General features: G+C 50.2%; 39 protein-coding genes, 1 tRNA gene, 1 pseudogene and 1 riboswitch. Of the genes and pseudogenes, 5 read left to right on the top strand and 36 right to left on the bottom strand.

Going from position 1 to position 45,473, the window contains the following annotated elements; genetic code table 11:
* Positions 1-175 precede the first annotated feature (175 nt).
* The 3 genes and pseudogenes from HMPREF2872_RS00845 to HMPREF2872_RS00835 all read left to right on the top strand — a co-directional run bounded on the left by HMPREF2872_RS00845 (position 176) and on the right by HMPREF2872_RS00835 (position 5,306).
* Positions 176-3,088 carry an autotransporter family protein gene (locus HMPREF2872_RS00845; RefSeq protein ID WP_070630492.1) on the top strand — a complete coding sequence of 971 codons (2,913 nt, stop codon included), beginning with the start codon at positions 176-178 and terminating at the stop codon, positions 3,086-3,088.
* A 172-nt stretch (positions 3,089-3,260) separates the two neighbouring features.
* Positions 3,261-4,108 (top strand): annotated as a pseudogene (locus HMPREF2872_RS11135) (IS630 family transposase).
* Positions 4,109-4,301: 193 nt separating this feature from the next.
* Positions 4,302-5,306 (top strand): quinone-dependent dihydroorotate dehydrogenase, encoded by a 1,005-nt coding sequence (locus HMPREF2872_RS00835; RefSeq protein WP_070630490.1) that lies wholly within the window; start codon positions 4,302-4,304, stop codon positions 5,304-5,306.
* Between the two features lie 56 nt (positions 5,307-5,362).
* On the opposite strand, the gene rnhB is transcribed toward HMPREF2872_RS00835, so the two are convergent.
* The gene (gene rnhB, locus HMPREF2872_RS00830) at positions 5,363-5,956 is read right to left on the bottom strand and encodes a ribonuclease HII (RefSeq protein ID WP_070630495.1); all 594 of its coding nucleotides are present in this window, start codon (positions 5,954-5,956) and stop codon (positions 5,363-5,365) included.
* A gap of 155 nt (positions 5,957-6,111) precedes the next feature.
* On the opposite strand from rnhB, the gene HMPREF2872_RS00825 reads away from it, so the two are divergent.
* On the top strand, positions 6,112-7,248 hold the full coding sequence (locus tag HMPREF2872_RS00825) for an FUSC family protein (protein WP_070630488.1): 1,137 nt from the start codon (positions 6,112-6,114) through the stop codon (positions 7,246-7,248).
* A 170-nt stretch (positions 7,249-7,418) separates the two neighbouring features.
* Here the strand turns inward: HMPREF2872_RS00825 and HMPREF2872_RS00820 are convergent.
* A tRNA-Met gene (locus HMPREF2872_RS00820) sits at positions 7,419-7,495 on the bottom strand.
* 109 nt (positions 7,496-7,604) lie between these two features.
* Positions 7,605-7,704: riboswitch (TPP riboswitch) on the top strand.
* Between the two features lie 93 nt (positions 7,705-7,797).
* On the opposite strand from HMPREF2872_RS00820, the gene thiC reads away from it, so the two are divergent.
* The gene (gene thiC / locus HMPREF2872_RS00815) at positions 7,798-9,687 is read left to right on the top strand and encodes a phosphomethylpyrimidine synthase ThiC (protein WP_070630486.1); all 1,890 of its coding nucleotides are present in this window, start codon (positions 7,798-7,800) and stop codon (positions 9,685-9,687) included.
* Between the two features lie 87 nt (positions 9,688-9,774).
* Here thiC and murJ read toward each other — a convergent pair whose 3' ends face one another.
* From murJ to HMPREF2872_RS00650, 34 genes are all read right to left on the bottom strand, one after another.
* The gene (murJ, locus tag HMPREF2872_RS00810) at positions 9,775-11,313 is read right to left on the bottom strand and encodes a murein biosynthesis integral membrane protein MurJ (RefSeq protein WP_049350884.1); all 1,539 of its coding nucleotides are present in this window, start codon (positions 11,311-11,313) and stop codon (positions 9,775-9,777) included.
* Positions 11,314-11,322: 9 nt separating this feature from the next.
* Entirely contained in the window at positions 11,323-12,498 is a 1,176-nt protein-coding gene (lpxB, locus tag HMPREF2872_RS00805; RefSeq protein WP_070630484.1) for a lipid-A-disaccharide synthase, read from the bottom strand.
* A 159-nt stretch (positions 12,499-12,657) separates the two neighbouring features.
* Positions 12,658-13,434 carry an acyl-ACP--UDP-N-acetylglucosamine O-acyltransferase gene (gene lpxA, locus HMPREF2872_RS00800; RefSeq protein WP_070630483.1) on the bottom strand — a complete coding sequence of 259 codons (777 nt, stop codon included), beginning with the start codon at positions 13,432-13,434 and terminating at the stop codon, positions 12,658-12,660.
* A gap of 74 nt (positions 13,435-13,508) precedes the next feature.
* Positions 13,509-13,958, bottom strand: a complete 450-nt coding sequence (fabZ, locus tag HMPREF2872_RS00795) for a 3-hydroxyacyl-ACP dehydratase FabZ (protein ID WP_003681704.1) — start codon at positions 13,956-13,958, stop codon at positions 13,509-13,511.
* A 73-nt stretch (positions 13,959-14,031) separates the two neighbouring features.
* Positions 14,032-15,072, bottom strand: coding sequence for a UDP-3-O-(3-hydroxymyristoyl)glucosamine N-acyltransferase (lpxD, locus tag HMPREF2872_RS00790; protein WP_070630480.1), 1,041 nt, complete (start codon positions 15,070-15,072; stop codon positions 14,032-14,034).
* A gap of 101 nt (positions 15,073-15,173) precedes the next feature.
* On the bottom strand, positions 15,174-15,683 hold the full coding sequence (locus HMPREF2872_RS00785) for an OmpH/Skp family outer membrane protein (protein WP_070630478.1): 510 nt from the start codon (positions 15,681-15,683) through the stop codon (positions 15,174-15,176).
* Between the two features lie 111 nt (positions 15,684-15,794).
* Positions 15,795-18,191, bottom strand: a complete 2,397-nt coding sequence (gene bamA, locus HMPREF2872_RS00780) for an outer membrane protein assembly factor BamA (RefSeq protein WP_070630476.1) — start codon at positions 18,189-18,191, stop codon at positions 15,795-15,797.
* Between the two features lie 3 nt (positions 18,192-18,194).
* Positions 18,195-19,535, bottom strand: a complete 1,341-nt coding sequence (gene rseP, locus HMPREF2872_RS00775) for an RIP metalloprotease RseP (RefSeq protein ID WP_070630474.1) — start codon at positions 19,533-19,535, stop codon at positions 18,195-18,197.
* Positions 19,536-19,666: 131 nt separating this feature from the next.
* The gene (gene ispC, locus HMPREF2872_RS00770) at positions 19,667-20,848 is read right to left on the bottom strand and encodes a 1-deoxy-D-xylulose-5-phosphate reductoisomerase (protein WP_070630493.1); all 1,182 of its coding nucleotides are present in this window, start codon (positions 20,846-20,848) and stop codon (positions 19,667-19,669) included.
* A 117-nt stretch (positions 20,849-20,965) separates the two neighbouring features.
* Positions 20,966-21,715 carry an SIMPL domain-containing protein gene (locus tag HMPREF2872_RS00765; protein WP_070630473.1) on the bottom strand — a complete coding sequence of 250 codons (750 nt, stop codon included), beginning with the start codon at positions 21,713-21,715 and terminating at the stop codon, positions 20,966-20,968.
* 33 nt (positions 21,716-21,748) lie between these two features.
* Entirely contained in the window at positions 21,749-22,543 is a 795-nt protein-coding gene (locus HMPREF2872_RS00760) for a phosphatidate cytidylyltransferase (RefSeq protein WP_049328736.1), read from the bottom strand.
* Between the two features lie 5 nt (positions 22,544-22,548).
* Entirely contained in the window at positions 22,549-23,295 is a 747-nt protein-coding gene (locus HMPREF2872_RS00755; protein ID WP_070630471.1) for an isoprenyl transferase, read from the bottom strand.
* Positions 23,296-23,352: 57 nt separating this feature from the next.
* Positions 23,353-23,910, bottom strand: coding sequence for a ribosome recycling factor (gene frr / locus HMPREF2872_RS00750; RefSeq protein WP_003686718.1), 558 nt, complete (start codon positions 23,908-23,910; stop codon positions 23,353-23,355).
* A gap of 175 nt (positions 23,911-24,085) precedes the next feature.
* The gene (locus HMPREF2872_RS00745; protein ID WP_049328738.1) at positions 24,086-24,385 is read right to left on the bottom strand and encodes a DUF2818 family protein; all 300 of its coding nucleotides are present in this window, start codon (positions 24,383-24,385) and stop codon (positions 24,086-24,088) included.
* 219 nt (positions 24,386-24,604) lie between these two features.
* On the bottom strand, positions 24,605-26,047 hold the full coding sequence (nuoN, locus tag HMPREF2872_RS00740) for an NADH-quinone oxidoreductase subunit NuoN (RefSeq protein ID WP_070630469.1): 1,443 nt from the start codon (positions 26,045-26,047) through the stop codon (positions 24,605-24,607).
* Between the two features lie 9 nt (positions 26,048-26,056).
* Complete coding sequence (locus HMPREF2872_RS00735; RefSeq protein ID WP_003686723.1) at positions 26,057-27,553, bottom strand: NADH-quinone oxidoreductase subunit M; 1,497 nt, start codon at positions 27,551-27,553, stop codon at positions 26,057-26,059.
* Between the two features lie 95 nt (positions 27,554-27,648).
* Positions 27,649-29,673, bottom strand: coding sequence for an NADH-quinone oxidoreductase subunit L (gene nuoL, locus HMPREF2872_RS00730; RefSeq protein WP_070630467.1), 2,025 nt, complete (start codon positions 29,671-29,673; stop codon positions 27,649-27,651).
* 2 nt (positions 29,674-29,675) lie between these two features.
* On the bottom strand, positions 29,676-29,981 hold the full coding sequence (gene nuoK / locus HMPREF2872_RS00725; protein ID WP_004519135.1) for an NADH-quinone oxidoreductase subunit NuoK: 306 nt from the start codon (positions 29,979-29,981) through the stop codon (positions 29,676-29,678).
* Positions 29,978-30,649 (bottom strand): NADH-quinone oxidoreductase subunit J, encoded by a 672-nt coding sequence (locus HMPREF2872_RS00720; protein WP_070630465.1) that lies wholly within the window; start codon positions 30,647-30,649, stop codon positions 29,978-29,980. Before HMPREF2872_RS00720 ends, nuoK begins: the two co-directional genes overlap by 4 nt.
* An 11-nt stretch (positions 30,650-30,660) precedes the next feature.
* On the bottom strand, positions 30,661-31,140 hold the full coding sequence (gene nuoI, locus HMPREF2872_RS00715; RefSeq protein WP_002218650.1) for an NADH-quinone oxidoreductase subunit NuoI: 480 nt from the start codon (positions 31,138-31,140) through the stop codon (positions 30,661-30,663).
* A gap of 58 nt (positions 31,141-31,198) precedes the next feature.
* On the bottom strand, positions 31,199-31,768 hold the full coding sequence (locus HMPREF2872_RS00710) for a hypothetical protein (RefSeq protein WP_070630463.1): 570 nt from the start codon (positions 31,766-31,768) through the stop codon (positions 31,199-31,201).
* 72 nt (positions 31,769-31,840) lie between these two features.
* Positions 31,841-32,827: a hypothetical protein gene (locus HMPREF2872_RS00705; protein ID WP_070630461.1), complete on the bottom strand. Its 987-nt coding sequence runs from the start codon at positions 32,825-32,827 to the stop codon at positions 31,841-31,843.
* Entirely contained in the window at positions 32,824-33,732 is a 909-nt protein-coding gene (locus HMPREF2872_RS00700; protein WP_070630459.1) for a hypothetical protein, read from the bottom strand. Before HMPREF2872_RS00700 ends, HMPREF2872_RS00705 begins: the two co-directional genes overlap by 4 nt.
* A gap of 28 nt (positions 33,733-33,760) precedes the next feature.
* Positions 33,761-34,189: a hypothetical protein gene (locus tag HMPREF2872_RS11525; RefSeq protein WP_141752825.1), complete on the bottom strand. Its 429-nt coding sequence runs from the start codon at positions 34,187-34,189 to the stop codon at positions 33,761-33,763.
* Between the two features lie 78 nt (positions 34,190-34,267).
* Positions 34,268-35,344, bottom strand: a complete 1,077-nt coding sequence (gene nuoH, locus HMPREF2872_RS00695) for an NADH-quinone oxidoreductase subunit NuoH (RefSeq protein WP_002216340.1) — start codon at positions 35,342-35,344, stop codon at positions 34,268-34,270.
* Between the two features lie 2 nt (positions 35,345-35,346).
* Positions 35,347-37,608 (bottom strand): NADH-quinone oxidoreductase subunit NuoG, encoded by a 2,262-nt coding sequence (gene nuoG / locus HMPREF2872_RS00690; protein WP_070630456.1) that lies wholly within the window; start codon positions 37,606-37,608, stop codon positions 35,347-35,349.
* 58 nt (positions 37,609-37,666) lie between these two features.
* Positions 37,667-38,962 carry an NADH-quinone oxidoreductase subunit NuoF gene (nuoF, locus tag HMPREF2872_RS00685; protein ID WP_070630454.1) on the bottom strand — a complete coding sequence of 432 codons (1,296 nt, stop codon included), beginning with the start codon at positions 38,960-38,962 and terminating at the stop codon, positions 37,667-37,669.
* A gap of 183 nt (positions 38,963-39,145) precedes the next feature.
* A complete protein-coding gene (locus HMPREF2872_RS00680; RefSeq protein ID WP_070630453.1) occupies positions 39,146-39,730 on the bottom strand; it encodes a cold shock domain-containing protein in 585 nt (194 codons plus the stop codon).
* A gap of 95 nt (positions 39,731-39,825) precedes the next feature.
* Positions 39,826-40,299 (bottom strand): NADH-quinone oxidoreductase subunit NuoE, encoded by a 474-nt coding sequence (nuoE, locus tag HMPREF2872_RS00675; RefSeq protein ID WP_070630451.1) that lies wholly within the window; start codon positions 40,297-40,299, stop codon positions 39,826-39,828.
* Positions 40,299-41,555 (bottom strand): NADH dehydrogenase (quinone) subunit D, encoded by a 1,257-nt coding sequence (nuoD, locus tag HMPREF2872_RS00670; RefSeq protein ID WP_049332998.1) that lies wholly within the window; start codon positions 41,553-41,555, stop codon positions 40,299-40,301. The genes nuoE and nuoD overlap by 1 nt, the downstream gene beginning before the upstream one ends.
* Positions 41,545-42,138 (bottom strand): NADH-quinone oxidoreductase subunit C, encoded by a 594-nt coding sequence (locus tag HMPREF2872_RS00665; protein WP_002216335.1) that lies wholly within the window; start codon positions 42,136-42,138, stop codon positions 41,545-41,547. The genes nuoD and HMPREF2872_RS00665 overlap by 11 nt, the downstream gene beginning before the upstream one ends.
* 12 nt (positions 42,139-42,150) lie before the next feature.
* Positions 42,151-42,633 (bottom strand): NuoB/complex I 20 kDa subunit family protein, encoded by a 483-nt coding sequence (locus HMPREF2872_RS00660; RefSeq protein ID WP_002215610.1) that lies wholly within the window; start codon positions 42,631-42,633, stop codon positions 42,151-42,153.
* On the bottom strand, positions 42,624-42,980 hold the full coding sequence (locus HMPREF2872_RS00655; RefSeq protein WP_003686600.1) for an NADH-quinone oxidoreductase subunit A: 357 nt from the start codon (positions 42,978-42,980) through the stop codon (positions 42,624-42,626). Before HMPREF2872_RS00655 ends, HMPREF2872_RS00660 begins: the two co-directional genes overlap by 10 nt.
* A 335-nt stretch (positions 42,981-43,315) precedes the next feature.
* Positions 43,316-44,773: an oligopeptide:H+ symporter gene (locus tag HMPREF2872_RS00650; RefSeq protein ID WP_070630449.1), complete on the bottom strand. Its 1,458-nt coding sequence runs from the start codon at positions 44,771-44,773 to the stop codon at positions 43,316-43,318.
* Positions 44,774-45,473: the final 700 nt, after the last annotated feature.

The following is a 45,473-nucleotide window of genomic DNA, read 5'->3' as shown; positions in this document are numbered from 1 at the left end:
AACCTGTGTTTAGGTTTCGGCTGTTGGGGGAAAGACTTTTTTGCAAAGGTCTCGGCCTATGTGATAGCAGAAGAGTTATATGGAAAAACAATATATTATGCTATACTAAGGCAGCTTCCATTTTTGAATGGGGTCTTATCGTGATTTTAAAATCATAAATAAAAGGAAAATTTATATGTTGACTTATAAAAAAGAAATATATAGGAAAACCTTGCTGCATACTCTGATAGTTTCTTGTTTTTCTATTCCTGCATTGGCCGTTGCTGCAGCGGGCGACACTTCACCTACTATGGGAACAGAGGGTTCAGGAGAATTTTGGAAAGAACCAAATCAAAACATTGATGGCGATTACAAAGCTACGCTAGCACCTAATAGCGGAGGACAATTTGCTCGTCCAAAAGGGCTTATTGTTCGTGCGAATAATCAGGTAGAAATCAAAGGTAAAACTAACATTAATGTTACGTTAGCCAGCGAAGGAAATTCAGGATTAGCATCAGATTCAAATGCGGCTTACGGTATTGCGGTAGGATATGATTATGCCGGTGGTAACGCTTCTGATACCGCCAGCTTAACTTTGCATGATGATGCTAATATCACTGTTAAAAACACAGAAAACACAGTGAAAAGTACAAAAAACTTTGGTGGCGCAACTGCACCATTTGGTCACCAATTATCCGGGGTGAAAGTTTACCGTAAGGATGGTGCCAAACCGGTTTTCAATTCTGAGAAAAAACTGACCATTAATGTGGAAGATAAAACCACCGATAAAATCGGGGATTATTTAGTCGGGCTTTACGTCAGTGGAGACGGTGCGGAAGCGAACTTAAAAGATTCTGACATCACAGTGAAAGCAAACGGAAAATTTTCTGCCGCATTAAAAATTGGTAAACCGGAACTACCAAACACTGAAAAACCGGCTGACTATAAAGGTGCTGTTGTCAATTCCACCGGCAGAATGGTGCTGAATACAGAGGAAACAAAAGATTCCGCAACCGTGCGCTTATTTGGCACCAAATCCCGCTTAATTGCCGATTCAGATACCAGCAGCGGTGAAATCAAATCCGGCAATTCAGCTGTTGTTTTCGATACTCAGGATTACGCAACTAAAGTAAGTGCCTTTTTTATTAGCGACAATGTATCCAGAAATGAGCCTAATAAAGATCAAGAAGTTCGTTTAAACAATACAAAAATCACCACAACATCTGATGATGCTTCATTGATTGTTGCTGATGCGAGAAAAGAAAGTAGTTTTGCAGTAACCTTCGCAGGAAATAAAGTCGCAAGTTGGTTTAATAATGGTGAATTCGTTGCTGAAAATGCAAAATTCGCGTTGAAAGGCAAAGACAGTGAAGCCAAAGCCGCAGAAAATGGCTGGCTTGCCGAAACTAAAGTGGCAGTAACCAAAGGGGCTGATTTGACATTTACCTTGTCTGATCAAGCAAAAGCCATTGGTTTGATGCAACAACAATCTAAAGGCAATGTGCATTCTAAATTAGATGTGCATGTGAACAACCAAGCTGTTTGGGAATTGAAACAAAAAGGTGATGAACAACGCTCTACCATCAATGCCTTAACCTTGGATAAGGGGGTATTAGATGCGTCTAAAAATATTCCGAACGGTTCAACTAAAACAGACTATAAAGTTAAACTGGTTAAACAAGATGGTACTGAAGGCACATTAACCAGTAACAACGGTGAAATCACCCTTGCCAATGGCTCTTACGAAGACAAACTCACTGTGGAAGGCAACTACACAGCGAATAACGGTGTTCTTAAAGTGAATACTCATTGGGATAGTAATGATGCCAATAACGGTAAATCTGACTTATTGGAAATCACCGGCAATGCCGAAGGGACAACAAAAGTTGTCAGTTTGAAAGCAGACGGCACAGAAAATATGATTGATGGCACTATCGGCTCTATTGCGGCTGATTTGGCCAAAAACAGTACGGCAGTAGTTCGAGTACAAGGGGAAAGTAATTTAAAGAACTTTACCGGTATTGCCAAAACTACAGGTGCGGGTGAACTGCAATTGGCTTCCAAAAAAGTAGGAAATACAACCGAATATTTTTGGACGGTAGTTTCCACGAATAAGGATGCCATTTATACAGCTTCTGTTCCTGCTTATACGCTTATTCCAAACTTGAACTTAGAAGTTGGCTACGAAACAGTTGGTACATTGCACCAACGCCGTGGTGAAAATCAGGCTCTTTCTTGGAAAAAATCTCAAGCGAACAGCCAAATTTGGGGACGTATTATTGGCAAACACATTGCTTTGGATGGTAAAAAGCGTTTGAATCTTAGCGCTAACCTTGCAGGCTTCCAGTTTGGCCACGACTTTGATATTTCTTCTAGCGAAAATGGCGGCAAACGTTTAACTGGTGGTTATGTTGGTTACACACATGCTAATTCGAAATTTTATGATGAATATCGTGCCGAGAATGGTGTCGTCATTGATGACAAATATACAGGTAAAGCTAAAACCGAAAACCTCCATGTCGGTGTGACTCACACACGGTATTCTGAAGATGGTAGCTATATAGACTTTGTAGGCCAACTTTCTTGGATGCAAAATAAATATAACTCCTTAGATTCGAAAGCAAAAAACCATGGTTTGGGTGTGGCTTTATCGGGTGAGGTAGGTCGTCCGTTTGTATTAAGTAAAGAGAAAACGAATAATGGCGACAGTTGGATTATTGAGCCGCAAGCACAATTAATCTATCAATACCTCGGCTTAAATAGCTTCACTGATGATATGCGCTCTGTGCATCAAGATAAGCAACATAATTTACGCAGCCGCATTGGTGTACGCTTTGCTTATAATAATTTAACCGATCATGAAAAAGTTCGAACCTTGTATTTCACCACTAATGTGTGGCATAACTTCAGAAATACTTCGGCCAGTAACATTGGCGAGGATAATGTTACTGAAAAATTAGCAAAAACTTGGGGCGAAGTTGGTTTGGGAGCACAATTTGCAACCAGTTCCAATACCCATATTTATGCAGATGCACGGTATGAACAATCTTTAAGTGGAACGAAACATCAAGGATACAAAGGCTCAATCGGCATAAAATATTCTTGGTAATCTTCAAGTAATATATCTTACCGTAGTCCTTTTATATGAGCCGGATAAATATTAACAATATTTATCCGGCTCATTTATATGCCTTCCTCAATTATCTAAGCGCTGTACTGGATTATCAAATATAGTCAATTAAAAACAAAATGGTACAATACTCAACTTTGAAGATCTAACCATGGCATACTCTGCGGACTTAAGAAACAAGGCTTTAAACTATTACGAACAATGCAAAAACATCAGCTAAACCGCAGCAACGTTTAACTTGTCAAGAAACACACTTTACCTGTGGATTCGCCTTAAAAAACAAACAGGCAGCCTAAAACATCAAGTTACCGGTCTAAATGCCGTCAAATTGGATAGGCAAAAACCGGCTCAATATGTTGGGCAACACCCGGATGCCTGTCTGCATGAGATCGCCAAACATTTTGATTGTACGCCAGCCGCCGTTTGCTATGCACTCAAACAGATGGGGATGACGCGCAAAAAAAGACCACGACTTACAAAGAACAAGACCCGGCCAAAGTAACGCATTATTTGACACAGCTGGCCGGATTTTCCGACTACCAACGTGTTTATTTGGATAAAACAGGATTTGACCGCTACCTGTTCCGTCCCTATGCCCGCAGTCCGAAAGGGCAAATAGTGAAAGCGCAGATAAGTGGAAAAAGATACCGACGCTTATCTCCGGTGTCCGCACAAGTCGGCAACCGGCTGATTGCTCCGATGGTTTATCAAAATACGATGACCGGCGTCTTTTTTGAAGCGTGGTTTCAACAATGCCTGCTGCCCGCATTGACTCGAAAATCGGTGATTATTTTAGATAATGCACGATTTCACCGTATGGGTGTCTTACGGGAAATGGCGGAAAAATTGGGACATAAGGTATTGCCTCTTGCACCTTATTCACCTGAGCTCAACCCGATTGAGAAGGTGTGGGCGAATATTAAGCGGTATCTGCGAACCGTTTTGTCTGATTACGCCCGATTTGACGATGCGCTACTGTCCTATTTTGATTTTAATTGACTATACATCCATCAGGCCGTCTGAAAAGACTCTCTCTTACCATTTTAATGAACTATCCGATTACACGCAAAAACCCTATTTATTTTCATTTGACACCAAACAATAAAATCATATCGATACAGACGTTTGGGGCAGTTTGACGGTTTCAGGTAAAATAACGCCAAATTCATCAACCGTTCAGAAAGCCGCCGCCATGTATTCACTCGTCCGCACCATCCTATTTCGTTTCGATGCAGAAAAGGCCCATCATTTCACGCTCAACAGTTTGCGCTCTATCGAGAAACTCGGCCTGCTGCCCAAGGTGGACAGCCACACCCGACCAACCGAGCTGATGGGCTTGCAACTGCCCAATCCGGTCGGTTTGGCGGCAGGTTTGGACAAGAACGGCGAGTGTATCGATGCGTTTGCCACTTTGGGTTTCGGCTTTGTCGAAATCGGCACGGTAACGCCCAAGCCGCAGCCGGGCAATCCGCAGCCGCGCCTTTTCCGCGTTCCCGAACACCAAGGCATCATCAACCGCATGGGTTTCAACAACCACGGCATCGACGCGATGATCCGCAACATTGAAAACAGCCGCTTTAAAGGCATTTTGGGCATCAATATCGGCAAAAATGCCGTTACGCCGATTGAAAACGCGGCCGACGATTATCTGATTTGCTTGGAAAAAGCCTACGCCCACGCAAGCTACATCACGGTCAATATTTCCTCCCCCAATACGAAAAACCTGCGCGCCTTGCAAGGCGGCGACGAGTTGAGCGCATTGTTGGAATCCTTGAAAAACAAACAGGCGCAACTGGCGGCCGCGCATGGCAAATATGTGCCGCTGGCGGTCAAAATCGCGCCGGATTTGGACGAAGCGCAAATCGACGACATCGCCCATGTGGTCAAATCTGTGGAAATGGACGGCATCATCGCCACCAACACGACCATCGACAAATCAAGCTTGGGCAGCCATCCGCTCGCAGGCGAACAAGGCGGCTTGAGCGGCTTGCCCGTACGTGAGAAAAGCAATCAGGTGTTGAAACTTTTGGCAGAACGTATTGACGGCAAACTGCCGATTATCGGCGTCGGCGGCATCATGAACGGCGCGGACGCGGCAGAAAAAATCCGCTTGGGCGCCAGTGCGGTTCAAGTGTACAGCGGTTTGATTTATCGCGGCCCTGAGTTGATTAAAGAGTGTTTGGCTGCGTTGAAATAATACTTTTCCAAAAATAAGGCCGTCTGAAATCTTTCAGACGGCCTTTTGATATGTTTTCATTCTTCAAACAGATTGCCTTGTGCCAATAAGGTTTTGACCGGTGCGAAATCGCGGCGGTGTTCCGGCAAGATGCCGTATTGTTTCAACGCGGCCAAGTGTTGCGCCGTGCCGTAGCCTTTGTGGCGGTCAAACCCGTATTGCGGATAGCGTTTCGCCAATTCATACATTTCCGCATCACGCGCGGTTTTGGCCAAAACCGAAGCGGCAGAGATTTCAATAATTTTGCTGTCACCTTTGACCACGGCCTCAGCATGGACATTCAAATCTTTCGGCACGCGGTTGCCGTCTATCCACACTTTGTCGGGTACGACCGACAGCCCCTCGACTGCGCGCTTCATCGCGGCCATGGTTGCGTGCAGGATGTTCAGTTGCAGGATTTCGTCGGGGTCGGCAAAGGCAATACTCCACGCAACCGCCTGTTCCTTAATCATTTGAGCCAACATATCGCGCTTTTTTTCGCTCAGTTTTTTTGAGTCGGTCAAACCCGGTAAATCAAAATGTTCCGGCAAAATCACTGCCGCCGCAAATACGCTGCCAACCAAAGGGCCGCGTCCCGCCTCGTCCACGCCTGCGCTTAAAACCGTCGCCATTTCTTCACCGCCTGTCTGATTCAAAGCCGCCATTATATCCGCTTGCGATAGAGAAATTCTGCAATAGTTCAAACCATTGGGGAACAGTTCAAATTTCATCTGCTTTACCAATCAGTTATAATTTACATCCCCACATACCCAATACGTCTTACAACATGCCTGCCCAATCCGAACGCCTCCATTTTTCCGAACGCTGGCTCAACGCCTACGAACGCTACCGCTATCGCCGCCATATCCACGCCTTCCGCCTCGGCTTGGCAATCGTGTTTTCCACCCTGTTGGCCAAAGTCTTCCACCTGCAACACGGCGAGTGGATCGGCATGACCGTCTTTGTCGTCCTCGGCATGCTGCAATTCCAAGGCGCGATTTACTCCAAAGCAGTCGAACGCATGCTCGGCACGGCCATCGGTTTGGGCGTCGGTTTGGCCGTTTTATGGTTGAACCAGCATTATTTCCAAGACGGCATTTTCTTCTATCTGATTATCGGAGCCGCCAGCGCAGTGGCCGGTTGGTCTGCGGTCGGCAAAAACGGCTATGTCGCCATGCTTGCCGGTTTGACCATGTGCATGCTCATCGGCGACAGCAGCCACCACTGGCTCGACAGCGGCCTGATGCGCGCCATGAACGTTTTGATTGGTGCCGCCATCGCCATTGCCGCCGCCAAACTCCTGCCCTTGCGCTCTACCCTGATGTGGCGCTTCATGCTTGCCGACAACCTCACCGACTGCGCCAAAATGATTGCCGAAATCAGCAACGGCAAGCGCATGACGCGCGAGCGTTTGGAGCAAAACATGATTAAAATGCGCAAAATCAACGCCCGCATGGTCAAAAGCCGCAGCCATCTGGCCGCAACATCCGGCGAAAGCCACATCAGCAACAATATGATGGAAGCCATGCAGCATGCCCACCGCAAAATCGTCACCACCACCGAGCTGCTCCTGACCACCGCCGCCAAACTGCGTGCGCCCACGCTCAACGAAAGCGAAATCCGCCTGCTCGACCGCCATTTCAACCAACTCCAACGCGATCTGCGCCTGACCGTCCGCCTCATCAAAGGCCACTACGCCCGCCGTATCCGCATCGATACTTCGCTCAATACCGAACTAAGCAAACCGGCCGCCCGCCTGCATTACGACTGGCAAGGCTTCCTCTGGCTCAGTACCAATATGCGTAACGAAATCGCCGCATTGGTGATTCTGTTGCAACGTTCGCGCAATAAATGGTTGGACAAAAAAGAATTGCAACGCCTGAAAGAATACCTGCGCAACGATACCGATCCGGAGCAACAATAGGCCGTCTGAAAACACAAACTCAAAATAAAAGCGAATTAGCCGCCGATAACATCGGCCAATAAAAAAGGCCGTCTGAAACCCAATGGTTCAGACGGCCTTTCAATCAATCCAATCAACAATAAATACCACATAAAGCAAAATCCCCTGCGATTGCAGGGGATTTTTATATTTGGTTGCGGGAGCAGGATTCGAACCTACGACCTTCGGGTTATGAGCCCGACGAGCTACCATGCTGCTCCATCCCGCGTCAGAAGATGTAACTATACGGGAAGACGGAATCGCTGTCAAGCGTTTTTGACAGAAAATGCGAAAACGCCGCTTTACAAAAAACCATCCGCATGGTTTAATTTTCGTTAATAAAGAAACAGGGGTGCTGCTTTAAAACCAAGCGGCTGAGAAATACCCTTTACACCCGAACAGGATAATACCTGCGTGGGGAGTTTCGGCAAATGTGATTTTAAACGGTTGATTGAAAATATCCACAAGGCCGTCTGAAAAAAGCAATGCTCCTGTTTCCTTTCATAACCGAGAAACAGGAGCAATTTTTTTATGACTACCACTAAAAAAACCGGCGATGAGGCGCGCCGTCTTTCCGACTTGAGCGAAGACATCGGCATCCGCTTCCAATATCCCAATTCCGACCGTGTCTATATCCCGGGCAGCCGCGCCGACATCCGCGTGCCTTTGCGCGAAATCCGTCAGGACGACACCTACACGGCGCAAGGTACGGAAGCCAACCCGCCGATTCCCGTCTATGACACCAGCGGCGTGTACGGCGATCCGGCGGCGCACATCGACCTGAAACAAGGTTTGCCGCACGTCCGCACCGCATGGCTGGACGAACGCGGCGATACCGAAATCCTGCCCAAGCTCTCCAGCGAATACGGTATCGAACGCGCGCATGACCCGCAAACCGCCCATCTGCGTTTCAACCAAATTACCCGCCCGCGCCGCGCCAAAGCAGGACGCAACGTAACCCAGCTCCATTACGCCCGCCAAGGCATTATCACGCCCGAAATGGAATTCGTCGCCATACGCGAACGCATGAAGCTGGACGAGCTTTTCAGACGACCTGAATACGCCAAACTTTTGAAACAGCACGCAGGGCAAAGTTTCGGCGCGAACATCCCGACCCATCCCGACCAAATCACGCCCGAATTCGTGCGCCGAGAAATTGCCGCCGGACGTGCGATTATCCCCGCCAACATCAACCATCCCGAACTCGAACCGATGATTATCGGCCGCAACTTCCGCGTCAAAATCAACGGCAACTTGGGCAACTCCGCCGTAACCTCCAGCCTGACCGAAGAAGTCGAAAAAATGGTGTGGTCGCTGCGTTGGGGCGCAGACACGATTATGGATTTGTCCACCGGCGCGCATATCCACGAGACGCGCGAATGGATTATCCGCAACGCGCCCGTCCCCATCGGTACGGTGCCCATCTATCAGGCTTTGGAAAAAACCGGCGGCATTGCCGAAGATTTGACTTGGGATTTGTTCCGCGACACCTTAATCGAACAGGCGGAACAAGGCGTGGACTATTTCACCATACACGCAGGCGTGTTGCTGCGTTATGTGCCGATGACCGCCAACCGCCTCACCGGCATCGTATCGCGCGGCGGCTCCATCATGGCGAAATGGTGCCTCGCCCACCATCAGGAAAACTTCCTCTACACGCATTTCGACGAAATCTGCGAAATCATGAAAGCCTACGACGTGTCGTTCAGCCTCGGCGACGGCCTGCGCCCCGGCTGCATTGCCGATGCCAACGACGAAGCGCAGTTCGCTGAATTGCACACCTTGGGCGAATTGACCGGCAAAGCGTGGGAACACGACGTACAAGTCATGATTGAAGGCCCCGGCCATGTACCGCTGCAACGCGTGAAAGAAAACATGACCGAAGAGCTGCAACATTGCTTTGAAGCACCTTTCTACACCCTCGGCCCGCTCGTTACCGACATCGCCCCCGGCTACGACCACATCACCTCGGGCATAGGCGCGACCAACATCGGCTGGTACGGCACAGCCATGCTCTGCTACGTTACCCCGAAAGAGCATCTCGGCCTGCCCGACAAAGAAGACGTGCGCACCGGCATCATCACCTACAAACTCGCCGCCCACGCCGCCGACCTCGCCAAAGGCTGGCCGGGCGCACAGTTGCGCGACAACGCCTTAAGCAAGGCGCGTTTCGAGTTCCGCTGGCGCGACCAATTCCGCCTCAGCCTCGACCCCGAACGCGCCGAGAGCTTCCACGACGAAACCCTGCCCGCCGAAGGCGCGAAAATCGCCCACTTCTGCTCGATGTGCGGCCCCAAATTCTGCTCGATGAAAATCACGCAGGAAGTGCGCGACTACGCCGACAAGCAAAAAACACAACAGCAAGGCATGGAAGAAAAAGCGATTGAGTTCGTCAAAAAAGGAGCGAAGCTTTACAGTTAAAACGTAAAGCAAGAAAAGGCCGTCTGAAAATGTTTCAGACGGCCTTTTTAGTGAATAGCCTTTAAGCCAAACTATACGCCCTACTGCTTATTTTTCTACTCTGCGGAAATGGTGCGGACGGAAGCCGAGCGCGGCAAGGGAAACGAAGTAGAGGCCGCCGCCCAAGGCAATCAGAACGCAGAGTTGGCCTGCTTTTTTAAAGCCGCCGACGTGCACCCATTCAAACGGCAGATAATATTGCGCCAGCCACAAACCGCCGCCCATGACGACCAAAGAGATGACCATTTTAACCAAAAACGCTGCCCAACCTTTGCCGGGACGGTAGATGCCGTGTTTGCGCAAAAGGAAAAACAGCAAACCTGCATTCAGACACGCGCCCAAACCGATAGCGAGGGACAGGCCGACGTGTTTGAGCGGCGAAATGAAGGCGAGGTTCATCAACTGCGTGCAAATCAGCGTGAAAATAGCGACCTTAACAGGAGTTTTGATGTTTTGGCGCGCGTAGAAGCCGGGTGCCAACACTTTAATCATAATCAGCCCGATTAAGCCGAAGGAATAGGCAATCAGCGCGTATTGGGTCATTTGCGCGTCGTGCAACGTAAATTCACGGTACATGAACAAGGTCGTAACCAGAGGGAAAGACAACACGGCAAGGCCGACGGCGGCAGGCAGGGTCAGCAGCATACACAAGCGCAAACCCCAGTCGAGCAGGCCGGAAAACTGCTCGGTATCCTGACTGGCTGCGTGTTTGGACAAGGTAGGCAGCAAGATTGTACCGAGTGCCACACCCAAAACGCCGGTCGGCAATTCCATTAGTCGGTCGGCGTAATACATCCACGACACGCTGCCGGACTGTAAAAACGAGGCAAAAATGGTGTTGATAACCAATGAAATCTGCGCCACGCTTACGCCCAAAATAGCCGGTGCCATCTGTTTCAGTACACGGTTGACCGCCGCATCTTTAAAGCTGAGTTTGGGCATTTTCAAGAAGCCCAATTTTGCCAACCAAGGCAGTTGGAACACCAGCTGCAACACGCCGCCGACAAATACCGCCCACGCCAAAGCCATAACGGGCGGATCGAAATACGGTACAAAAAACAGGGAAAAGACGATAAAGGAAATGTTCAAAAATGTCGGCGTAAAGGCGGGAATACCGAATTTATGATAGGAGTTGAGTATCGAGCCGACAAAAGATGACAATGAAATCAAAAAGATATAAGGAAACGTTACCCGCAGCAGGTCGATGGAAAGCTGAAACTTATCGGCTTCTTTGGCAAAACCGGGCGCGGAAACATAAATCACCCATGGCGCGGCAAGTATGCCCAGCGCGGTAACGATGACCAACACAAACGACAGCATACCGGCCACATGACGCACAAACACCTGCGTGGCTTCGGGTGAGCGAGTTTCTTTGTATTCCGCCAAAATCGGTACGAAGGCTTGGGCAAATGCACCCTCTGCAAACACGCGCCGCAGCAGGTTGGGCAGTTTAAACGCGACAAAAAACGCATCTGTCGCCATGCCTGCACCAAACGCACGAGCGATAATCGTATCGCGCACAAAGCCTAAAATGCGCGACACCATCGTCAGGCTGCCAACCTTGGCCAAGGCTCCCAATAAATTCATGTATTTTCCTTAATTGTCTTTCAGGCCGTCTGAAAATCCGGCTTCTTCCAATACTGCCGCCGCCGCCAATGCCGCCGTATCTTTTTTCAACAGCAGATGCAAGGCGTGGAAATCCTGTTCCAACGCGGCCACGGCCTCAGGGTGGTCATACCAGTCTGCCACGGCCTGCGCCAGTTTTTCAGGGACGGCATCGTGTTGCAGCAGCTCGGGAACGGTGGCTTTACCCAACAGAATATTGGGCAAACCGACATGCGGCACTTTAATTTTGCGTTTCACATACGCATAAGTCAGCGGCGAAATTTTGTAGCTGATGACCATAGGCCGCTTGCACAAGGCCACTTCCAAAGTCGCCGTACCACTGGTAACCAATACCACGTCGGCAGCGGTGCAAACCGTATCCGACTGCTTGTCGGTCAGCGTGATGGGAAGATAGGCAAACTCGGTCTGCGCCAAAATTTCGCTAATGCGTTTGCGCGTTGCGGCCGTTGCAACAGGCAGCAAAAACTGTGCCTTCGGATAACGTTTCAGCAGCAATAAGGCCGTCTGAAAAAACACCGCCGCCATGTAATCAATTTCACTCACACGGCTGCCGGGCAATATGGCAAACACGGGCACGTCCGCAGGAACGCCCAGCTTCTGCCGCGCAGCCGCCCTATCCGCTTCCACAGGCATGGTTTGCGCCATCGGATGGCCGACAAACTCGGCCTTACCTCCGGCATCAATATAAAGCTGTGGCTCCATCGGAAACAGGCACAACACGCGGTTGACCTGATGCACGATTTTATTGACCCGTTCGCGTCGCCACGCCCAAACCGACGGGCTGACGTAATGAATGGTATGAATGCCTGCCTGCTTGAGTTTTTCTGCCACGCCGAGATTAAAGTCCGGCGCATCGATGCCGATAAACACATCCGGCTTGAGGCGGATTAAATCGTTCACCAGCCCTTTGCGGATTTTCAAAATCTGCGGCAAGCGTTTGATGACCTCAACAAAACCGCGCACCGCCAACTTTTCCTGATCGTACAAACTCTCGAAACCCTCCGCCTTCATGCGCTCGCCACCGATGCCGGTAAACCGCGCATTCGGGCAACGCGCCTTAATGGCACGGATTAAGTGTGCGCCAAGCAAGTCGCCGGAAGCTTCGCCGACACTGATGGCGATAAGGGAGGAAGAATTGGGGTTCATGTTGTTGAGGTTCGGAAGCTAAAAGATTTTGTGGCGGACATTTGCCCGCCCGTTTTCAGACGGCATCGGCAGCAAACGGACAGGAAACCTGCCTACTGCGCGGATTTTTGCAATCCAAAGGCCGTCTGAAAAAGTTTCAGACGGCCCTCAATCCATCAATCAACGGATAATGCCGCGTGTGGATTGTGCAAAAAAGTCTTTAAATACCGCCAATTCGCTTTGGGTTTCGGCACGTTTCAGAATGTCTGCCTTGGCCTCTTCAAACGGAATGCCGCGATGGTAAATGGTTTTATACACATCTTTGACAGAGGCAATTTGTTCGGCCGTGAAACCGTTACGGCGCATACCTTCGCTGTTGAGGCCGGCCGGTTCGGCACGGTAGCCTGCAGCCATGAAGTACGGCGGTACGTCTTTGTGTACGCCGGCGGCAAACGCGGTCATGGCGTAGTCGCCGATTTGACAGAATTGGAACACCAGCGTGTAGCCGCCCAAGACAACGTAGTCGCCGATGGTAACGTGGCCTGCGAGTGAGGCGTTGTTGGCGAAGATGGTATGGTTGCCGACCACGCAGTCATGGGCGAGGTGGCAGTAGGCCATAATCCAGTTGTCGTCGCCGATACGGGTTTCACCGATGCCGGTGACCGTACCGAGGTTGAAGGTGGTGAATTCGCGGATGGTGTTGCCGTTGCCGATAATCAGCTTGGTCGGCTCGTCGCGGTATTTTTTGTCCTGCGGAATTTCGCCAAGGCTGGCAAATTGGAAAATGCGGTTGTTTTCACCGATGGTCGTATGGCCGTTGATGACGACGTGTGGGCCGATTTCGGTATTCGCACCGATTTGCACATTGGGGCCGATGATGCTGTATGGGCCGACTTTGACACTGGAGTCGAGTTCGGCTTTAGGGTCGATGACGGCGGTCGGATGGATAAGGGGCATGCTGTCTCCTTGCTGTCTGATACAGGTATTGCCTGTAAGATGCCGTCTGAACTTTCAGACGGCCTGTCCCATTTTTACACCACTCGTTTGGCGCACATAATCACGGCTTCAACGGCAACTTGACCGTCAACTTTGGCAACGGCGTTGAATTTGCCGATACCGCGTTTGTTGGTCAACAGCTCGACTTCAAAAACCAGTTGGTCGCCGGGGATGACTTGGCGTTTGAAACGAGCGTCGTCGATACCGGCGAAGAAGAAGAATTCGTTTTCTTTGCGGCCGCCTTCGCTGAGGATGGCGAGAGTGCCGCACGCTTGCGCCATGGCTTCGATAATCAGCACACCGGGCATCACGGGCAGGTCGGGAAAGTGGCCTTGGAACTGCGGCTCGTTCATGGTGACGTTTTTAATCGCAGTCAGGGTTTTCATCGGTTCGAACGCGGTAATGCGGTCGAGTTGCAAAAACGGATAGCGGTGTGGGATAAGTTTTTGAATGTCTTTGGCTTCGATCGGGAGTTGTACGTCCATGATGTTCGTCTTTCCTTGTTTGTATTGGGTTTAAACGTATTCGGATGCGGGGCGCGGACTGTTTGCGCCGACTTTAGGCTTCGTCGCTGTCGGCAAGCTGTTTTTCCAGCGTTTTGAGGCGTTTGTTCATTTCGCTCAAACGGTGGATATAAACGGCATTGCGCGCCCAGTCTTTGTAGCCCGACATCGGGAAAATACCGGCCAGATGCTGGCCGCTTTCGGTAATGCTGTGGGTGACGGATGTACCGCCGCCGATGGTGGTTTTATCGGCAATTTCGATGTGTCCGACCGTGCCGACTCCGCCGCCGATAATACAATAATTGCCGATGGTGACGCTGCCGGAAATGCCGGTCTTGGCGGCGATAACGGTGTGCGAACCGATTTTGCAGTTGTGGCCGATTTGGACTTGGTTGTCGATTTTGGTGCCGTTGCCGACGGTCGTGTCGCTCATTGCGCCGCGGTCGATATTGGTGTTCGAACCGATTTCCACATCATCGCCCAGCGTGACTGCGCCGGTTTGCGGAATTTTAAACCATGAATCGCCGGCAAAGGCCAAGCCGAAACCGTCCGCACCGATGACGGCGCCGCTGTGGATTTCGACACGGTTGCCCAAAGTGCAGCCGTAATAGATGACGGAGTTGGGATGCAACACGACTTCATCACCCAACATGCAATCGTGTTGGACAACAGCATTGGCCAAAATACGGCAGCCTTCGCCCAATACGGCATTCGCGCCGATATAGGCATTCGCGCCGATTTCGCAGCTTGCCGGCACTTTGGCGCTTGCCTCGACAACGGCGGTCGGATGTACGCCGCCCTGTGCTTTGACAATCGGCGAGAACAATCGTGCCACTTTGGCAAAATAAAGATAAGGGTCGGCAGCCACAATCAGGTTGCGGCCTGCAAATTCGTCCGCGGCTTTCGGTGACACAATCACTGCGCCTGCCTGGCTGTCGTGTACTTCGGCTTTGTATTTCGGATTGGCCAAAAAGCTGATGTGTTCCGCCTGCGCCTGATCCAACGGACGGACGGCGGTAATGGCGATGTCTTCGCCTTTCCATTCGCCGCCGAGCTGGGAAACGATTTGGGACAAGGTGTATGCTTGTGAAGTCATGATAATCTGCCGTCAAGATGTCAGGCCGTCTGAAAGATGCCGGTTTGGGTTTCAGACGGCCTTAGGTTTGTCTGTATGGTTACATTCGCTGCCGAGCAGGGTCAGTGAGCATTTAGGGCTTTAATAACGCTGTCGGTAATGTCGTAGCGGCCGTTGACGTAAATCACGTCCTGCAAGATGAAGTCATAACCTTCGCGTTTGGCTAAATCGACGATGACGCGGTTGGCATTTTGCTGGAGCGCGGCGAATTCTTCATTGCGGCGCAAGTTGTAGTCTTCAGCCAACTCGGTCTGCTGTTTGCGGAATTTTTGTACCAGATTGCGCCATTTTTGGGTTTCCGCTTCCCTTTGGCTGTCGCTGAGCTTGTCGCCGCTCAGTTTTCGCTCCAAAGCCTCGCCTTCCTGCTGCAGCTTTTGCAAGGCGGTTTGACGGCTTTTGAACTCTTTTTCCAAAGTCATCTGAATGCTTTGCGCCTGCTTGGATTCCTGATAAACGCGCTCGGTATTGATAAAACCGATTTTCTGCATGCCATCCGCCGCCGCTTGCGGCAACAGCACGAAACCCGGCAGGGCTACGGCGAGGACACGGAGGGTGTCGGCTATTTTACTCATGATAAAAATCCTTGCTTGAAAACAAACGGGCGGTTTGCAATAAGCTTACCGCCAATCTGCCATGAGGCCGTCTGAAACGGACAAACCGGGTTTCAGACGGCCTAAACATCATCAGAATGTCGTACCGAGTTGGAATTGGAAGCGTTGGATTTCGTCGCCTTCTTTTTTCTTAATCGGGTAAGCATAACTGAACTTCATCGGACCCAGCGGAGAGAGCCAGGTCACGGCAGCACCGGCAGAGTAACGCAATTCGTTTTTGAATGTCGATTTGTGCGTTGTGCCTACGCCGTACACGTTTTGGGACACGCCATTGGAATTGCTGCTGCTGCCGTCGTTGTAGGTTTTGCCGTCCCACACGCTGCCCGCATCGGCAAACAGGCTCAGACGGACGGTACGCGAGTCTTTAATGCCCGGCATTGGGAAGAGCAACTCTGCGGAAACGTTGGCTTTTTTGTTACCGCCGTAGCTGATTTTCTCGCCGTATTCGTCATAAACCTTCGGGCCCAGCGTACCGCTTTCAAAGCCGCGGACAGAGCCTAAGCCGCCGCCGTAGAAGTTTTCAAAGAACGGCATGGTTTTGGTTTTGCCGTAGCCGTTGCCATAACCGACTTCACCACCCAGCATCAGCGTGAAATCTTTGCTCAACGGGAAGAACCAAGTTTGGTTGTGGGTCAGGGTGTAGTATTGCAGGTCGCTGCCCGGCAAAGCGATTTCGCCGTTTACGCCGGTCAGGTAACCGCGGGTCGGCCACAAGGCATTGTCGGTTTTGTTGCGGCCCCAGCCGATGGTACCTTTGTACAACCAGCCTTTGAAGTTACCCACGCCACTACCGTCGCCTTTACCGTATTGATTGATAAAGTCGGCATAGCGTTTAGGCGCACCTTTGTAGGTGTTCACGGTCAGACGCTCTGCGGCCAAACCGAAGTTCACACGGTCATATTCGGTAACCGGAATACCGATACGCAAACCGCCGCCGAAAGTCGTGGTTTTATATTGTTTCGCGCTGGAAGAAGCTTTACGCGGGTCGTAAGTCTTGCCGTAAATGTCGTAGCCCAAGCTTACGCCGTCAGGTGTGAAGTATGGGTCGGTAAACGACAACGAGCCGTTTACTGTGGTTTTACTGCGGGAGGCACGCAGGGCAACGGATTTACCCGTACCGAACAGGTTGTCTTGAGCCACGCCGGCAGACATCACCAAACCGGTATCCTGAACCCAACCTGCGCTCAAGTCGAGCGAGCCGGTAGAACGTTCGGTCAGACTCATGTTCAGGTCAACTTGGTCAGGGGTATTGGCCACAGGAACTGCATCAAATTGAACGTTGTCGAAGTAGCCCAACAACTCAACGCGCTCTTTAGAACGTTGCAGTTTGGCAGAGTCGTAAGGCGCTGATTCCATTTGACGCAACTCGCGACGGATGACTTCGTCACGGGTTTTGTTGTTGCCGGTAATGTTGATTTCGTTTACATAGATTTTGCGACCCGGTTGAACGGTCAACACAAAATCAACGGTATGTGTTTCGGCATTTGGAATCGGTTGGACATTGATTTCGCTGAATGCGTAACCTGCCTGACCCATGCGGTTTTGGATGGCTTCGAGCGAATTGGACATTTGCGCGCGTTCATACCATTTGCCCGGCTTCATGGTCAGCAGTTTTTCCAAATCTTCTTTCGGCACTTCCAGCGTATCGCCTTCGATGCGTACATTGCCCCAGCGGAAGCGGTCGCCTTCGCTGACGGTTACTTTAATGGTCTGCTTGGTTTTGTCTTCGTTGGTTTGGATATCGGTATCCAAAATACGGAAGTTGAAGTAGCCGTTGTTTTGATAGAAATTGGTAATTTTTTCCATGTCCTGAGCAAATTTTTGCTCATTGAACTGGTTGCTCTTCGTAATCCAAGTCCACATGCCGCCTTCGCTCAGGGACATTTGTTTCATCAGACGGCGGTCGGAATAAACTTCGTTGCCCTCAAATGAAATATCGGTAATCTTGGTAGATTTGCCCTCTTCAATGGCAATATCGATAGACACGCGGTTGCGGGCAAGTTTGGTTACGGTCGGAGTGATTTGGACAGACTGTTTGCCACGGCTCAAATACTCTTCTTTCAAACCGGCAACGGCTTGGTTCAGCGTTGCTTGGTTGAAGTATTGGGATTGCGCCAAACCAAATGCTTCAAGGTTTTTCTTGATGGCATCGTTTTGCAGCATTTTCGCGCCGGTAATATTGAGCGAGCTGATGGTAGGACGCTCAATCACGGTCAGCAGGACTTGATTGTCCATGGTCTCGACGCGTACGTCGTCAAAGAAACCGGTTGCGTAGAGTTTTTTGATGATTTCTTCACTGCGCGCATCATTGAAATTATCACCGACTTTAACGGGCAGGTAGTTGAAGACGGTACTCGGCTCGGTGCGTTGCAGGCCTTCGACGCGGATGTCCTGAATGGTAAAGTCAGCCAATGCCAGTGGAGACAGGCTCAATACCATTAAAGCGGAAGCAATCTGGTTCAGTTTCATAAATTATCCAAACAAACGGTTGATGTCATTAAAGAAAGCCACAGCCATCATCAAAAGCATGGCTGCCAGTCCGAAGCGCAGGCCGACTGCCTGTATGCGCTCGCTCAAAGGCTTTCCGCGTATCCATTCGGCGGTATAGAAAACCAAATGTCCGCCGTCTAAAACGGGCACGGGCAAAAGGTTCAACACGCCTAAGCTGATGCTGACCAAGGCCAGAAATTCGAGGTAGCTCTGTAATCCGAGTTTGGCGGATTGTCCGGCGACATCGGCAATGGTCAAGGGGCCGGAAATATGGTTCAAAGAGGAATTGCCTGTAACCAGTTTTCCGAAAAATTTGAGGGTTGTCCACGAATAGTTGACGGTTTTGTTCCAACCCAATTCAAAGGCTTGGGCAACGGAAGGCGTATAGCGGTAGCGGATGGTTTTATCCCACTCTTTATCCGCCTGGGCGGCAAGCCCGGCTCTACCCACCAGCACGCCTGCCGACTGCTCGACGCTGTCCGGCCGGATAGCGGTCGCCAGTATTTTACCGTCGCGCTCGTAAGTCAGTTCGATTCGTTTGCCGGGGCTGGCACGGAAGAGTTCCGTCCATGCCTGCCAGCTTTCGATGGGCTTCCCATCGGCGGTCAGTAGTTTGTCGTTTTCCTTCAAACCTGCTTTTTCGGCCGGACTATTGGCCAAGACTTTGCCGATGCGGTTAGTAATTCTAAAAGGCAAAAGGCCTATGTTGCCTTGGCTTTTCGCAACTTTACCTGCTTCAGGCGTGCCGGCGGCATCAATTATGCGGATGGCTTGGGTATTTGAGGCCGTCTGAACAGCGACTTTTACAGGGCCGGCTTCAAGGTTCAACACCATCTCGGTTTGCGCATCGCTCCAGTCTTTAACGGCGATTCCGTTGACCGATACAATTTTATCGCCTGCCTGAAAACCTGCGTTGGCGGCAATACTGGCAGGCTCGACCATGCCGACATAAGGGCGCAACTCGGTCACGCCGAAGGAAAAGCTCAAACCGTAAAGCAAAACGGCCAAAATCAAATTGGTCAAAGGACCGGCGGCGACAATGGCGATGCGCTTGGCCGGATGCTGCTTGTCAAAGGCGTACGGCAAATCTGCTTCCGCCACCTCGCCTTCGCGCGTATCGACCATTTTAACGTAACCGCCCAGCGGAATCGGGGCAAGACACCACTCGGTATCGCCGCGTTTTCGGGTGAAAAAGGGCTTACCGAAGCCGACGGAAAAGCGCACGACTTTAACGCCGCACCAGCGGGCAACAATATAGTGTCCGAACTCATGCAGGCTGACCAAAATCAGAATAGCGACGATAAAGGCTAAAAAGGTTTGCAAAAAAATCCCCTGAATGGAATGTGATAATCAACGGATAAGGCCGTCTGAAAACCGATTATAAAGGCAGTTGTTCCATTTTGTCTGCCTAAATGCCAAGCGGTTGGCGTTTCAGACGGCCTGTCATTGAAGCCTTATTGTTTGCCGATAAAGGCTTCTGCCTGTCTGCGTGTTTGCGCATCTTGCGCCAGCAGGCCTTCGATATCATGACGGCCGTCTGAAAAATCTTGAGCAAGGCAGTGGGCAACAACTTTGGCAATATCGGTAAACTTGATGCATTTATCTAAAAAAGCGGCCACGGCAACTTCGTTTGCGGCGTTCAACACGCAAGGCGCGGCGCCGCCCGCATTCATGGCCTGATAGGCAAGTTTCAGACATGGGAAACGGTCAAAGTCGGGATTTTGGAAGGTCAATGCGGACAATGCGCCGAAATCCAGCTCGCCCACGCCGGAATCGATGCGTTCGGGCAGACCCAAGCAATAAGCAATCGGCGTACGCATATCAGGATTACCCAACTGCGCCAATACCGAACCATCTCGATAACGCACCATGCTGTGTATCACGGATTGCGGATGAATGACGACTTCCAGTTTTTCCGGCGGACAGTTAAACAGCCAATGCGCCTCAATCAACTCCAAGCCCTTATTCATCATTGACGCGGAATCGACGGAAATTTTGCGCCCCATGCTCCAATTCGGATGCTTGACCGCCTGCTCGGGCGTAATGCTGTCAAATGTACTTAAATCGGTGTTAAGGAAGGGGCCGCCCGACGCGGTCAGGATAATCGAATTGATACCGTGCTCATTCAGACGGCCTGTGTAATCCCTTGGCAATACTTGGAAGATGGCGTTGTGTTCGCTGTCAATCGGCAAGACGGTGGCGCTGTTTTGACGGGCGGTTTCCATGAACAATGCGCCGGAAACCACCAGCGTTTCTTTGTTTGCCAGATAAATAGTTTTGCCTTTTTGAGCGGCGGCCAAAGCCGACGGCAAACCGGCCGCGCCAACAATGGCACACATCACGCCACTGACTTCATCGGCAGAGGCGACATCAATCAAGGCTTGAGAACCATATAAGACCTGCGTAATGATGCCTTCTTGTTTGAGTTTCTTTTCCAGCTCGGCGGCATGGCCGGCATCGCCGACAACGGCATATTCCGGGCGGAACTGTTTGCATTGCGCCGCCAGCTTGTCCACCTGCCTATGCCCTGCCAGCGCGAACACGCGGAATTTCTCGGGATGGCGGGAGACAACGTCTAAAGTGCTTTCGCCTATGCTGCCGGTACTGCCTAATATGGTCAGAACTTGTTGTGTCATGGTGTGTTCTTTATGTGCTGTGCAAACGGTATTCATTGTGTTTGAAATAGATTTCTTTGCCGTTTCCAATTTTCAGACGGCCTTTTGCCTCCCAGCTGAAAAGGCCGTCTGAAAGAATTACTCAATGCCGTATTCGATGGTAACAACCAGTCGGACTTGTTTGCCAACGGTACTTTTATCGTAAGAACCGCCGTACTCGTCGTCCTCGCTGCTGCCGGTGTCGGCATAGATATTGAACGAACCTTGCGAAGCAGAACGCATGGCGCCCACTTTGCCGCCGCCCGTTTTGGCAAATTCGGCCGCGCGTTTCTGCGCATCCTCCGTCGCCTGCGTGATCAAATCGCGTTTGATGGTTTCCAAATTGCCCAGCAAATATTGCGGATTGTCGAAGCGGATGAATTCGTTTTGCGCACGGAAGTTCAAAATGGCGCGCTGGGCGGCTTGAATTTTGTCCAGTTTTTTGGTGTTGACCACAATATTGAGGTCGCCATCGTAGCCGTTGGGCGTACGGGTTACGTTGCCCAGTTCGTCGCGGGTTTCATTGAAAACGCGCGACACTTCGGGCAGGCCCACTTTCATTTCAGCCGCCGCAAAGCCTTGCTCGCCCAAAAATTTAGACAGCTTCTTGCGTCTTGCCGTCAGCAAATCCAAAACTTCCTGGTAGCTCTCGCCGTGTGCGCTCACGCCCGTATTCCACGTCGCGCTGTCGGATTGGAAGTTTTTCTCCGCCAAACCTTTTACGGTAATTGTCCCCGGTTGGCGCAGATTCTTAAACTGCACGCCCAAAATAAACGCCGCAGCCATCAATCCCAGTGCCAACAATACGCCCAAGATCGATAAAGATGAAATCTGTTTTTGTTCGGACATAATCAACTCCCCCAACAATGTAAGACAGGCGGTTTAAAACAAATATACAAAGGCGGCATAAATGCTGATAACGGCAATCAGGCTGTCCACACGGTCGAACACGCCGCCGTGTCCCGGCAGCAGATTGCTGCTGTCTTTGATACCGGCCGCACGTTTGAGCCAGCTTTCCAGCAAATCGCCGCACACGCTGACAACGGTCAGAATCAAGCCGATAAAAATAGTTTTTAACCAACCGGCTTCAAAAGCCAGCCAACCGGCTTTCCATACGATGGTCATGTACACGGCAACGCATAATGCACCGCCGATCGCACCTTCCCAGCTTTTACCCGGGCTGATGGTCGGCGCAATTTTGCGCTTGCCAAACGATTTGCCGCAGAAATACGCGCCAATATCGGCCACCCACACCAAACCCATAATTGCCAATAAAGACAGCGCGTCTTCAGGCTGAGGGCGCAGGTAAACCAATGCGAACCAAAACGGCATCACCAACAACCAACCGACCGTGTAAGCCTGCCAGCCGCCATTTAACTTCCATTTCGCTTTCAGCCACCAAGGCATGACAATCAGCCAAAACGCCAATACGACATACCAAACCAAATCAGGCAGTTGCCAACCGCCGGCATAGGCAATCACACCAAACACCAGCGTTGAAGCCAAATAATGATTGATTTTCAGCTTATCCAAGCCGCTCATGCGGGCATATTCCCACAAAGTCAGCATGGCAATCAGGCCGCAAAACGCCGCCCACAGCCACATAGGTGCATAAAACAGCATACCCAGCATCAGCGGCAAAAGCCACAGCGCCGTTAAAATCCGTTGTTTCAACATAGTTCTCAACCCCGTTGCTGCTCAACCGGCAGCTGTTCGGAAGTCCGCCCGAAGCGGCGTTCCCGTTTTTGGAACGAAGCAATCGCCTCGTTTAGCGATTTCTCATTAAAATCAGGCCACAGCGTATCCGTAAAATACAATTCCGCGTACGCCATCTGCCACAGCAGGAAATTGCTGATGCGCGTCTCGCCGCCGGTTCGGATAAACAAATCCGGCTCGGGTGCATCGCCCAACATCAAATAGCGCGATAACGCCTCTTCCGTAATCTCAGTGACACCCTCGGCAATCAACTGATTTGCCGCCTGCAAAATATCCCAGCGGCCGCCATAATCGGCAGCAATGCTCAAAGTCAAACCGGTATTGTTTGCCGTCAACACCTCTGCCGCCTCAATCCCCTTCAGGATTTCAGCATTAAACCGCTCACGGCTGCCGATGATCCTCAAGCGCATATTGTTATCGTGCAAACGGCGCACCTGCTTTTGCAAAGCCTGCAAAAACAGCCCCATCAGAAAAGAAACCTCTTCCTCGGGGCGTCGCCAGTTTTCAGTCGAAAAAGCAAACACGGTCAAATACCGCACACCCAGTTCAGCACAATGCTTCACCATGCTCTCCAGCGCATCCAAGCCGCGCTTATGCCCCATCACACGGGGAAGAAAACGCTTCTTTGCCCAACGTCCGTTGCCGTCCATAATCACAGCAATATGTCGGGGGATGGCAGAGTGTTCCAAAATCGTCTGCGTACTGCTTTTCATGTCTGCCTTTCAGGGAGCAAACCGTCCAAAGGCCGTCTGAACGGTTTACACACAGGATTAAATCGCCATCAAATCTTCTTCTTTGGCAGCCAAGAGCTTGTCTGCCTCAGCAATATATTTGTCGGTCAACTTCTGAACCGCTTCCTCGCCACGGCGGGCTTCATCTTCAGAAATCTCTTTGTCTTTCAACAATTTTTTGATGTGGTCGTTTGCATCACGGCGCACATTGCGGATAGACACACGGCCCTCTTCCGCCTCACCGCGTACCACTTTGATCAAATCTTTACGGCGTTCTTCAGTCAGCATAGGCATAGGGACACGGATCAAATCGCCGACAGAAGCAGGGTTCAGGCCCAAGTTGGAATCACGGATCGCTTTCTCGACTTTTGCAGCCATATTGCTTTCGAACGGTTTCACACCGATCGTACGCGCATCCAAAAGCGTCACGTTCGCTACTTGGCTCACAGGCACCATACTGCCCCAGTATTCCACTTCCACTTGGTCAAGCAGGCCGGTATGCGCACGGCCGGTACGCACTTTAGCCAAATTGTCTTTCAATACTTCCAGAGAACGCTGCATTTTGCCTTCAGCTGTCTTTTGAATATCATTAATCATCTTATACTTTCAATTTCATAGGAATAAAACAGGATTAACCGAGAATAGTACCGTTAAACCGCCGCCACGACAAGGCTTTGCGCCCCAACAGCCTTGTTTTCTAACCGATATTTAACATCAAACAAAATAAAGGCCGTCTGAAAATCTTTCAGGCGGCCTTTTCCTTATTCAAATCCTACTCTCTATTTCTCTCACTCCAAAAGTAACGCCATACGAAGCATGGGAAAGCAAAAATCAGGTAGAGGCAGACAACGGTCGCATAAAACTCCCAATCTTGGGCATGTACGGCTCCGGCGCGTGATTCGAGGATATAGGCGAGGATCGCGGTAAGAAGGAAGCCTGCCAGCAATTCGATCAAGTGATGGCCGATGTGTTTGCGTTTCAGGGCGATGATGCCGAAGAATTTGGTGGTAATAAATGGCGCGTTGGCAAAGATAAGTGCCAACAGCAAAAGAATGTACATGGATGCGGTCATGATGGTCTTTCTGTTTTCAGACGGCCTGTATGTGATTTTAACATGTTAAATGGGCATTCTTGCCCATCATTATCTGTGGAATATTCAATATCTTGATGATACCCGCTTCATGATTGTTCAAAGGCTTGAGGCCGTCTGAACTTGGGTATATTTCATCCGAATGCGAATCCTAACAAAAACGGCGACTTTGGAACAGCCGCCGTTGTTTTTGTTTGAAGCTTACAGGGTATTTTCCAATGCTTTGGCACACCAGTCGATAACGGTTTGCGGCATGATACCCCAGAGGAGCAGCAGGAAGGCATTGACCGTTAGGACAAATTTGGCGGCATAGTTGCTGCCGACCGGCTGATCATGATCAGGCGCATCGAAGTAGATGACTTTGACCACGCGAAGGTAGTAGAACGCGCCAATCAGGGACATGATGACGGCAAATACAGACAACCAAACATAGCCTTGTTTCAAGAGTGCCATAATCACGCCGAACTTGGCGTAGAAGCCCATCAGCGGTGGAATACCTGCCATAGAGAACATGGACAGCAACATCAGGAAGGCAAACCATGCATGGCGGTGGTTGAGGCCAGCGAGGTCTTTGATGTCTTCACACTCAATATCTTTGGTAGACAATACCATCAAAACACCGAAGCTGACTGCCGCCATCAAAGCATAGGTAATAGCGTAATACAAACCTGCGGTAAAGCCGACCGCGCCGGCCATAAACGCCAACAGGATAAAGCCCATGTGCGATACGGTGGAATAGGCAAGCATACGTTTGATATTGGTTTGCATGATGGCGGCAAGGTTACCGACCACCAAAGATGCAACGGCAAGGATGGCCAACATCGGCGCCCAGTCTGAATGTATGGTACCCATACCGGTAACAAGGATACGGAATGCAAAGACAACAGCGGCAATTTTCGGAGCCGTACCCACAAAGGCGGTAACAGAGGTCGGCGCGCCATCGTACACATCAGGTACCCACATATGGAATGGAACCGCACCCAATTTAAATGCAATGGCAACTACAATAAACACCATACCCAATTTCAACAACCATTCATTGGCCTGCTCATTGAAAGCAGAAGCCAAGACGGAAGCAAAATCAAGAGAACCGGTGGCGCCGTAAACCATGGAAATACCATAGAGCAGCAAACCAGAGGCCAACGCGCCCAATACGAAGTATTTCAGCGCGGCCTCGGCAGAACGACCGGAATCACGGCGCAAGGCAATCATGGCGTACAGCGACAAAGACAACAGCTCCAAACCGATATACGCGGTCAAGAAATGTGCCGAGCTGACCATGACGCTCATACCCAACAGGGCAAACAGCGACAAGGTATAAAACTCGCCTTTAAAAATTTGGCGGTCTTGGTTGTACGGTTTACTGTAAATAAACAGACCAAACGTCAGTGCATACAACACTAGCTTCGCCAAACGGGACATGCCGTCTGCAATATACATACCGTGAAAGGCATCGACACTGCCCTGCTCCCATACTGCCAATTGGGTGACAGCCACAATAATGACCGTTCCCAAACTCATCAGATGGGTCAAATAGCGGTTTTTATCGCAAATCCACAAGTCTGCCAGCAATACGACACCCAATAGCGCAAGCAGCACGATTTCGGGCATGGCGGGCATTAAATTCAAATCAGACCAGTTCATTTACACACCTCAAATCTTGCTTTGTGCCACATGGGCAATCAAATCGTTTGCCGCTTGATGCACCACTTCGATAAACGCTTGCGGATACAGACCCATGCCCAAAACAGCAACCGCCAAAATTGCCAAAATCGCAAATTCGCGGCAATTGATGTCTTTCATTTCGGCAACGTGCGGATTGTGGATCGCACCAAAAATAACGCGTTTGTACATCCACAGAGTATAAGACGCACCGTAAATCAGGGTCATGGCAGCCAACGCGCCTACCCAGAAATTCACTTTAACCGCACCCATAATCACCATAAACTCGCCCACGAAGCCTGAAGTCGCAGGCAGACCGGCATTGGCCATACCGAACAACATCATAAACGCCGCAAACTTAGGCATCACATTGACCACGCCGCCATAATCGGCAATATTGCGGGTATGCAGGCGGTCGTACATCACGCCGATACACATAAACATCGCGGCAGACACAAAACCGTGGGAAATCATTTGAATGATTGCACCTTTCAATGCCCAGTCATTCAATTGGCCGTTCACAAACAGGAACATACCTAAAGTGACAAAACCCATATGACTGATGGAAGAGTACGCTACCAATTTTTTCATATCGGTTTGCACCAAAGCCACCATACCGATGTAAATCACGGCAATCAGGCTCAATACGATGATTACAGGGGCAAAATAGCGTGCCGCATCCGGCATAATCGGCAGGATAAAGCGCAAGAAACCATACGCACCCAGTTTCAGCGTAATCGCCGCCAACACCATCGAACCACCGGTCGGCGCTTCAACGTGGGCATCCGGCAACCAAGTGTGCACAGGGAACATCGGTACTTTTACAGCAAATGACAGGAAGAACGCTACAAACAAAAGCTGTTGTACACCCAACGGAATCTGTTTGATGTTTTGGAAATCGACAATAGAGAAGCTGCCTGTTTGATAGTACAGGTAAACCATGGCAACCAACATCAAGAGCGAACCCATCAGCGTATAGAGGAATAGCTTGACCGACGCATAGACGCGGCGCGGGCCGCCCCATACACCGATAATCAGGTACAGCGGAATCAACATACCCTCGAAGAACACATAAAACAGAATCGCATCCTGAGCGGCAAACGCGCCGTTAATCAAACCCGACATCATCAGGAATGCCGCCATATACTGCGCCGGACGTTTCTGAATGACTTCCCAACCGGCCAATACCACCAACAGCGTAATAAACGCATTCAAGATGATAAAGAGCACTGAAATACCGTCCACGCCCAATGCGTAGTTGATTTTCAGAAGCGGAATCCACTCGTGGAACTCGGTAAATTGATAGCCGCCGCTCAAACGGTCGAACTGCGTAAACAGAGGCAGCGTTACCAAGAAACCGGCAAGCGCACCCATGAAGGCAAGCACACGCGCCAGCGGCGCACGGCTGTCTTTACCGGTCGCCAAAACCAGCACACCTGCGGCGATGGGTATCCATATTGCCAAGCTGAGTAGGTAGTTGGAAAACATAGTGGTTAACCTGTGGTTAAAATAAAAATGTGTTTATGTGGATATTTCTTCGTTTCAGACGGCCTGAAGGTTTAAGGCCGTCTGAAACATTATTCTTATCGGAACAATCCCCAGAAGGTCATGCCGAGCAGTACCAATACGCCGAATACCATAGCGGCGGCGTAAGTGTAGATAAAGCCGGTTTGGGCTTTACGCACTTGCACGGCAATCGCGCCAACCAGTTTGGCGGAGCCGTTGACAATACCATTGTCAATAATGGCGGTATCGCCGACTTTCCAGAAGAAGGTACCCAATGCGCGTGTGCCTTTGGCAAAAACGTTGAAATACAGGTCGTCGAGATAGTATTTGTTTTCAAACAAAACGTAAATCGGACGGAACGCCTGTGCAATTTTCGCTGGCAGGTGCGGCAGTTTGACGTACAGAAGCCATGCGCTCAATACACCTGCGATAGCGAGGTAGAGTACAGGCGAATGCAGGCTGTGTGACACCATTGCCAATGCGCCGTGGAATTCTTCCTTCATGATGTGCATGGTCGGATGCGCGTCGGTGTTAACGAAAATCACGTCTTTGAAGAAATCGCCGTAAAGCATAGGCTCGATGGCAACGTAGCCGATGATGACGGACGGAATCGCCAGCAAAATCAAAGGCAGGGTAACAACCAACGGGCTTTCGTGCGGATTATCGTTTTTGCCCAAACCGTGATGCTCTTCACCATGATGATCGTCATGATGCTCAGGCAGGCTGCGCCATTTCTCTTCGCCATGGAACACCATAAAGTATTGGCGGAACGCGTAGAACGCGGTAACGAACACGCTGGCGAGGACGGCAAAATAGGCAAAACCGCTGCCCGGCAAGGTGCTGTATTTCGCTACTTCGATAATCGAATCTTTAGAATAGAAGCCGGAGAAGAACGGCGTACCAATCAGCGACAAGTTACCGATCAGCATGGTCAGCCAAGTAATCGGCATGTATTTTTTCAGGTTGCCCATGTGGCGCATATCTTGGTCGTGGTGCATACCGATAATCGCGCTACCTGCGGCCAAGAACAACAAGGCTTTAAAGAAAGCGTGGGTCATCACATGGAACATCGCCACGGAATAAGCAGACGCGCCCAAAGCCACGGTCATATAACCCAGTTGCGACAGGGTGGAATACGCAACCACGCGCTTAATGTCGTTTTGAATCACGCCCAAGAAGCCCATAAACAGGGCGGTAATCGCGCCGATAACCATAATGACCGACAGCGCGGTGCTGCTCATTTCGTAAATCGGCGACATGCGCGAAACCATGAACAGACCCGCCGTAACCATCGTCGCGGCGTGAATCAATGCGGAAATTGGGGTCGGGCCTTCCATCGAATCGGGCAGCCAGACATGCAGCGGGAACTGAGCCGATTTACCCATCGCACCCACAAACAAGAGCAGGCAGGTTACGGTAATCAACGACCATTCCACACCGGGGAAAAGCTGGATGGTCGCATTTTGTACGTTGGGCAGATAGGCGAATACATCCTGATAGCGCAGGCTGCCACCAAAATAGGCAAGCACCAAGCCGATACCGAGCAAAAAGCCGAAGTCGCCGACGCGGTTGATCAAAAAGGCTTTCAGATTGGCGAAAATCGCGCTCGGACGTTTGAAATAGAAACCGATCAAGAGATACGACACCAAGCCCACCGCTTCCCAACCGAAGAAGAGCTGGATGAAGTTGTTGCTCATAATCAGCATCAACATGCTGAAAGTAAACAAAGAAATGTAGCTGAAGAAGCGTTGGTAGCCAACTTTTTCATCGTGCATATAACCGATGGTATAGATATGCACCATCAACGATACGCCGGTGACCACGACCATCATCATCGCCGTCATCGTATCGACCAAGAAACCGACGGAGAAATCCAAGCCGCCCATTGTCAGCCAGGTATAGACGTTTTCGTCAAACTTGGCGCGGCTGCCGTCAATAAAGCCCCACAGCACATAAGCCGACAGCACGGCGGACACCGCCACGCCGAGTATCGTAACCGTATGCGCGCCGGCACGTCCGATTTTATTGCCGAACAAACCCGCAATCAGCGAACCTGCCAACGGAACAAGGGCAATTATCAAATATAAAGTCATATCGTTCATGATTACCCTTTCAACTCATCCAAATCGGCAACGTTGATTGTTTGTCGGTTGCGGTACACCAATACCATAATCGCCAAACCGATGGCAGATTCGGCAGCGGCAACGGTCAATACGAAGAATACGAAAATCTGTCCGGCGGTATCACCCAGATACTGCGAGAAAGCGATAAAGTTGAAGTTCACCGCCAAGAGCATCAGCTCGATCGACATCAGCAAGACCAGCACGTTTTTGCGGTTCATAAAGATACCCATTGCGCTGATACCGAACAGGAGCGCACCCAATACCAAATAATGCGTCAAGGTAATCATGCTTTGCCCTCCCCTTCCTGCTTGAGGCCGTCTGAAACTTCGCTCTCTTCGGCAGATTCGACTTGCGGTTTGACCGCTTCCATTTTCACCAGACGCATACGGCCCTGGTCGGCACGTACTTTAACTTGGTCGGCAGGATCCATACGTTTCGGATTGGTGGTTTTGCGGTGAACCAGCGCAATCGCGGCCACCATACCCAACAGCAGCAATACCGCCGCCAATTCAAACGGCAACAGGTAGTCGGTATAAATACGGCTGCCCAAATCGCGGATATTGTTGTAATCGGCCGGAATGTCTTTCATCAGACCAAATGCGGCCAGGTCGGTTTTCGGGTTGACCAGAATGAGAATCAGGGCAACCGCCAACAATGTGCCGACCACACCGGCAACCGGCGCATGACGCCAGAAACCGGCGCGCATTTCTTCAATGTCGATGTTCAACATCATCACAACGAACAGGAACAACACCATTACGGCGCCGACGTAAACCACCACCAGCGTCACGCCCAAAAACTCAGCCTGCATCAGCATCCAAAGCATCGCGCTTACGCAGAAGGTCAGCACCAGATGCAAAGCGGCGTGAACAGGGTTTTTAGCAGTAACGGTACGAACCGCACCGTACAAAACGATGGCGGCAAGAATATAGAACAGAATCGCGGAAAAAGTCATTCGTCTGCTCCTTAACGATACGGCGCGTCAGCGGCTTTGCGTTTGGCGATTTCAGCCTCGTATTTGTCGCCAATGGCCAAAAGAATCGGCTTAGTCATGTGCAAGTCGCCTTTTTTCTCGCCGTGGTATTCAAAAATATGGGTTTCCACAATCGCATCGGTCGGACAGGCCTCTTCGCAGAAACCGCAGAAGATGCACTTGGTCAGGTCGATGTCGTAACGCTTGGTGCGGCGGGTGCCGTCTTCGCGTTCTTCCGATTCGATGTTAATCGCCATTGCCGGACAAACTGCCTCGCACAATTTACACGCAATACAGCGCTCTTCGCCGTTCGGATAACGGCGTTGCGCGTGCAGGCCGCGGAAACGCACGGATTGCGGCGTTTTCTCTTCGGGGAAATAAATTGTGTCTTTGCGGGCAAAAAAGTTTTTGAGCGTTACGCCCAAGCCTTTTACCAACTCGCCCAAAAGAAAGGTTTTCACTAGGTTTGCCATGTTGCATTCCTTTACATGGTTTTTATTTTCAGACGACCTGCTATTTGCAAGTCATCCTTTATTTGAATTCGATTAAAACATATCCCTGCTTACGGTATTCGGCAGGTGTATTTTTCGCCGTTTTGGCGCATAACCGTTCTCCGCATTTGACAATATCCGCCTGACTGAATAATTCCAGATTTTCCACGCTAGCTTTTTTCTCACGGACAACCTGTCCGTAATACCAACCCTGCCATAGGGAAACACCGATAACGCAGACCAATGCAGCAGCGGCAAGGTACCCGATTTTCAACAATACCGAACGGCTGGCGGCATCCAAACGATTTTGGGCGACGGCGGAAAAACCTGCAAAATCTTCCATATGCTTTTTCACATCATCAATTTCCGCCCTCAAATCATCCAATCCTTCCTGGCTGCCTTTCTTAATATTGCGCTTCAAGTCACTCGACACCGCAGCCATCTGATTAGAAACCTCATCGGCAATCAACCGATTAACTTCCGACAATCCCTCCTCCAACCTTCTGATACCCTGCACCTGCAATGACAAGGCTTCGGCACTCTGCTTCTGAAGCTCCTGATGCAACGCTGAAATATTGATAATTAATTGCTGCAATTGCCGTTCGTCCATCACTTTTCCGAATGTTCCGAATAACTTTGTTATCTTTTCTGTATCGACAGGCCGTCTGAAACCTTAAACCCGTCAGCCTATGCTCATACCGCGCGAGTGGCTCTGCGCCATCCTTTCCATTTCGCGCTGTCTTGCCTCTTCTTCAAACTCCCGCTCTGTCCGCTGCGCCATCATGGCGGATTCCCTCTGTATCTGCCGTACATCGTCCCTACCCATAAAATCCGACAGGGCGGTTTGGTCGCCCGATTTTAGGCGGGCTAGCAGATTGTTGGTAGCAGACAGGAAATCGTCTTGTTTGACAGTCGCCGCGTATTGCATTTCCTGCGCCTGCTCCGCTTCTGAAAACAGCAAAGGCTTGAGCCTGCTGACATTGCGAATCCACTTTGCGGCTTCCATACGATCGGCTTCACTGATTCGCCGATCATTGACCGTCATCACGGGGGTACCGTCATTGTCTTCTACCTTCGTATTCTCTATTCGCTTCCCCTTTTTATCGAAATAGATATGCCCTTGCGCATAATCTTTCACCGCCTGATACAACGTTGTGCTTTCGGTCAGCGCGCCTATACCGCTGCCGCGCGTCGCCAACAGTTTCTGCCAGATTTCTTCCTGCCTCCGCTCTCCTTCATACTTCCCTATCAGCTTCATCGGGGTTTCCAGCGTCCAGTTGTTGATGGATAAACCGTTTTTCTCGAATACTTGTTTATGAAAATCTCGCATTTCATCAAAGCGAACATCACGGGGAGGTTTGCCAATATTACTTTGTAAAAAATTCAGATAACCTTCCGCCATCCCTTCACGAATCCGATTCAATCTTTGTTCGGGAAACGTTTGTCCCGAAGAATCCTTCATAAACATCACCGCTGCCCGACCCGTCGTCTCCCCTTTCGGCAGGCTGCTCCAAGTCATGCCCTCCGCTTCCGCCACACCTTTCGCCCAGCCTGCGTAATTGTAGCCTTTGGACAACAAGTCAGCATAGGTTCGGACAACACCCTGTATATGGTTTTGTTTGATGTCTTGGCGGTAGCGATTAATATCTTGCTGCGTCAACGGCTTCATTTTTTGCCTCCTGTTGTTTTATGATAGGCATTTGCCTCCATATCCTTATCGGCGGCATCCACAAACCCCCAAATGGTTTTAATTGTCTGTTCTTCGATTTTACGCCAGTCATATAACCGATGGCGGCTATAACCCAAATGAAATGTAATATCTATTCCCCTTGCACGGAGTGCAAAAGTATGGCTGCACGGCGGATTTGGCAATCTCGTATCGGAATAAGGGGCAAAAATACGGGCAGAACATTCAATATAGCTGTGTATATTGCCATCTTTGCCGTGTGAAACAAAAATATCATCCGCATCTTCACGGTAGGGCCTACCTGTTGTTGAATCAGTACCCTCCAAAACCCGATATTGCTCATCCAAACCATACGGATTTTCAGAATACCTGACATATTGGCGCAATACTGAATTGTTTCCTTCCAAATTCCACCTCAACCGTCGGTTTATATTTTCAGGACTTTTGTCTAAAGGTTCTAAATTACTATGTACCCCAACCAATACCCAAGGTGTACCCGATACCTTTAATTCGTCATAAAAACCGTCGTCATGGCGTATATCGCGGATAACGCCCGTTTCGTAATTCAGGTAAAAGTCAAATCCCGTCAACACCGAATCATACGTCCTCGGCGGGGCTTTGTATGTCTCCCAGTCTTTTGAAAACGCCGTCGGCGTATCAGTATAGGAAACATCCTGCACCTGATAGGAAGACATCCTGACCTTCCTGCCGCCCAATGTGCCGATCGTGTAGGAATCCTCCGGTACTTCCACCCTGCCCTTGTCCGAAAAGGCCGCGTCCTGTATCTCCCTTTGGGTTTTCCCTATCAAGATACCGTCTGAAAAGGAACATACCGACAATGTCGCCAGTCCGAACAGCAGACATAATCCCAGCAGCCATTTCTTCATCTTATTCTCTGTTTCTCTTAATTACTTATCAAAACAACAAAAACATACCCGACAACGATGTAACTGCACTCAGAACAAATGACCATAGCGCAGATTGTGTAAAGATTTTAGGTTTTGTCCATACCCAAAAGATAGATACCACAAAAGATACCGCACACCAAGCAAAATACATCCACCATAGCGCCCCGGCCTTCGGATCACCCAAAGAACCTATTTTGCAGGCGAAATAAATATGGACTGCTGTTATAGCAAAGGCAGAACCGGCTACCGCAAAACCTCGTATGCGCATATAAAGCACGCAAGATAATAACAATCCGCACCAAAAGAGCAAAATGTTGAGGGAGAGCAATAAAATCTCATCTATATCGGACGGAGTAATAACGTAACCTACAGATATACAAGGAACTATCAACCCAACCAATATGCTTAAGGCTGTAATCTTTTTTTCTGTTGTCATCCAATTTTTATTCCCTATTGCCCTCCAGTTATACGGACATCGTTTTTTTTCAGACGGCCTCAAGATGCCGTCTGAAACTTATTTCCACAAATTCAGCGGTGAAATCATCCACACGCCCAAAATCACGATGTAGGCGAAGCCGATCGGAATCAGCACTTTCCAGCCCAAACGCATGATTTGGTCGTAACGGTAGCGTGGGAAGGTTGCACGGATCCACAGGTACCAGTACAGAACCGCCGCCATTTTTACGAACATCCAGAATGCGGAAGGCGTACCGATAAAGCCCCAACTTTGCGGGAACGGAGACAACCAGCCGCCGAGGAACATCAGTGATGTCAGCGCGGCAATCAGAATCATGAAAATGTATTCGGCAAGGAAGAACAGCGCGAACGCGAAGCCGGAATATTCGACGTGATGGCCGGCAACGATTTCAGACTCGCCCTCCGCCACGTCAAACGGCGCGCGGTTGGTTTCGGCAACGGCGGAAATCAGATAGACGATGAAGATTGGGAAGAGCGGCAGCCAGTTCCACGAGAACACGGAACCGCCCGCGATGCCTTTTGCCTGCGCGGCGACAATATCGGAGAAGTTCATGCTGCCCGACACCATCACGACGCACACCAGCGCGGCGCTCATGGCGATTTCGTAGGAGATGCTTTGCGCGGAAGCACGCATTGCGCCCAAGAACGAATATTTGGAGTTGGAAGCCCAGCCCGCGATAATCACGCCGTAAACCGACAGCGAGGTAATCATCAGGATATACAAAAGGCCGATATTGATATTGGTCAGCACCCATTCTTCGTTGAACGGAATCACTGCCCACGCCGCGAAAGACGGGGCGAGCGACATAATCGGACCAATATAAAACAGGGCTTTGTTCGACAGCTTCGGACGGGTTACCTCTTTAAACAAGAGTTTGAACACGTCGGCAAACGGCTGAATCAGACCCCACGGGCCGGTTACGTTCGGGCCGACGCGAAGCTGCATAAAGCCGATGACTTTACGTTCGAAATACGTCAGGTAGGCGACGGTCAGAATCAGCGGAATCAGGATAATCACGATTTTGACGATGACGGATACCACCAAGCCCACGGTGATGCCCAAATCGCCCAGACCGAGCGTTGCGGCAAAGAGGTTTTGGAACCATTCCTGCATAATCAAGCTCCCGCCAGTTCAATAGTGTCCATCAACGCACCCAGCGCGGCATTTTCGGTATGCAGCGGCAGATGCACCACGTTTTCAGGCAAACCGGCATCGGCTTTGACTGCAACCGATACGCTTGCGCCGTTTTGTTTGGCGACAGCGGTTTGTCCGTCTTGCAGGCCTAAGCGCGCCAAAGTGTTCGGATTCACACGCGCGGCAGGCACGGCGGCATGGCTGGTCGCCTGCAACGGCGCGGAACGGCGCACGATGGCATCGTTGTGATAAATACCGACCCCGCCCACGCGCACGAGGCGGCTTGAGGTCGTCTGAAAATCTTTTTGAGTCGAAGCGGCGCGGTTGTTCAGTTTGGACGGCAGGCTTTCCGCATCCAGCGCGTCTTTCAAAATCGCGGCGGTATCGTGGTATTCAAAGCCTTGCAGGTCAAACAGGTTGCCCAATACGCGTAACACTTTCCACAGCGGACGCGAATCGCCAAAGCCTTGAACGACGCCGTGGAAGGATTGCAGACGGCCTTCCATATTGATGAAGCTGCCCGAGGTTTCGGTAAACGGCGCAATCGGCAACAATACGTCGCACACGTCCAGCAGCGTTTCGCTGACAAACGGCGTAAACGCCATCACGCTTTTTGCCTGTTTCAACGCGGCTACGGCTTTTGCGCCGTCCGCCGTATCGATTTCCGGCTCGACGTTGAACAGCAAAACTGCCTGTTTCGGCGCATTTGCCATTTCGGCAACGCTCTCGCCAGAGTTCACGCCCAAGACATCCGCACCGACGCTGTTGGCAGCCTGCGGCAGAATGCCCAACACCGCGCCGGTCGCGTCCGCCAGCTTTTGCGCGGCTGCATAAATCGCGGCGTAATCGGGATGGTTTTGCACTTCCGCGCCCAAAATCACCGCTGCTTTTTCAGCGTTTTTCAGGCACGCGGTAATCGCGTGTTCCGCATCGGCAGACAGGTTTTTCAGACGACCTGCCCACTCGTCGGGATGTGCGGCTTCTTGAGACAGAAGCGGCATAAACAATTCTTCTTTACTGCTGGCCAATACGCTCAAGGCCATACGGTCTTTGGCGGCACGGCGCAGGCGGGCGGTCAGGAGCGGCTGTTCTTTGCGCAAGTTCGCGCCGACTACCAATACGGCATCGTTGTCAGCCAAAGATTCAATGCTTTGTCCCAACCATTGCGCACCTTTAAGGCCGTCTGAAAGACGTTTGTCTTGTTGGCGCAAACGGGTTGCAAAGTTTTTAACACCCAAGCCGTCGGCAAGTTTTTTGGCCAGATACAGCTCTTCAATCGTATTCATCGGATTGGCCCAAACGCCGACTTGGTTTTGGTTGCCGTCTTTGGCGATACATTCAATCGCGCTGCGGACATATTCCAGCGCGGTTTTCCAATCCACGTCCATCCACTCGCCGCCCTGTTTGATTTTCGGGTTTTTCAGACGGCTTTCGTGATACAGGCCTTCGTAGGCAAAACGGTCGCGGTCGGACAGCCAGCATTCGTTGATGGCTTCGTTTTCCAACGGCAACACGCGGCGGACGGTATGGTCTTTGGTTTGTACAATCAGGTTGCTGCCCAAAGCATCATGGGCGGAAACGGATTTTCGGCGGTTCAATTCCCAAGTACGCGCGTTGAAGCGGAACGGTTTGCTGGTCAATGCGCCGACAGGACACAAATCGATGACGTTGCCCGACAATTCGGTTTCCACTGCTTTACCGATAAAAGGCATGATCTCGGAATGTTCGCCGCGGTTGGCCATAGCGATTTCTTGCACGCCGGCGATTTCTTCAGTGAAACGAACGCAACGGGTACAGTGGATACAACGGCTCATTTCCTCGGCGGAAACCAAAGGACCCATGTCTTTGCCGACGACGGAACGTTTTTCTTCGGTATAACGGCTGGTGGTTTTGCCGTAGCCCATCGCCAAATCCTGCAACTGGCATTCGCCGCCTTGGTCGCAGGTCGGACAATCAAGCGGATGGTTGATGAGCAGGAACTCCATCACGCCTTCTTGCGCCTCTCGGGCTTTTGCCGAATGCGTACGCACAATCATGCCGTCTGTAACCGGCGTGGCACAGGCGGGCAGGGGTTTGGGGGCTTTTTCCACGTCCACCAAACACATACGGCAGTTGGCGGCGATGGAAAGTTTTTTGTGGTAACAGAAATGCGGGATATAAGTACCGAGCTTGTGCGCGGCTTCAATCACCGTCGCGCCCTGCTCCACAGATACCTGTTTGCCGTCGATTTCGATTTGTAACATGGTTCGTTCCTAGTTACGGGTATTTAATAAATAATTCTTTTAGAGGCCGTCTGAAAACTTAGCACCACTTATTCGGTTTCATCGGTCCGCCGTGTTCGATGTAATGCACAAACTCATCACGGAAATGCTTGGTAAAGCTGCGGACAGGGAAGACGGCGGCGTCGGCGAGGGCGCAGATGGTGCGGCCTGCCATTTGGTTGCCGACGGAATCCAGCAAATCCAAGTCTTCCATGCGGCCTTTGCCTTCTACAATGCGGTGGACGATACGGTAGAGCCAGCCGGTGCCTTCGCGGCAGGGAGTGCATTGGCCGCAGGATTCGTCGTAGTAGAAATAGCTCAGGCGCTCAAGGGCTTTCACCATGCACACGTCTTCGTCCATCACGATAATCGCGCCGGAACCGAGCATCGAACCGGCTTTGGAAATCGAGTCGTAGTCCATATTGGTCTGCATCATGATGTCGGCAGGCAATACGGGCGCGGACGATCCGCCGGGGATAACGGCTTTGAGTTTTTTGCCGCCGCGCATACCGCCCGCCATTTTCAGGATTTCGGCAAACGGCGTGCCTAACGGCACTTCATAATTACCCGGACGTTCGACGTGGCCGGAGATGCAGAACAGTTTGGTACCGCCGGCATTCGGAATGCCTTTGTCGGCAAACGTCTGACCGCCGTCGCGGACGATAAACGGCACGGAGGCGAAGGTTTCGGTATTGTTGATGGTGGTCGGCTTGCCGTACAGGCCGAACGAGGCAGGGAACGGCGGTTTGAAGCGTGGCTGGCCTTTTTTGCCTTCCAGCGATTCGAGCAATGCGGTTTCTTCGCCGCAAATGTATGCGCCGTAGCCGTGGTGGGCGAAGAGTTCGAATTCGAAGTCCGAACCTAAAATATTTTTACCCAAAAAACCTGCGGCGCGCGCTTGGGCTAGTGCAGCTTCAAAACGTTGATAACCTTCGAAAATTTCGCCGTGAATGTAGTTGTAGCCGGCTTTCGCACCCATCGCGTAACCGGCAATAATCATGCCTTCAATCAGGGCATGAGGATTGAACATGATGATGTCGCGGTCTTTAAATGTACCGGGCTCGCCTTCGTCGGTGTTGCAAACTACATATTTTTCGCCCGGGAAGGAACGGGGCATAAAGCTCCATTTCAAACCGGTCGGAAAGCCCGCTCCGCCACGACCGCGCAAACCGGAGGTTTTGACTTCGTCAATCACATCGGTTTGCGAGATGTTTTCGGACAGGATTTTACGCAGGGCGGTATAACCGCCACGTTTGACGTATTCGTCCAATGTCCAGCAATCGGGATTGGCGGTATCCACTTGGTCAAAAATCACGCCTGATTGGTAAATAGCCATTTTTGGTGTGCCTGTTTGTTTTCGTATAGGTTGCAGCCGTTGTTTTCAGACGGCCTAATATACCTTTGTATATCGACTCTATGCCGTCTAAAATAAAATATGTTGATTCACTAAAGTTGATATTTCAGACGACCTTGTATTTCGTTTTCATGGTTATAGACCTAGTCTACTTTGCTGAAGTTATCACCATCCACCGCATTTATCTTCACATGGAATCCCATCGCCATCACCATCCATTTTGGTATCAGAACAATTCTGTAAAAACCATTTGGCCTCTTCGCATGACACCATCTGAGAACAATATTGCCTGCCATCACAACGATATTTATTACTATTGTTTTTTTTAGCTTGTATCGTAGCTGGATCATTAAGCTCTACTGGTGCATTAGTTTGTTTAGGGACTAATTTTGCTGCGTTGAATTGATATATCTGATAACCAATTAACCCGAAAAGTGCCAACCCTACCAATTTCGTCAATATGGAAGACGACGTATCTAAGGCAAAAAATGATTTTTTCTTTGCACTCGAACGATGGTTATGATTCCGCTTAAAATCTCTTGCCTCACGATTCAAGTAACGAATCTGTTTAGCAACATTTTTTCCTTTTCCGTTAGCAGATACCTCAAAGCCAACCGCCTCATTAAGTTCAGGACGAGGGCTTCTTTGGGAAAAGTTAGAAATATGGCAGAAAATTTCTTGTTTACTACCATCTATCCGTATAAAACCATAACCTTTTTCATCATCCCACTTAACAATTATCCCTTTCATTAACCGCTTCCCTTTTTATTGTTACTTTTAAATCACAATTTAAAATTTTGGAATAACTAGTAAGTTTGATTACAAACCGAATATGTTCAGACGATCTATTCTAATTCTGCTAATTTTTTCTCAATCGCTTCTTCAGTCATAAAGCTGCACATGCTGTGGTTGTTGACCAACATGACCGGAGCGTCGCCGCATGCGCCCATGCATTCGCCTTCGACAAGGGTAAATTTGCCGTCGGGCGTGGTTTCGCCGTAGCCGATACCGAGTTTTTGTTTGAGGTATTCACCGGTTGCCATACCGCCGCGCAGGGCGCAGGGCAGGTTGGTACAAACGGTCAGTTTGTACTTGCCGACAGGCTCAAGGTCGTACATATTGTAGAAGGTAGCGACTTCGTAGGCTTGTGCAGGCGAGATGCCGATATAGTCTGCAACAAAGGCGATGGTCTCAGGAGCGAGCCAGCCCTTTTCGGCCTGGGCAATACGCAATGCGCCCATAATGGCGGAGCGGCGTTGGTCGGCAGGATATTTTGCCAACTCGATGTCGATTTGTTTTAAAGATTCTGCGGATAACATTATCGGTCAACCTCCCCGAATACGATGTCCTGCGTACCGATGATGGCAACGACGTCGGCCAGCATGTGGCCTTTTGCCATTTCATCCATACCTTGCAGGTGGGCAAAGCCGGGTGCGCGGATTTTCAGGCGGTAGGGTTTGTTTGCGCCGTCTGAAATGATGTAAACGCCGAACTCGCCTTTCGGATGTTCGACAGCGGTGTAAGTCTCGCCCTCAGGAACGTGCATACCTTCGGTAAAGAGTTTGAAATGGTGAATCAGGTCTTCCATACCTGTTTTCATTTCGGTACGTTTGGGCGGAGCAAATTTGTGGTTTGTGGTAATGACCGGACCCGGATTGACACGCAACCACTCGGAACATTGTTTGATGATGCGCACGGATTGACGCATTTCTTCCATACGGCAGAGGTAACGGTCGTAGCAGTCGCCGTTGACGCCGACTGGGATGTCGAAATCCATTTTGTCGTACACTTCGTAAGGCTGTGTCTTACGCACGTCCCATTCCACGCCGGAACCGCGCAACATCACGCCGGTAAAACCTTTTTGCATGGCGCGCTCAGGAGTGACAACGCCGATGCCGACGGTACGCTGTTTCCAAATACGGTTGTCGGTCAGGAGGGTTTCGAGTGTATCGATGTTTTTCGGGAAACGTTCGCAGAAGGCGTCGATAAAGTCGAGCATGGTGCCTTCACGGGATTCGTTGAGCTGCTTCAATACTTTGGCGTTGCGGAATTTGCTGCTCTCGTATTTAGGCATGAAGTCGGGCAGGTCGCGGTAAACGCCGCCGGGACGGAAGTAGGCTGCGTGCATACGCGCGCCGGAAACGGCTTCGTACAAGTCCATCAGCTCTTCGCGGTCGCGGAAGGCGTAAAGGATGGCGGTCATCGCGCCGATGTCGAAGGCGTGCGAACCGATGCCCATCAAGTGATTGAGGATGCGCGTTACTTCGGCAAACATCACGCGAATATACTGGGCGCGGATAGGCACATCGATACCGGCAAGTTTTTCTACTGCCAAACAATACGCCTGCTCATTGACCATCATGGAAACGTAGTCCAAGCGGTCCATATAGGGCAAGGCTTGCAGATAGGTTTTGGTTTCAGCCAGTTTTTCAGTACCGCGGTGCAGGAGGCCGATGTGCGGATCGGCACGGACGATGGTTTCGCCCTCCAACTCCAAAATCATACGCAATACGCCGTGCGCCGCAGGGTGTTGCGGGCCGAAGTTGATGGTGTAGTTTCTTAATTTATTGGCCACCGTAGTTCTCCTCACGGACGATACGCGGCGTGATCTCGCGCGGCTCAATGGTAACAGGTTGGTAAATCACGCGTTTTTGCTCTTCGTCGTAACGCATTTCCACATAGCCGGAAATCGGGAAGTCTTTGCGGAACGGATGTCCGACAAAGCCGTAATCGGTCAGAATGCGGCGCAAGTCCGGGTGGTTGTTGAACATGATGCCGTACATATCAAAGGCTTCGCGCTCGTACCAATCCGCGCTGTTGTAAATATCGACTACGGATTCGACCACGGGGAAGTCGTCGTCTGAAACCCAGACGCGTACGCGGATGCGTTGATTGTTTTTAACGGAAAGCAGCTGACTGACGACGGCAAAGCGTTTGCCCTGCCATACTTCGTTTTTGTAAGTGCTGTAATCGACACCGCACAAGTCAACCAGAAGCTCGAAATGCAACTCTTCATGGTCGCGCAATGCGGTCATGACTGAAATATAGTGTTCGGGCAGACACTCGACGGTAATCTCGCCCAAAGCTGAAATGACTTTGCTTGCCTGATCGCCAAGCACGCCGACGACGGTCTCGTATAAGTTTTGAATGCTTGCCATATCGTCCTCTCCTTACTCGTCACGCGCGATGGTGGAAGTGCGCTTGATTTTTTGTTGGAGCTGAATCAGGCCGTAAATCAGGGCTTCCGCAGTCGGCGGACAACCCGGCACATAAACGTCTACCGGCACGACGCGGTCGGCACCGCGCACAACGGAATAAGAATAATGATAATAGCCACCGCCGTTGGCACACGAACCCATAGACAATACCCAGCGCGGCTCGGCAAGCTGGTCGTACACGCGGCGCAGTGCAGGCGCCATTTTGTTGGTGAGCGTACCCGCCACAATCATCAGATCGGCCTGACGTGGGGACGGACGGAAAATTATGCCGAAACGGTCAAGGTCATAACGCGCCATACCTGCATGCATCATTTCCACGGCGCAGCAGGCCAAGCCGAAAGTAACCGGCCACAATGAACCGGTACGCATATAGTTCAACACCGTATCCGCGCTGGTGGTGATGAAACCTTTTTTCAAAACGCCTTCTATTCCCATTCCAGCGCACCTTTTTTCCATTCGTAAATAAAGCCTACCGTCAGAACGACGATAAACACCAGCATAGACCAGAAGCCGTATGCGCCCAAATCTTTGAACACGACAGCCCACGGCAACATGAACGCGACCTCCAAATCAAACAGGATGAAGAGGATGGCGACGAGGTAATAGCGCACGTCGAACTTCATCCTTGCGTTTTCAAAGGCTTCAAAACCGCATTCGTAAGCCGCGTCTTTTTCGGCATAGTGGCGTTTCGGGCCTAAAATTGTGCCGAGCAGGATAAACAGCACACCGGCCGCAAGGCCGACGAGGATGAATACGAGGACGGGAAAGTAACTGGCCAACATGGTCGTACCTAACTGGTTGACAGACAAATCTTAAAAATAGATTACCATTTTATCGAATTTCAAAAGCCATTTAAAGGTAAATATCAGCAAATCAGTAAAAAAACACTAATAAATTCAATAAAGTTATGAGAACAATTCTTATTCTTATTTAATATTTCACAATTTTAATTTCAATTTAATCATGTATCATTTAATTCGGGTTTTCCACCTGTCCGATTTACTTCAAAAATCTGGAAACCGCCCTTTTCCAAACCTCAATAAAAACATCAGGCCGTCTGAAAACTGATTATTTTCAGACGGCCTGTTTTTACATCACATTCATTTAAATAGAAAAATCAATCGACACCTTTGAGCATACGGTTCAATACCGGGGCAAGTACCAACAGGATACCGCAGGTTACCGCGCCGATGGTGGCCAGCATCCAGTAGAAATCCAATGGCGACTCAGCATTGTAGTAGTCTTTAAACAACACTCCGCCCAAAGTAAAGCCGATGGACAATGCCAAGAAATTCAACGCAACCATTTGTGTTTTAAACATGCTCGGTGCGATTTTGGTGGAAAACGACAGCGAAATCGGCGACAGCATCAACTCGCCTATCGTAATCGCCAGCAACACCAGCATAAATACGATAATCGGCATCGGGGTCCCGGATGAAATATACGGGATGAAACACAAATAAGAGACGCCGGTTACCAACATGGCCAGCGCAAACTTCAACGGCGTTTTAGGTTGGCGCTTGCCCATTTTCGTCCACACCGCCGCCATCACGCCGGAAAAGAGAACCACCCACATGGCCTGTATCGAGTCTTTCCATGAAACAGGCACGGTAAAGCCGAAGAAAGTACGATCGACCGTTTCATCGAAATAAACCGTTGCAACGGTGTACACCTGAAACCAAACCGCCCAGAACATACAAATGGTCAAAAACAGCGGAATATAGGCCATGATGTAACGTTTATTGGCTGCCTCAACCTGGCTGCTGCCCAGCAGGCGTGCAAAATAAGCGATAACGGTGATAATGACCACACCCAAAAGCCAGCGTGAAAAGTTCTCAAGATTGAGCGCACCGGAAGCAATCACGCTGCCCAACACCAAAACCAGCAACACGCCGACAGCTATTGCAGTCTGTACCTTTTCAGGGCGCAACGGATTGGGAGCCGGCGTATGCGGCAGGTTTTTACGGCCGCGCGAATACCACAGCAGACCAAATGCCATACCGACGGCCGCCGCGCCAAAGCCATAATGAAAACCCATGCGGTCTTGCAAAATACCGGTCAACAAAGGGCCTAAGAAACCACCGATATTGATGGAAATATAGAAAATGGAGAAACCGGCATCGCGTAATTCACGCAGGTCGTCCCGTTCATACAAAGAGCCGACCATCGAACTGGCAGACGATTTCACGCCGCCGCTGCCCAGCGCGATACACACCAAGCCCAACAGCAATCCCATCAAGCCCGGCACAATCGCCAATAAAATATGACCGGTCATCACGACGATACCGGCGATAAACAGGGTACGTTCCGAGCCCCAAATGCGGTCGGCCAACCATGCGCCGAGAATAGTGGACAGGTAAACGCTGCCGCCGTACGCGCCGACAATGCCGCCGGCCAAGGCTTTATCCATACCCAAACCGCCTTGACTCGCGGCGTAATACAGATAAATCAGCAGGATGCCCTGCATACCGTAGAAGGAAAAACGTTCCCACAGCTCAATATGGAATAGGGTGGATAATTGCAAAGGATGGCCGAAGAAGGTTTTCTCGGCAGAAGACGGCTTTTGACCGGACATTATGAGTTCTCCTATATATTAGACAGACTTAGGCTTCAGACGGCCTGTTATACCTACCAATCATTTTTATGGAAGCCATATATTACCGCCAATCTTTGCATTTGCAAAACATTAAAAAGCATTTTTTTACAGAAAGATTAAGATTCGTATCTAAAAAGAACTCAATAGCTACATAACAAGGATATCGCGGCCATCTCTGTCATGCCCTACATATTCAAAAACCCATTAATTTTTAGATTTTCTATATTGTATTTTTCATGTGGCCGAAAACGGATATATTTACTGCGTTCGGTATTCCATTTAGGCTGATAAGACTTTAGAGTAGTTTCAGGCTGCCTGAAAACTATGTGATACAAATAACAGATAAAATAAAGCCCTACTTAAAAAAGTAGGGCTTAAAGAAATTGTTTATTTTTTGCCCCCACCAGATTTTCCGCTACCTGACGGGGGATTGTTACCACGTCCGCCGCCTGACGGATTACCTGTTTTGCTTGGCCAGTTTGGGTTACTGTTGCCTGTCTGATTATTTGCCATTATTGCTACATTCCATACTTAAGTTTTCAGATACACGGACTTTTATTTCCGTTTCTATATTTTATAGATTTAGATTTTTTTTCAATTTAATTTTTTCAGTAGTCGTAGCAACTGTATTTTTCACCCCGTCGGGTAAAAATACCAAAACTCAAATCAAGCCGTTCGG

The organism is Neisseria sp. HMSC069H12, from assembly GCF_001812735.1.
In the GTDB taxonomy this organism is placed as follows: Bacteria; Pseudomonadota; Gammaproteobacteria; order Burkholderiales; family Neisseriaceae; genus Neisseria; species Neisseria subflava.
Note: the sequence above shows the minus strand (reverse complement) of the source record. Positions and strands in the feature narration are given on the sequence as shown.

Bases quoted from the DNA above. Each gene is read 5' to 3' on its own strand.
- HMPREF2872_RS00845 (WP_070630492.1), top strand. From the start codon at position 176: ATGTTGACTTATAAAAAAGAAATATATAGGAAAACCTTGCTGCATACT.
- HMPREF2872_RS00835 (WP_070630490.1), top strand. From the start codon at position 4,302: ATGTATTCACTCGTCCGCACCATCCTATTTCGTTTCGATGCAGAAAAG.
- rnhB (WP_070630495.1), bottom strand. From the start codon at position 5,956: ATGGCGACGGTTTTAAGCGCAGGCGTGGACGAGGCGGGACGCGGCCCT.
- HMPREF2872_RS00825 (WP_070630488.1), top strand. From the start codon at position 6,112: ATGCCTGCCCAATCCGAACGCCTCCATTTTTCCGAACGCTGGCTCAAC.
- thiC (WP_070630486.1), top strand. From the start codon at position 7,798: ATGACTACCACTAAAAAAACCGGCGATGAGGCGCGCCGTCTTTCCGAC.
- murJ (WP_049350884.1), bottom strand. From the start codon at position 11,313: ATGAATTTATTGGGAGCCTTGGCCAAGGTTGGCAGCCTGACGATGGTG.
- lpxB (WP_070630484.1), bottom strand. From the start codon at position 12,498: ATGAACCCCAATTCTTCCTCCCTTATCGCCATCAGTGTCGGCGAAGCT.
- lpxA (WP_070630483.1), bottom strand. From the start codon at position 13,434: ATGCCCCTTATCCATCCGACCGCCGTCATCGACCCTAAAGCCGAACTC.
- fabZ (WP_003681704.1), bottom strand. From the start codon at position 13,958: ATGGACGTACAACTCCCGATCGAAGCCAAAGACATTCAAAAACTTATC.
- lpxD (WP_070630480.1), bottom strand. From the start codon at position 15,072: ATGACTTCACAAGCATACACCTTGTCCCAAATCGTTTCCCAGCTCGGC.
- HMPREF2872_RS00785 (WP_070630478.1), bottom strand. From the start codon at position 15,683: ATGAGTAAAATAGCCGACACCCTCCGTGTCCTCGCCGTAGCCCTGCCG.
- bamA (WP_070630476.1), bottom strand. From the start codon at position 18,191: ATGAAACTGAACCAGATTGCTTCCGCTTTAATGGTATTGAGCCTGTCT.
- ispC (WP_070630493.1), bottom strand. From the start codon at position 20,848: ATGACACAACAAGTTCTGACCATATTAGGCAGTACCGGCAGCATAGGC.
- HMPREF2872_RS00765 (WP_070630473.1), bottom strand. From the start codon at position 21,715: ATGTCCGAACAAAAACAGATTTCATCTTTATCGATCTTGGGCGTATTG.
- HMPREF2872_RS00760 (WP_049328736.1), bottom strand. From the start codon at position 22,543: ATGTTGAAACAACGGATTTTAACGGCGCTGTGGCTTTTGCCGCTGATG.
- HMPREF2872_RS00755 (WP_070630471.1), bottom strand. From the start codon at position 23,295: ATGAAAAGCAGTACGCAGACGATTTTGGAACACTCTGCCATCCCCCGA.
- frr (WP_003686718.1), bottom strand. From the start codon at position 23,910: ATGATTAATGATATTCAAAAGACAGCTGAAGGCAAAATGCAGCGTTCT.
- HMPREF2872_RS00745 (WP_049328738.1), bottom strand. From the start codon at position 24,385: ATGACCGCATCCATGTACATTCTTTTGCTGTTGGCACTTATCTTTGCC.
- nuoN (WP_070630469.1), bottom strand. From the start codon at position 26,047: ATGAACTGGTCTGATTTGAATTTAATGCCCGCCATGCCCGAAATCGTG.
- HMPREF2872_RS00735 (WP_003686723.1), bottom strand. From the start codon at position 27,553: ATGTTTTCCAACTACCTACTCAGCTTGGCAATATGGATACCCATCGCC.
- nuoL (WP_070630467.1), bottom strand. From the start codon at position 29,673: ATGAACGATATGACTTTATATTTGATAATTGCCCTTGTTCCGTTGGCA.
- nuoK (WP_004519135.1), bottom strand. From the start codon at position 29,981: ATGATTACCTTGACGCATTATTTGGTATTGGGTGCGCTCCTGTTCGGT.
- HMPREF2872_RS00720 (WP_070630465.1), bottom strand. From the start codon at position 30,649: ATGACTTTTTCCGCGATTCTGTTCTATATTCTTGCCGCCATCGTTTTG.
- nuoI (WP_002218650.1), bottom strand. From the start codon at position 31,140: ATGGCAAACCTAGTGAAAACCTTTCTTTTGGGCGAGTTGGTAAAAGGC.
- HMPREF2872_RS00710 (WP_070630463.1), bottom strand. From the start codon at position 31,768: ATGGACGAACGGCAATTGCAGCAATTAATTATCAATATTTCAGCGTTG.
- HMPREF2872_RS00705 (WP_070630461.1), bottom strand. From the start codon at position 32,827: ATGAAGCCGTTGACGCAGCAAGATATTAATCGCTACCGCCAAGACATC.
- HMPREF2872_RS00700 (WP_070630459.1), bottom strand. From the start codon at position 33,732: ATGAAGAAATGGCTGCTGGGATTATGTCTGCTGTTCGGACTGGCGACA.
- HMPREF2872_RS11525 (WP_141752825.1), bottom strand. From the start codon at position 34,189: ATGACAACAGAAAAAAAGATTACAGCCTTAAGCATATTGGTTGGGTTG.
- nuoH (WP_002216340.1), bottom strand. From the start codon at position 35,344: ATGCAGGAATGGTTCCAAAACCTCTTTGCCGCAACGCTCGGTCTGGGC.
- nuoG (WP_070630456.1), bottom strand. From the start codon at position 37,608: ATGTTACAAATCGAAATCGACGGCAAACAGGTATCTGTGGAGCAGGGC.
- nuoF (WP_070630454.1), bottom strand. From the start codon at position 38,962: ATGGCTATTTACCAATCAGGCGTGATTTTTGACCAAGTGGATACCGCC.
- HMPREF2872_RS00680 (WP_070630453.1), bottom strand. From the start codon at position 39,730: ATGAAAGGGATAATTGTTAAGTGGGATGATGAAAAAGGTTATGGTTTT.
- nuoE (WP_070630451.1), bottom strand. From the start codon at position 40,299: ATGTTATCCGCAGAATCTTTAAAACAAATCGACATCGAGTTGGCAAAA.
- HMPREF2872_RS00665 (WP_002216335.1), bottom strand. From the start codon at position 42,138: ATGGCAAGCATTCAAAACTTATACGAGACCGTCGTCGGCGTGCTTGGC.
- HMPREF2872_RS00660 (WP_002215610.1), bottom strand. From the start codon at position 42,633: ATGGGAATAGAAGGCGTTTTGAAAAAAGGTTTCATCACCACCAGCGCG.
- HMPREF2872_RS00655 (WP_003686600.1), bottom strand. From the start codon at position 42,980: ATGTTGGCCAGTTACTTTCCCGTCCTCGTATTCATCCTCGTCGGCCTT.
- HMPREF2872_RS00650 (WP_070630449.1), bottom strand. From the start codon at position 44,773: ATGTCCGGTCAAAAGCCGTCTTCTGCCGAGAAAACCTTCTTCGGCCAT.